This window comes from Picosynechococcus sp. PCC 7002, assembly GCF_963860125.1.
Taxonomy (GTDB): Bacteria; Cyanobacteriota; Cyanobacteriia; order Cyanobacteriales; family MRBY01; genus MRBY01.
The window spans coordinates 115,344-173,014 of sequence record NZ_CAWLFA010000007.1; the positions used below are offsets into that span (position 1 = coordinate 115,344).

Annotated in this window: 52 protein-coding genes and 3 tRNA genes (2 of these 55 cut by a window edge); 31 read left to right on the forward strand and 24 right to left on the reverse strand. The window is 48.1% G+C overall.

What is annotated here, in order from left to right; genetic code table 11:
- The 5 genes from AACQ84_RS16010 to AACQ84_RS16030 all read right to left on the reverse strand — a co-directional run.
- Nucleotides 1-374: the 5' portion of an ABC transporter substrate-binding protein gene (locus AACQ84_RS16010; protein ID WP_012305579.1), read on the reverse strand. Its footprint begins 652 nt before the window's first position; 374 of the gene's 1,026 nt are visible here — the first part of the coding sequence; the start codon lies at nt 372-374; its stop codon lies beyond the left edge, outside the window.
- Nucleotides 375-398: 24 nt separating this feature from the next.
- Nucleotides 399-2,876 (reverse strand): TonB-dependent siderophore receptor, encoded by a 2,478-nt coding sequence (locus tag AACQ84_RS16015; RefSeq protein WP_012305580.1) that lies wholly within the window; start codon nt 2,874-2,876, stop codon nt 399-401.
- A gap of 231 nt (nt 2,877-3,107) precedes the next feature.
- On the reverse strand, nt 3,108-4,061 hold the full coding sequence (locus tag AACQ84_RS16020) for a helix-turn-helix transcriptional regulator (RefSeq protein WP_012305581.1): 954 nt from the start codon (nt 4,059-4,061) through the stop codon (nt 3,108-3,110).
- Nucleotides 4,062-4,228: 167 nt separating this feature from the next.
- On the reverse strand, nt 4,229-4,414 hold the full coding sequence (locus AACQ84_RS16025) for a DUF433 domain-containing protein (RefSeq protein WP_315862091.1): 186 nt from the start codon (nt 4,412-4,414) through the stop codon (nt 4,229-4,231).
- Nucleotides 4,415-4,473: 59 nt separating this feature from the next.
- A complete protein-coding gene (locus tag AACQ84_RS16030; protein WP_012305582.1) occupies nt 4,474-5,826 on the reverse strand; it encodes a cytochrome P450 in 1,353 nt (450 codons plus the stop codon).
- 284 nt (nt 5,827-6,110) lie between these two features.
- Between AACQ84_RS16030 and AACQ84_RS16035 the strand changes: the two genes are divergently transcribed.
- Nucleotides 6,111-7,709, forward strand: a complete 1,599-nt coding sequence (locus AACQ84_RS16035; protein WP_012305583.1) for a hypothetical protein — start codon at nt 6,111-6,113, stop codon at nt 7,707-7,709.
- Between the two features lie 138 nt (nt 7,710-7,847).
- Here the strand turns inward: AACQ84_RS16035 and AACQ84_RS16040 are convergent, their stop codons facing one another.
- From AACQ84_RS16040 to AACQ84_RS16050, 3 genes are all read right to left on the reverse strand, one after another.
- A complete protein-coding gene (locus AACQ84_RS16040; protein WP_012305584.1) occupies nt 7,848-9,578 on the reverse strand; it encodes an ABC transporter ATP-binding protein in 1,731 nt (576 codons plus the stop codon).
- Nucleotides 9,579-9,723: 145 nt separating this feature from the next.
- Nucleotides 9,724-10,464 carry an SH3 domain-containing protein gene (locus AACQ84_RS16045; protein ID WP_012305585.1) on the reverse strand — a complete coding sequence of 247 codons (741 nt, stop codon included), beginning with the start codon at nt 10,462-10,464 and terminating at the stop codon, nt 9,724-9,726.
- Nucleotides 10,465-10,715: 251 nt separating this feature from the next.
- A complete protein-coding gene (locus AACQ84_RS16050) occupies nt 10,716-10,991 on the reverse strand; it encodes a hypothetical protein (RefSeq protein WP_012305586.1) in 276 nt (91 codons plus the stop codon).
- A 376-nt stretch (nt 10,992-11,367) separates the two neighbouring features.
- Here AACQ84_RS16050 and AACQ84_RS16055 point away from each other — a divergent pair, with 376 nt between their 5' ends.
- Nucleotides 11,368-12,129, forward strand: coding sequence for a hypothetical protein (locus AACQ84_RS16055; RefSeq protein WP_012305587.1), 762 nt, complete (start codon nt 11,368-11,370; stop codon nt 12,127-12,129).
- A gap of 3 nt (nt 12,130-12,132) precedes the next feature.
- On the opposite strand, the gene AACQ84_RS16060 is transcribed toward AACQ84_RS16055, so the two are convergent.
- Nucleotides 12,133-13,041 (reverse strand): zinc ribbon domain-containing protein, encoded by a 909-nt coding sequence (locus AACQ84_RS16060; protein WP_012305588.1) that lies wholly within the window; start codon nt 13,039-13,041, stop codon nt 12,133-12,135.
- A 545-nt stretch (nt 13,042-13,586) separates the two neighbouring features.
- Between AACQ84_RS16060 and AACQ84_RS16065 the strand changes: the two genes are divergently transcribed.
- From AACQ84_RS16065 to AACQ84_RS16110, 10 genes are all read left to right on the forward strand, one after another.
- Nucleotides 13,587-15,413 (forward strand): hypothetical protein, encoded by a 1,827-nt coding sequence (locus AACQ84_RS16065; RefSeq protein WP_012305589.1) that lies wholly within the window; start codon nt 13,587-13,589, stop codon nt 15,411-15,413.
- Between the two features lie 238 nt (nt 15,414-15,651).
- Nucleotides 15,652-16,656 (forward strand): extracellular solute-binding protein, encoded by a 1,005-nt coding sequence (locus tag AACQ84_RS16070; RefSeq protein WP_234991369.1) that lies wholly within the window; start codon nt 15,652-15,654, stop codon nt 16,654-16,656.
- Nucleotides 16,656-18,242 carry an ABC transporter permease gene (locus AACQ84_RS16075; RefSeq protein WP_012305591.1) on the forward strand — a complete coding sequence of 529 codons (1,587 nt, stop codon included), beginning with the start codon at nt 16,656-16,658 and terminating at the stop codon, nt 18,240-18,242. Before AACQ84_RS16070 ends, AACQ84_RS16075 begins: the two co-directional genes overlap by 1 nt.
- Before the next feature lie 3 nt (nt 18,243-18,245).
- Nucleotides 18,246-18,902, forward strand: a complete 657-nt coding sequence (locus AACQ84_RS16080; protein WP_012305592.1) for an ABC transporter ATP-binding protein — start codon at nt 18,246-18,248, stop codon at nt 18,900-18,902.
- The gene (locus AACQ84_RS16085; RefSeq protein WP_012305593.1) at nt 18,889-19,941 is read left to right on the forward strand and encodes a ligand-binding sensor domain-containing protein; all 1,053 of its coding nucleotides are present in this window, start codon (nt 18,889-18,891) and stop codon (nt 19,939-19,941) included. The genes AACQ84_RS16080 and AACQ84_RS16085 overlap by 14 nt, the downstream gene beginning before the upstream one ends.
- Before the next feature lie 2 nt (nt 19,942-19,943).
- Nucleotides 19,944-22,433: a hypothetical protein gene (locus AACQ84_RS16090; RefSeq protein ID WP_012305594.1), complete on the forward strand. Its 2,490-nt coding sequence runs from the start codon at nt 19,944-19,946 to the stop codon at nt 22,431-22,433.
- The gene (locus AACQ84_RS16095) at nt 22,427-23,215 is read left to right on the forward strand and encodes a zinc ribbon domain-containing protein (protein ID WP_012305595.1); all 789 of its coding nucleotides are present in this window, start codon (nt 22,427-22,429) and stop codon (nt 23,213-23,215) included. The genes AACQ84_RS16090 and AACQ84_RS16095 overlap by 7 nt, the downstream gene beginning before the upstream one ends.
- Nucleotides 23,216-23,380: 165 nt before the next feature.
- Nucleotides 23,381-23,830 (forward strand): GFA family protein, encoded by a 450-nt coding sequence (locus AACQ84_RS16100; RefSeq protein WP_012305596.1) that lies wholly within the window; start codon nt 23,381-23,383, stop codon nt 23,828-23,830.
- A gap of 266 nt (nt 23,831-24,096) precedes the next feature.
- Complete coding sequence (locus tag AACQ84_RS16105) at nt 24,097-24,828, forward strand: DUF4386 domain-containing protein (protein ID WP_012305597.1); 732 nt, start codon at nt 24,097-24,099, stop codon at nt 24,826-24,828.
- Between the two features lie 17 nt (nt 24,829-24,845).
- Nucleotides 24,846-25,160, forward strand: a complete 315-nt coding sequence (locus tag AACQ84_RS16110) for an AraC family transcriptional regulator ligand-binding domain-containing protein (RefSeq protein WP_012305599.1) — start codon at nt 24,846-24,848, stop codon at nt 25,158-25,160.
- Here the strand turns inward: AACQ84_RS16110 and AACQ84_RS16115 are convergent.
- Nucleotides 25,124-25,747: a hypothetical protein gene (locus AACQ84_RS16115; protein ID WP_012305598.1), complete on the reverse strand. Its 624-nt coding sequence runs from the start codon at nt 25,745-25,747 to the stop codon at nt 25,124-25,126. The genes AACQ84_RS16110 and AACQ84_RS16115 overlap by 37 nt on opposite strands.
- Nucleotides 25,748-26,161: 414 nt before the next feature.
- Here AACQ84_RS16115 and AACQ84_RS16120 point away from each other — a divergent pair, with 414 nt between their 5' ends.
- From AACQ84_RS16120 to AACQ84_RS16130, 3 genes are all read left to right on the forward strand, one after another.
- A complete protein-coding gene (locus AACQ84_RS16120; RefSeq protein WP_012305600.1) occupies nt 26,162-28,360 on the forward strand; it encodes an amino acid permease in 2,199 nt (732 codons plus the stop codon).
- Nucleotides 28,361-28,477: 117 nt separating this feature from the next.
- The gene (locus tag AACQ84_RS16125; RefSeq protein ID WP_012305601.1) at nt 28,478-29,053 is read left to right on the forward strand and encodes a DUF4126 domain-containing protein; all 576 of its coding nucleotides are present in this window, start codon (nt 28,478-28,480) and stop codon (nt 29,051-29,053) included.
- Nucleotides 29,054-29,472: 419 nt separating this feature from the next.
- Nucleotides 29,473-29,748 carry a hypothetical protein gene (locus AACQ84_RS16130; protein WP_012305602.1) on the forward strand — a complete coding sequence of 92 codons (276 nt, stop codon included), beginning with the start codon at nt 29,473-29,475 and terminating at the stop codon, nt 29,746-29,748.
- A 368-nt stretch (nt 29,749-30,116) separates the two neighbouring features.
- On the opposite strand, the gene AACQ84_RS16135 is transcribed toward AACQ84_RS16130, so the two are convergent.
- On the reverse strand, nt 30,117-30,743 hold the full coding sequence (locus tag AACQ84_RS16135; protein WP_012305603.1) for a DUF4360 domain-containing protein: 627 nt from the start codon (nt 30,741-30,743) through the stop codon (nt 30,117-30,119).
- Between the two features lie 688 nt (nt 30,744-31,431).
- Between AACQ84_RS16135 and hemB the strand changes: the two genes are divergently transcribed.
- Entirely contained in the window at nt 31,432-32,517 is a 1,086-nt protein-coding gene (hemB, locus tag AACQ84_RS16140; RefSeq protein WP_012305604.1) for a porphobilinogen synthase, read from the forward strand.
- Between the two features lie 121 nt (nt 32,518-32,638).
- Nucleotides 32,639-33,277 carry a GTP cyclohydrolase I FolE gene (folE, locus tag AACQ84_RS16145; RefSeq protein ID WP_012305605.1) on the forward strand — a complete coding sequence of 213 codons (639 nt, stop codon included), beginning with the start codon at nt 32,639-32,641 and terminating at the stop codon, nt 33,275-33,277.
- Nucleotides 33,278-33,372: 95 nt separating this feature from the next.
- Here folE and AACQ84_RS16150 read toward each other — a convergent pair whose 3' ends face one another.
- The 3 genes from AACQ84_RS16150 to AACQ84_RS16160 form a co-directional block, all read right to left on the reverse strand.
- Nucleotides 33,373-33,708: a hypothetical protein gene (locus tag AACQ84_RS16150; protein ID WP_049761816.1), complete on the reverse strand. Its 336-nt coding sequence runs from the start codon at nt 33,706-33,708 to the stop codon at nt 33,373-33,375.
- A gap of 120 nt (nt 33,709-33,828) precedes the next feature.
- Entirely contained in the window at nt 33,829-34,536 is a 708-nt protein-coding gene (locus tag AACQ84_RS16155; protein ID WP_012305607.1) for a hypothetical protein, read from the reverse strand.
- A 110-nt stretch (nt 34,537-34,646) separates the two neighbouring features.
- Nucleotides 34,647-35,144 carry a hypothetical protein gene (locus AACQ84_RS16160; protein ID WP_012305608.1) on the reverse strand — a complete coding sequence of 166 codons (498 nt, stop codon included), beginning with the start codon at nt 35,142-35,144 and terminating at the stop codon, nt 34,647-34,649.
- A gap of 101 nt (nt 35,145-35,245) precedes the next feature.
- Between AACQ84_RS16160 and AACQ84_RS16165 the strand changes: the two genes are divergently transcribed.
- From AACQ84_RS16165 to AACQ84_RS16175, 3 genes are all read left to right on the forward strand, one after another.
- A complete protein-coding gene (locus tag AACQ84_RS16165) occupies nt 35,246-36,511 on the forward strand; it encodes an FAD/NAD(P)-binding protein (protein ID WP_234991434.1) in 1,266 nt (421 codons plus the stop codon).
- Nucleotides 36,512-36,928: 417 nt separating this feature from the next.
- Nucleotides 36,929-38,179 carry a hypothetical protein gene (locus AACQ84_RS16170; protein WP_012305610.1) on the forward strand — a complete coding sequence of 417 codons (1,251 nt, stop codon included), beginning with the start codon at nt 36,929-36,931 and terminating at the stop codon, nt 38,177-38,179.
- A 126-nt stretch (nt 38,180-38,305) separates the two neighbouring features.
- Nucleotides 38,306-39,826, forward strand: coding sequence for a gamma-glutamyltransferase (locus AACQ84_RS16175; protein ID WP_012305611.1), 1,521 nt, complete (start codon nt 38,306-38,308; stop codon nt 39,824-39,826).
- 44 nt (nt 39,827-39,870) lie between these two features.
- On the opposite strand, the gene AACQ84_RS16180 is transcribed toward AACQ84_RS16175, so the two are convergent.
- The 3 genes from AACQ84_RS16180 to AACQ84_RS16190 form a co-directional block, all read right to left on the reverse strand.
- Nucleotides 39,871-40,839 carry a sucrase ferredoxin gene (locus AACQ84_RS16180; protein WP_012305612.1) on the reverse strand — a complete coding sequence of 323 codons (969 nt, stop codon included), beginning with the start codon at nt 40,837-40,839 and terminating at the stop codon, nt 39,871-39,873.
- A gap of 84 nt (nt 40,840-40,923) precedes the next feature.
- On the reverse strand, nt 40,924-41,346 hold the full coding sequence (locus AACQ84_RS16185; RefSeq protein WP_012305613.1) for an ExbD/TolR family protein: 423 nt from the start codon (nt 41,344-41,346) through the stop codon (nt 40,924-40,926).
- An 88-nt stretch (nt 41,347-41,434) separates the two neighbouring features.
- Nucleotides 41,435-42,082 (reverse strand): MotA/TolQ/ExbB proton channel family protein, encoded by a 648-nt coding sequence (locus AACQ84_RS16190; RefSeq protein ID WP_012305614.1) that lies wholly within the window; start codon nt 42,080-42,082, stop codon nt 41,435-41,437.
- Nucleotides 42,083-42,409: 327 nt separating this feature from the next.
- Between AACQ84_RS16190 and AACQ84_RS16195 the strand changes: the two genes are divergently transcribed.
- Nucleotides 42,410-44,830 (forward strand): TonB-dependent siderophore receptor, encoded by a 2,421-nt coding sequence (locus AACQ84_RS16195; RefSeq protein ID WP_012305615.1) that lies wholly within the window; start codon nt 42,410-42,412, stop codon nt 44,828-44,830.
- A gap of 186 nt (nt 44,831-45,016) precedes the next feature.
- On the forward strand, nt 45,017-45,949 hold the full coding sequence (locus tag AACQ84_RS16200; RefSeq protein WP_200807231.1) for an ABC transporter substrate-binding protein: 933 nt from the start codon (nt 45,017-45,019) through the stop codon (nt 45,947-45,949).
- Between the two features lie 71 nt (nt 45,950-46,020).
- Here the strand turns inward: AACQ84_RS16200 and AACQ84_RS16205 are convergent, their stop codons facing one another.
- From AACQ84_RS16205 to AACQ84_RS16235, 7 genes are all read right to left on the reverse strand, one after another.
- Nucleotides 46,021-47,622, reverse strand: a complete 1,602-nt coding sequence (locus tag AACQ84_RS16205) for a TROVE domain-containing protein (protein WP_012305617.1) — start codon at nt 47,620-47,622, stop codon at nt 46,021-46,023.
- 56 nt (nt 47,623-47,678) lie between these two features.
- Nucleotides 47,679-47,801 (reverse strand) — tRNA-OTHER (locus tag AACQ84_RS16210).
- Nucleotides 47,802-47,826: 25 nt separating this feature from the next.
- Nucleotides 47,827-47,933, reverse strand: a tRNA-OTHER gene (locus AACQ84_RS16215).
- 21 nt (nt 47,934-47,954) lie between these two features.
- Nucleotides 47,955-48,081 (reverse strand) — tRNA-OTHER (locus tag AACQ84_RS16220).
- 152 nt (nt 48,082-48,233) lie between these two features.
- The gene (gene phnC / locus AACQ84_RS16225; protein ID WP_012305618.1) at nt 48,234-48,965 is read right to left on the reverse strand and encodes a phosphonate ABC transporter ATP-binding protein; all 732 of its coding nucleotides are present in this window, start codon (nt 48,963-48,965) and stop codon (nt 48,234-48,236) included.
- Between the two features lie 258 nt (nt 48,966-49,223).
- The gene (gene phnE, locus AACQ84_RS16230; RefSeq protein ID WP_012305619.1) at nt 49,224-50,060 is read right to left on the reverse strand and encodes a phosphonate ABC transporter, permease protein PhnE; all 837 of its coding nucleotides are present in this window, start codon (nt 50,058-50,060) and stop codon (nt 49,224-49,226) included.
- A complete protein-coding gene (locus tag AACQ84_RS16235; RefSeq protein WP_012305620.1) occupies nt 50,060-50,977 on the reverse strand; it encodes a phosphate/phosphite/phosphonate ABC transporter substrate-binding protein in 918 nt (305 codons plus the stop codon). The genes phnE and AACQ84_RS16235 overlap by 1 nt, the downstream gene beginning before the upstream one ends.
- A gap of 255 nt (nt 50,978-51,232) precedes the next feature.
- Between AACQ84_RS16235 and atpD the strand changes: the two genes are divergently transcribed.
- From atpD to AACQ84_RS16280, 9 genes are all read left to right on the forward strand, one after another.
- A complete protein-coding gene (gene atpD / locus AACQ84_RS16240; RefSeq protein ID WP_012305621.1) occupies nt 51,233-52,630 on the forward strand; it encodes a F0F1 ATP synthase subunit beta in 1,398 nt (465 codons plus the stop codon).
- A 25-nt stretch (nt 52,631-52,655) separates the two neighbouring features.
- A complete protein-coding gene (locus AACQ84_RS16245; RefSeq protein ID WP_012305622.1) occupies nt 52,656-53,027 on the forward strand; it encodes a F0F1 ATP synthase subunit epsilon in 372 nt (123 codons plus the stop codon).
- Nucleotides 53,024-53,323 (forward strand): AtpZ/AtpI family protein, encoded by a 300-nt coding sequence (locus AACQ84_RS16250; RefSeq protein WP_012305623.1) that lies wholly within the window; start codon nt 53,024-53,026, stop codon nt 53,321-53,323. Before AACQ84_RS16245 ends, AACQ84_RS16250 begins: the two co-directional genes overlap by 4 nt.
- A 115-nt stretch (nt 53,324-53,438) precedes the next feature.
- Complete coding sequence (locus AACQ84_RS16255) at nt 53,439-53,750, forward strand: ATP synthase subunit I (RefSeq protein ID WP_012305624.1); 312 nt, start codon at nt 53,439-53,441, stop codon at nt 53,748-53,750.
- A 7-nt stretch (nt 53,751-53,757) separates the two neighbouring features.
- Nucleotides 53,758-54,459 (forward strand): F0F1 ATP synthase subunit A, encoded by a 702-nt coding sequence (locus AACQ84_RS16260; RefSeq protein ID WP_012305625.1) that lies wholly within the window; start codon nt 53,758-53,760, stop codon nt 54,457-54,459.
- On the forward strand, nt 54,456-54,731 hold the full coding sequence (locus tag AACQ84_RS16265; protein ID WP_012305626.1) for a F0F1 ATP synthase subunit C: 276 nt from the start codon (nt 54,456-54,458) through the stop codon (nt 54,729-54,731). Before AACQ84_RS16260 ends, AACQ84_RS16265 begins: the two co-directional genes overlap by 4 nt.
- Nucleotides 54,732-54,733: 2 nt before the next feature.
- Entirely contained in the window at nt 54,734-55,486 is a 753-nt protein-coding gene (locus tag AACQ84_RS16270; protein WP_012305627.1) for a F0F1 ATP synthase subunit B, read from the forward strand.
- A gap of 30 nt (nt 55,487-55,516) precedes the next feature.
- A complete protein-coding gene (locus AACQ84_RS16275) occupies nt 55,517-57,055 on the forward strand; it encodes an alternate F1F0 ATPase, F1 subunit alpha (protein WP_012305628.1) in 1,539 nt (512 codons plus the stop codon).
- A gap of 3 nt (nt 57,056-57,058) precedes the next feature.
- Nucleotides 57,059-57,671, forward strand: partial view of a F0F1 ATP synthase subunit gamma gene (locus tag AACQ84_RS16280; RefSeq protein WP_012305629.1) — the 5' portion only. It continues 311 nt past the right edge of the window; the window shows 613 of its 924 coding nt (coding positions 1-613); it begins with the start codon at nt 57,059-57,061; its stop codon lies off the right edge, out of view.

The following is a 57,671-nucleotide window of genomic DNA, read 5'->3' on the forward strand; positions in this document are numbered from 1 at the left end:
AAACCGACCAACAAATCTGGGTCAAGCTTGAGAATTTCCTCTAAACTCGGTTCGCCGCTTTGACCAATATTGGCCACGTCGGTTTGGAGGGCAGGCAACGCTGTCTGAAAATTGCTCAGGGTCGTGCCGACGGGTTGGAGATCGGCGGCGATCGCATATTCAAATGACACGGAATCTAACGTCACCAATCGCTCGAAAGTTTTGGGGATACAAGTTTCCCCCGCACTGTGGCTCACCGTCACACAGTCAGCAGTTACGTCCTGGGATGGGGGAGGCGAAGGTTGACAGGCCACCACCAGGCAAAGGCTTACCAGTCCAATCAGCCAGAGTTTTAGCCAACCTTGTATCCTACGCCCCAAGTACCATCCTTGCATGTCCCAAACCTCCTAATTGATGTTTTAAAAATCCACCGCGAATTTAGCCGTCACCGCAAAGGGCGCACCGGGAGTCGCAAATTGGAATTCATCGGCAGCGGTGAAGTATTCCGTGTCAAACAAATTTTCAAAGTTCAACTGAGCGCGCCAATTGTCCCGCCGGTAATAGATCGCGGCATCGGTGCGGAAATAACTGGGCAAGGTGAATTCATTGTCGATGTTGCCGGGGCGATCGCCGACGTAGAAAAAGCCCAGACCAAAGCCCAAACCCTCTAGGGCTCCCTGTTGGATATCGTAGGTCGTCCAGAGGCTAAACTGATTTTGGGGCACATTCGGTAGCTGGTTACCTTCAATGTCAGGGTTAATATCTTCTTTGCTGACAAAGGCATCTAGCAATGTGTAGGCCGCCGTCACATTCCAACCAGGGGTTAAGGCTCCATTGAGGTTAAACTCTAAACCGCGACTGGTTTGTTCCCCCGTCTGGAAGCCATTGAAAGCACCATCCCGGACAATGACATTCTGTTTGCGGATATCAAAGGCGGCGGCGGTAAAACTAAGGCGATCGCTTAAGTCTGCTTTAACCCCCACTTCCCATTGGCGGCCCCGTTCCGGCTCAAAATTCATTCCATCAGGATCACGGGAAGTGCCAAAGGTTGGTTCAAAGGATTTGCTGTAGGAAGCATATAGAGAAATAGGTTCGATGGGCTGGTACACCACACCCAAACGAGGGGATAGGGCCTCATCGCTTTGGAAAAATTCATTACGGGGGCCGCCCAGGTCTTGGGTTGACCGGAGCTGCTCCACAAAATCGTAGCGCAGACCCGCTAGGGCTTTAAATTGGGGCGAAAATTCGATTTGATCTTGGATGTAAACCCCCACCGTTTTGATGGTGTCATCCCGGAAAAATTCTGGGGCGATCGCATAGGGAACCCCCGTATATACCGGATCAAAAACATTAATCGGTGTGTAGTCATTACTAAACTGAAACTCCGGCTGTTCTAAAGTGTTGCGATATTCAACACCCCCTAAAACCTGGTGTTTGATGCCGCCCGTTTCAAACTTGGCGATCGCCTCGATATTCGTAAAAAAGCGTTGGTAAGATCCCCCCGCAAAATATTCCAGTCGATCAACATTGCCAGTTGTTTCATCAAAAAAGGTATAAAGGGGTGCATAACGGCGCGGTCGGTATTGCAAAAACTGGAGCTGATGTTTTAATGAGAAGTTCTCGTTGACCTCGTGGTTAAGGTCATAGCCGAGATTAAATCGTTTCTCAGAAAACTCCCCAAAATCTTCTCCCACAAAACGACTGCGGGGTACATCCACTGGCCCAGATGCCGTAAAAGGAATCCCTTCATCAATGGTTTCGCGGGTATAGGCATACTGACCATAGACATCCAGGGAAGTGGCTTCACTCAGATCAAAACTCAATCGAGGCGAGACCACCACCCGTTCCCCATCAACTAAATCCCGGAAACTGCCGAAATTGCTATAACTAAAATTCAAACGATACCGGGCTGCACCGTTCTCTGTGAGGGCATCGGACAGATCAAGATTGCCCCGATAATTCGCAAAGCTACCGATGGCTGCATCAATGCCAAAGAAAGGTTCTGCGAGGGGTTCTTTCGAAACGAGGTTGATTACCCCACCGGGATCTCCCTGGCCAAAGAGAACGGAGGCTGGCCCCTTAAGCACTTCTACCCGTTCAATATCATTCGTATCCAGGGCCGCCAGGGAAAAGGTTTCAATACCATCGAGGAAAACGGATTCTTCCGCCGCGAAACCACGAATCAAAAAACCAGGCCCAAAAACACTGGTTCCCCGGCCACCACTAGAAACAATACTCCCACTGGTTTCGAGGGCTTCGCCTAATTCGGTGACGTTACGATCCTGGAGCACCGCCTGGGGAATCACCTCGACGGATTGGGGAATATCCCGTAAGTCTGTTTCTAAACCGGTGGCGGTGGTGGCACTGCGGGGATTGTAAGGTTGTTCCGCATCGGTGACCACCAGTTCAAAGGCTTCAATGTTATCTTCGTCGGTGCTCACAAGAACGGGTTCAATATTTAGGGTCAAACCTGTAGCTGTAGTAATCAGTTGGGTTTGGATTTGGCGATCGCCATTGCGGATCAAAATTTGGACACTATTGTCAGCTTGATTGCGAATTTCAATCTGTTCCAAACCGGATTCCGGCGCAAATTCCTGGAGTACCTCTGCTTGGGTCACATTGGCATTGGGAATCGTGATTTCCGTTGTTGCCGCCCTTTGGATCACTGTGGCATTTTCTAGGGGAGCCGTTGCCGTGAACTGTAGCTCAACCTGGTCGCCTTCGGTGGCGATCGCCACATCTGTGATGATCGTCGTCGCCTGGGTCAGTGTCATGGGAGCAGAGACTGCCGTTGCGTCAGAGGGTTGAGGCGATGCCGCCACAGCGGACAATTCTTGGGCGGCCCAGAAAAGAGCGACACCGCCCGTAAAACCTAATAATCGATACCAATAGTGCATAAACTCACTCCCACAACACAAACACTTACTTCAAAAAGTTCTTAATAACGTACTGAATTATTCCGCCTTACACCGCCGAAAATGATCCAAAGCCGGAGTTTTTGCGATCGCCTGCGGGAGTTTTTTGGGATCACGGGCTGCAAATCCATGGGTTTTGTCTAGAATTTAAGGCTGACTACAACAAGAATTTGGCCGAAAAATTCCATCCAATACACCTTAATAAATTGATTACTATAGTTTTCTTTGGCGGGCATAAAGACTCGGATTTATGCCAAATTTACGCCGAAAAGCAGCGGCAAAATGACCCCGATTTGCAAACCCGACCGCCGATGCTGCTCCCGTCACCGTCATCTCACCAGATTCTAAAAGTTGTCGCGATCGCTCAATTCGTTGATCATGGAGATAGCCAAATACCGTCGTTTTAAAAACCTGCCGAAAACCCACCTTTAATTTGTGATCATTAATCCCAATTTCCCGCGCCAACTCCATCAGGGAAGGGGGATTTACCAACCGTTCCTGGAGAATTTTTCCGGCGTAGTGAATCCGCTCTAGATCATCTGCCTTTAACGAGTAGTCGGCAAAAGGAATCGCCGTTGCGGCCTGGGTGAGATCTTCCAAAATAAGGGCAGTCAACTCCCAAATCTTACTTTCTAAATACAATCGCTGGGTTAGACCTTCAAATGGACATTGGGTAATTTGTTGGATGACCATTTGCATCGCTGCGGTTTGTTTACGGGAAACTTCATAATATTTTTCTTCCGGCGATCGCAGTATTTTTTTTAGACAAGGACAATCCCCTTCTACATCCCCTGACCAAGCACGAAGTAACGGTGCTTCCATATGAATATTAATACTCGAAATAGTTGTATCCCGATGATGGGTATAGGTTTCTACGGGTGCTAAACCAGTGCCATATAAAGCATAGCGATGTTCAGTTTTACCAGAATGGTGAATTGTTTCAAAATTATATTCAATGGGATGGAATCGTTCGTTATGTTTTAAGGCAATTGTTTCGGTTAAAGCAACATTTTCAACTGCCAAATCTAATTCTTCTCGCAAATGATATTCTCGCAATAATCCTTGACCCCATAGGCTGGGAAATGCATAACTAGCTGTAGCTCCCTGGGAGTTTGGTATGCGCTGAAACAAATCCCAATATTCTGCTTGAGAAAGGGTAATGGTCATTAGGATGAAGAATAAACAAGTTAAACCGAGGCAGAATCAGTCTACCTCAATTACTAATTATTCTCAATTGTTTGTTTTTTTAGGGCTGCTCTAGGGTCTGGTTCAAGCTCAATAAACGAGCATAGTAGAAATCGGGATTGACGATGAGATCTTGGCGATCGCCCTAGTCAGATCTTGCAAAAGTAGCTCCGTACCACAATTGTCATCGTTCTTTGTTCCCGGTCAGCAGCAGGGCTAAGACAAGCAAGAATATTTTGTTCTGTTAGGTGGGGGAAATCGTGAAGGATTTCTTGTTGAGTCACGCCAGATGCCAAAGACAGTAATACCCATGCTCCGGACACGGGCTTTACCACTGTGTTTACCTAGCTCTAGGGGATGATGTCTTGGTCGTTCATTTCGATTGAGAATGGCACTATGCCGTTGTTGATGAAGATTCTTGCCGTCGATAAAAGCGTATCTGTAAACCATCTTTCGGCAATGGCGTCGGAATCACTTGCATCGATAGGTCTTGGTCAGGTAATAACTCCCAGTCATAATCACGGGCAAGCATAGATGCCAAAATTTTTGCTTCTAGACGGGCAAACTCTTTGCCAATACATTCCCGCATACCGCCGCCGAAGGGAATAAAGCCAAACTTTTTCTGTTTATCTGCCAGACGTTCCGGTGAAAAACGCTCCGGGTCAAATTTTTCGTGGTCAGGATATAAGGCTTCGTCCTTATGGGTTTGGGCAATTTGATACTGAACCGCCCAACCTTGAGGAATTTGGAAATTTTTGTACTCGAAGGTGTTGATTACTTCCCGGAAACCACCGCCCACTGGGGGGACAAGACGTAAAACCTCTTTGAAAACTTGATCCAGATACGTCATCTGTTGAAGCACTGCCATATCTAACCCATTGCCAATGTCCAAGGCGTCTTGTTCTGCACGGATTTTTTCAAAAACGTCGCGATGCTGTCCGACCAATAATCCAAAAGACACCAGAGACGAAGTAAGGGTTTCGTGACCAGCAAACAATAGCAGCAGAATTTGATCCTTCAGTTCATCGATGGAAAGGGAATTACCGTCTTCATCCTTCGCCCGAATCAGTAGGTCAAGGGCATCGGTGGGTTCTGCATTGGCATCGTAGGTTTTCAGGCGATCGCCAATGATCATTTCTAACTCACGCAGCAGTTTTCGCCGACACTTCATCGCCTTACCGAAGGCCGTCCAGGGAAGATTAATCGGTAGGGAAAATAATCCTTTAACCCATTCCTCAAATAGATTCGCTAAAGGCGTTTCCGCACCGCCATCTTTGCCAATAAATAAGGTGCTAGCGACATCAAACGTATACTTGCGGAGTTCGTCGTACCAAGCAAATTCCTGTTTTTGCTCCCATTGAGTGAGATAACGCTGGGTAATTTTTTCGATGGTGGGAATATAACTTTCTAGGGCGCGGGGCTGAAATGCTTGAAAGATAATGCGCCGCCGGGAACTATGAATACCGCCTTCCTGGGTAGCGAGGGAATCCGCACCGAGGAGAATCCGGGTACTTTTTGGCCAGGTTGCCTTGACGTATTTATTTTCGTTGCGGAATAAGACCTCATTGGCCTCTGCCCCAACCATTACTACCGTAGGCTTTGTGAAAATACTGGTTTTGAAAACATCGCCATACTTCTCCAATCGCTTTTTTTGAAAATTACGGTCTGTAAAAAATTCAATGGTTTCGCCAATGACAGGCAAACCGAATTTTCCGGGAGGTAAGGGCAGTTCACTGGGGGAAGTCATGGGCGATCGCCGAAGAGTCGTATATTTATCAAGCCACTAGGTAAGGTAACAAATTGCCCTGTAGTTGTAAATTTTCAGATCAAACAGCAGATCTTCCGTCTTCATCGGCCTTATTTGTTCTACGGGCCGCACCTACCAACACCTTCAAATCAGTTCATTGCCGTCTCCGAGATTTCCCCATGGGAGCACGCCTGAAAATTTGTTGCCATCAGCAATTTAACGCTGGAACTCACGATAGCCTATAACTAAGCATAACTGTCTAACTGTAATACAAGGTATTTGCCATGACGTTTCTGATTGGTCAACTAGATAATCTGGACTATGATGCAGCCGAATCTATCCTGGAAGACTACATCATTGAAGCAATTCAGAATTTTGTTAACTCTGAAACTGGGCAAGAGTACCTCGACAACCATCCCATAGGAGGCTTCTGGACGGGCACATTTATCGAGATGGCTTACATTTATGGCGGCTATACCCTCTCGAAAATGACCAAGGGTAACGCTCAGGAAGTAATGGAGTATATCTTGCCCCGTAAACTCACCCTGCTCGATCCTGGGGATACGGATGATGCCATTGACGAACTAATAGCATTTTGGACTTATCTCCACAAAGCATATAAGTTGCGCAGCGCTAATGCCATTATCAAATACCTGCACTCTATCAAAGACCAATTTCCCCGATGGATGTTTGATCCGGAGCGGGGCGGCATGGCCAAAAACTTCACGATACAGGGTATGGAAGCTGGCTATGACATGACTACCCAACAAGGTTTACAGGCATTTCAAGCAGAATACAACCAGAACCTGTCAAAACGACCTCCATCTACCCCAGCAGATATAAAGGCTGTCCTTGAGGAACTGGATCAGGCAATGTTGCTAGAGGGAGAACAGATCGATATGGAAGAACTGGTCACCCGGTTTTTGGGAGCCTTGACAGAATTAGAACCCGAGGCGATTGAGGACATAATATCCATGCTAGAAGCGGAAATTGGAGTAGAACCAATGTCCTCAGCATCCCCAAGTGAAGCCCTGGGTAATATGCGGCGCAGCTTGATACGAGAAAGCTTAGAAACTGAGTTTTCTCCCCTTTCGGCAGAAGAAAAGAATATTCTCCAGAACCAAGCCATTAGCGCAACGGAACCCGGCACGATTCTGAAGGACTTTCAGACCACACTAGATTTTATTAGCGAGGGAGTTCCTGTCAGCAGCAAACTCAAACAGCTATCGGCAAAATTTGTGATCGACTTGAATAGCCGTTTGAGCCATCCTATTGATTCGGATCTGAAGCGCCCCGTGCAGAAGTCTTATCCCAATATTCACGGGCTTTATCTGTTGCTGCGGGCTACCGGCATTGCCAAGATCGATGCTAGGGGCAAGAAGCTACAGACGGTTTTAAATCCTGATGTGTATGCTTCATGGCAAAAACTCAACGCCACAGAAAAATATTTCACCTTACTGGAAGCTTGGCTCGTCCGAAGTCATCCCAAAATGCTGGGAAATGAACGTTCAGGCCCCTTGACCATGGGCGATCGCCTGATCAGTAGCTGGTCAAAATTAGCTCAACAAGAATCGGTTACGTTTAAAGAGGCAAAAGACTATGACTTTCTCAGTTACTACTCAGGCTTCGAGAATATATTTCTGATGGAAATGTTTGGTCTGCTTAACCTCACCCTTAGCAAGCCAGCAAAAGGTCAAGGCTGGCAGATGAAAAAGTTGCAGCCCGACCCCTTAGGTTATGCCCTGGTGAAAGTGTTCTGTAGTGCTTGCATAAACGCGGATTTGCAATGGGACTCCCAGAATGACGCAACTCTGCCTTTTGGAGAACTACAACCCGCACTGCAGAGCTATTTCCCGGAATGGCAGCAAACTTTATCCTGGTAGCGATCGCCAAAATTCCCTAACAAAGCATCTTTCCTTAAGCAGAAATATCTGAGACCAGCATTTCTGCTTACATGACCCGTTTAATGCTGAGGCGTTTGACCACCTAAGTATTTAAAGCTCTGATGCTTTTTAGGGCCGCTATAGAGTCTGGTTCAAGCCCAATAGACGGGCATAGTGGGAATCGGGATTGGCGGCGAGATTTTGGCGATCGCCATATTCGAGACATTGACCCTGGTTCAGGATCAAAATTTTGTCCACTTGGGCCACGGTTTCGAGACGATGGGCAATGATAATGCCGGTACGACCTTTTAACAAACGTCGAATTGCCCGTTCCAAGAGCTTCTCCGTCATCGGATCAAGACGGGAGGAGACTTCATCTAAAATGACCAAGCGCGGATCCCGCAGAAATACCCTTGCCAAGGCCAAGAGTTGTGCCTCACCAGCAGAAAGGGTGCTGCTATCGGCCCCAAGTTCTGTGTCTAGACCCTGGGGTAACTTCGCGAACCAAGGGCCGAGGCCCAACTCCTCAAGGGTAGTAAAAATGTCTTGATCGTCGATGTGGGGATTAAAGAAGGTTAAATTTTGACGCACTGTTGCCTGAAAAAGCTGGACATCCTGGGTGACAAAACCGATCTGTTGGGTGAGCTGTTGGGCACAGAGGTGGTTAAGATCAACCCCACCGAGACAAATTTGGCCCCGTTCGATGGTGTGAAGCCGCAACAGCAGGCGCATTAGGGTACTTTTACCGCTCCCGGTGTGGCCCAAAAGACCGAGCACCTGGCCTGGGGGTAACTGAAACGATAAATCTCGCAGGGCATAATCCCCCGTGGAATAACGGAACCAAACCCCCTGGAATTCGACGCTAGGGGCCGCATTGGATAGGGCAATGATGGTGCTGGGTGGCTTGGGTTGGGGCTGTTGCAGTAGAGTTTGGATGCGCTGGAGACTGGCGATCGCCTGTTGAAATTGTTCTAATTCTTCCCGAATCCGCTCAATGGGTTCCTGGAGGAGCGACGCATAGTAATAAAGGAGATAAATGGTACCGATGGTGATCGCCTGCTGTGACCAAAGGTAAGTACCGATACCCAAAGCGAGAACATTGCCCCCCGTAAACAAACCCACTGTACCGCCCCAAAGGAGGGTACTTGTCCAGCGGGCGCGGTGATAGGTACGTCGCCACCGACGAATGAAACGATAAAAACGTTGGCGCACATAGTCCGTCGCCCCATTTGCTTGGAGGTCGGCTAATCCCCCTAAGTATTCTGCGACCATGCCATAAAATTCGGCGCTGGCTTGGCGATATTGACCCCAGGGGCCAATGGCCACCCGTTGCAGAAGACCTAAAATTCCTAATACCCCCAGGGAAAACAAACTCAGACTTATCCCAGCTAAAGCGTTTTCCCACCACACAACACTGAGAATTCCAACCACCAACAGACCATTGCCCAGCACTTGCAACACAAATTGCGAGAAAAAATGGGAGAGTTGTTCGACATCACCATCGACTTGTTCGACGAGGCTACCGGGGGAATAGCGACGGTGGAAATCAAGATCGAGCTTGAGGCAATGTTCCACCAAGTTCAGACGCAGACGATTTGTCACCTTCCAGGCAATGGTTTCACTGTAATAGGTAGAGGCGATCGCCAAAAGTTGTTGCACCACCGTAAAACCAATAAAAGTCAGGGCGGCCCCCAAAAGAAGTCGTTGGGAACCCCCATCCACTGCCGTATCAATGAAAAAGCGAATAATTTGTGGGTTCACAACCTGTAAACCAATGCTCCCCAATAGGGCGATCGCCAAGACGAACAGGGGCGTTTGCTGGGATTTGAGATAGGTTCTGAGAAATTGGTAACTGGTGGCGGTGTTCATTGTTTAAGTCGATCCAGGCAACGCAAATCGTTTCGAGTTCATCGCAGCATCATTCTGTGGCGATCGCCCCAAAGTGTAAATAGTTTCTCCAAAATTGTCCAATGGCAACACCCTCACAAGATACAGTGTTGAGAAAACTGTCCTTCTATCGGGTGCAATCAAGCAGTGAAGCATGAATATAACCTGCCTGGGGGCCACCGAGGGTAAAGGTAACAAAATACCAATCCGTTAAATTATTGACATTTTCACCCATCACCTTCTCCTCAACCCTTACCTTTGCATCTCGCGCGAGTTCTTGGACAATCATAGAATCGGTAGACGGTTCTACTCGAACGCGGCCTAGACCTCCATCTGCGGAAACATTAATTGCACACCAGGTTGGCAGATTAGCGGGTAAGAGAGATTGGATCGTTGACGGTACAACCGCGTCAGTGTCGATAAAGACGGAATAATCGACCAAAATAGGTAGACCCTGGCCATAGGCCAAATAGCCCTCTAGGCTTTTCGCTAAATCATAGAGACGTTGGTGTTCTGTCACGCGAACACAGCCATGGCCATTGGGATCAATGAAGCCGTTATGTTGCAGAGGGCCTTCTCCCCAGATAGGGGCATGGAGCGCAAAGCCACGATGGATCTGCATAAAGTTCTGGATTCCCAAGGATGTCCTTTTTTGTAGACCATGGATGTTAAAGTGAGCCCCCATCACATTACCAAATTGCTGTTTGGTTTGCCTTGCAAGCTGTACTGTTTCTGGTGCCCAGGAAATGAGTCCCAGTTCAAAAACCACCTCGCTGCCCCCATAATCTCTGGTCACTTTGCCATGCATTCGACCAGCGGCATCTTTATAAAATTTAATGTAGTAAATATCTTCTGCTTTTGCACCCATTTTTTGCAGACGGGTTTGCCAATCAGCTTGACCCCCTAATAATTTCCTTAGAAGACGTTTCGGTTGTTTCTGAGAGCTTTAAATTTGGGGACGCGTTTTCCTGGGGCAATCTATGATGACAACTCGCTAAAACGTATAGACAGCCGCATAGAAAAATCAATCTAGACAACCGATGGTTTGTGGCACTCATAACTCTATTTTAAATGCCATCTATGGGATCCAAAATATCGCTTTGGACTTCGGGATTCGCTTTAGGATAATTGTGTCGTTGAAATGACCCAGCCATAGGCAACAACGACAACTAGGAGCAATCCGTAAACGAGCTCTTTTTGATCACGAAACCACCCTTGCAGCATATTTTTGAAACTGCGTAGGCTGCGGCGTCGCTCATCGCCTAACTCTCGCATTAGTCTGGCTACTTCTGCATCAACTTCTTGTAGCGAAATTTCTCCCTGTCGATACCGTGCTTCCAGGGCATCTAGTTTGCGCCAGTATTCTTGGGTGGCATTGAGGAGGTTAGGAAACATGAGTACGTAAACCAGTAGCTATCAGTAAAGGCGATCGCCGTAAATATTGAGTCAGTTGCAATTCTCGTAGCGAGGATTGTGATTCTCGATTTTTATGGGGTATTGATATTTTCGCCTTGGCCATATTGTAACGCAATGTTAATTTTACTGCGTTAAGGCTTGACAATCTGGCAGACATACAAACTTTTTAAGCGTAGATAACATCGTTGCTCCATCCAACGATTGGATCCCTTAAACCCTTGAGCTTATCTACATTCTGTAGATTTCAGTAGAATAGAATTAGCATCAGGGGTTAAGTTACAGGCCAAAATACTCTATTCAAAAAAACTTTTGGTCTACAAAAATACAAAACTTCTTTGGGTTGATAGGCGGCCTAATGAAATCACAACCGATTCCCAATCCCCTCTACCCCGTAGTGGTCAGCGCTGGTGTTGTTTTGGCTGGGGCGATCGCCTTAATGTTTTTGCCCGCCCTGATTCAGCTTGATGGGATGGATGGGGGCTTTGCCATTACTTTCGGCGCTCTGTTTCTCGCCATCTCTGCTCTAGTCACGCTCTTGATATTTTGGCGCAATGCGGTGCTTCTGGATCGGGTAATTGCTGGGACAAATCTCCTGGCCCACTGGACCTACGAACCGCAAGAATGGGCCCAGTACCTCGATAGGGAACGTCAAGAACAAATTGACGAAAAATTGCCCTTAGTCTTCATCGTTGCGTGTTGGGCATTGCTTATCGGTGGCGGCTTTTGGCTGTTTGATCCGGAGGCAGGTTTTATTGTGTTTCTCGTCATGGTGGGGCTGATTATCTTGGTGAGTTTGCTGGCCTATGGTTTGCCTTGGTTGCGGTTTAAACGCGATCGCCATCGCCTGGGCGAGGTGTGGATCGCCAGTAGTGCCATTTATTTTCGCGGTAACTTTGTCCATTGGGGAGAGTTGGACTTGCAATTGGAACAGGTGAGCCTCCGTCCGGCGAGCGAAAACCAGGCCCCTTGTCTTTGTTTTGAACTGAGCTATCCTTCCCAGGCGGGGATGCAATATTACAACCTGCGGATTCCCATTCCCCGGCGTTATCGGGGTGCAGCCTACGATTTATTCGAACATTTTAGTCAAACTACGATTCAAGACTCTCCCCCAGGGTAAGCTTTAAGGCAACATTTCGAAGACCATCCCCGTTTGACGATCCACTTCGTACCAGCCATAAGTCGCAGTATGACTAGGTTCACCGGGATTATTAACGATTTCATAAACATGGACTAAATAATTGCTGGGCGTTTGTTCGACGACTTCGATGTGAGTGCTATTTTGGGGCGCAACGGTACGCACTAATTCTTGCCATTCGCTGACAGCCGCTAAATTCGCCACCTGTTCAATGGCGATCACCTCGGTAATTTCTGGGGTAGAAGGTGTGGCGATTGGGGCTGTGGTAGAGTTCCTGGAGCCAGGTTGTACCCGTTGGGCGACGGCCACCATTGGCTCGCTATTGGGAGGACTGACCGTGAAAGTAATGCGCTGTTTATCTTCGTTGAGTTCGGCATCCACGGGCGTCGGTACGTCTTCATAGACACTCCAGACATAACCCGATAATGTCCGACTGGTGAGATTAGAAAGTTCGAGGCGATCGCCTTCAATGTCCGCCACAATTTTGTCACCTTCTCGGTAAAGCACGAGGGTGTCTGTCTCTTCCCCTGGATCTCCTTCTGCCGGAATCCAAGCCCCCACAAAATCATCGAGGGTCACGGCCGCTTGGGTTGTGGGTGATGGCGGTGGATTTTCCCCAACGGGTTGGGTTTGGGGTGTACTGGCTTCGGGTTGCCCTAAAAATTTCAGTAACTGAGCCGGATCCTTCAGGAAGAAGATGCCTAGCCCGGTGATTACGACAATTCCTAAACCCAAAATCCAGTTCCCGTTTGACCGATTAGGTGGGAGTGCCTGGGGTCTTGGGGGAGGGGCCACTGGATAAGCTGGCGTTGTTGCACTGCCACACACCTCACAAAAGCGATCGCCTGGGTTGAGGGCAGCACCACATTGCATACAAAAATGGGGAGTAGTCATGGCAGTTAAACCAAACGCAGCAAAAAAAGCACAACTAACCTTAATTGATCAAAATTCCTGTAAGAGATGACATTCAGATAAATAGCCTGGGGTTGAGGGAAAAGAGTTTCTTTAGAAAGATTTTAGTTTTTCGATAGCTAACCGATCTAGCTTTGCTTTTAACAACAAAATAGTTTCTTTTCTTTAGGAAATCCCCTTCATCTATATTGTATCAAAAGGCTTTAAGAGACATGATTAAGCATTGATTTTTTTATTTAACGAACTCATTCTTTAGGCAATATAAAATTCAACTTTATTTAATAGTTCGCAACGCCAGATTAAATCACAAAATAATGTGAAGAGGATTCAATATTTAATTCATTTAGCAATTATTAATCCCTATAATTGATGTGGAGCCAGAAAAAATTTTAAGCGTTATCAATTGCTTAGGTACTGACTCAAATTTAGTTTGCTGGTTTTCTCGACGATAACTTCAGGTCTGCGCTACTGGACTTAGCTGTTTCCCTCACCCGCAGGGGAACTTTCTCGCGACGGAGGTCGGCTCCATGAAAAAGCAACATCGAGCGGCAGGTATTGGCTTGCAGTTATTAGCCGTTACCTGCCCAGTACTGTTTATCAATAATTTGGCGATCGCCCAAAGCTTGAGCGAATCCCCCCAGGATGTCCTCAATAACTATCTGCTGGAACGTCCCCCCTTAAGAACTATCCAGTTTCAAAATCTCCAGGATATCCAGGCCCGCCGCCACGAATTACAGTTCCAGGCCAGTGATGGGGTGACCCTTGATTTTTTACCTTATCTTCAATCCCCCGGTGCCCTGCCCCAATTGGCCAACATCATCAAAACCCAAGGCATTGACCCCAATCCCCAGCTCACCGTCGCCGCCTACGATTTTGCAGATCGGCTGATTATTTTGCAGCGGCTGGAATATCAAGGTAGTGCCCTTGCCTGTGACCAACGGGGCGAAGCATTAACCGACCTCGGCATTCTTTGTTTCAATCGCCAAACCAAACCCAGAACCCTACAGCAGCCTGCACCAACCCAGAACAACATCAGCACCAAAATTACGGAAATTAGAGGTAGGCTCAATCAACTGAACACTAGCCCCATTAACGGCTACACCCTCAGCCAACTGCGGGCTCTCCCAGACGACGAACTGCTGCAGGTGGCCCTCAACAATGGTCGGATTACCGAAGAAACCTATCTCATGGTGCCCAAGGTTCAATACAGAACCTTACTGGATGTACCCTTTGTTCAGCCCAATCCTGACTTTACACAACCGAACTTTAGCTTTCTCGAAACCAGCAATCTCTATCAACCGATTCCCCGAAGGTCGATCACCTTAAACCGGAATTTACCCTTGGAAATTCGTGACAATAATCAACGGCCGAATTTTTCCCTCGTCCGCCCCCAACTGGATTTATCGCAACTGGCCCGTGGCGATCGCCACACAGAAACCCATTACCTAGTGAATGGTTTTACCTGGGGCAGTGGGCGGGAATGGCGACACCGCATCGGCGACTGCATCGATTTATTCTTTGGTGATGTTTGTGTCTATGCAGAACCCTATGCCAGCCTTGGTTATGGCTTGGGTTTAAGGATTCCTCTCCAGTTGGATCTAACCGTTGACCGGACAATTCAGGTGGCGAATAATCAACTAACGGCTTTTTCCCCCACTGTTGATCTCACGCCCATCGATGGCAATGCCAACACCTACCAAGCAGCGGGTATCCCCAGTGATCAGATCTTTGGCGGACAGGAAATCGTTGCAGAAGTTCAAGGTACCGTCGGCGTTAGGTGTGACCTAGAAGTGTGGAGCTGTGGCAACAATAGAAAGCTAGGTATTGGAGTAGACCTAACGGACTATCTAAGTTCCGGTGGCAACATGACACCCCCTGCCCCAGGACAAAGTTTCTCCATCGGCGAAGTGTGGTCCCCTGATGTGACTGGAGGAACTTTAAACTACGGCATCGTCGGCGCGACTTTCCACCTTGGTTCTCAGCTGAATATGGTTGGTCAAGATCTGGAGATGTTGGCCCAGTTTCCGCCCGTGGTTGGCCCCAACAATGGCACCCACACCGTTGAACAGTTTCCGGCAACCTATCAACCCCTCGTTTTTAACAACAATTCTTTTTTCAGGATTTATGAACCGACCTACCAAGCCAATTGGAATATCATCCCCGGCATGAAGGTCAAAGCCTGGTTAGGGGTAGACATTGGCGTGGCCTATCTAGGGGCAAAAACAGACCGGACTTGGTGGTTTGAAGATCTCAGTATCGAATCCCCCAATTTTACTTTTACGACCCATGCGGGCACAACAACAGGCTACAACATTCAAGTGGATCACGATAATTTAAACATCACTGCCTTCTAGTTTCAAAAAATTAAAAATAATTTCTGTCCAGGATTCTCTGTTGGTTGTAAAGCAGTTGTACCTGGACAGATTACCTCTGCTTTAAAGGCATTGAGTATTTCTAAGGGTTGGGGTTGAGATTTGTTGCTAAGTTAATTTGTCAAATTGGACATGGTGCTAGCCTAAAAATATTAAAAAGACTTTCATTTTTGGTGGTGTTAATGAAGTGTTGATATCCATTAAAAAGTATTGCAAAATATTGGTTTTTTCTGCATTTTTTGCTGGAGCAATTATTGCTTGTCAACCCGAAAATCAGCAGCAAAAAGTTGTCGTTTATGTCTCTGTTGATCGCACCTATGCAGAACCAATTTTAACGGAATTTACAGCGGCAACGGGCATTGATGTGTTGCCAGTCTATGACGTGGAGGCGACAAAAACCACGGGTTTAACCCAGCGTCTCTTGCGGGAAAAAGAGCGACCCCAGGCGGATGTGTTTTGGAGTGGAGAATTCGCCCAAATCTTACTGTTGCAAGGAGAGGGAGTTTTAGCACCCTATGAATCGCCAGTCGCTGCGAAGCTACCACCCCAGTACCGAGATCCCGAAGGTTATTGGACGGGAATGGGCGGACGGGCAAGGGTATTGCTGATTAATACGGATCGTTTAGCAATTGATGAAGCGCCCCAGTCTTTAACCGATCTCACCAGCGATCAATGGCCTGGGTCAGAAATGGCGATCGCCTATCCTTTTTTCGGCACCACAGCGACCCATGCAGCAGCCCTCTATGCAGTTTGGGGGCCAGAGCCAGCCCGGGCGTTTTTTACTGATCTCCAACGTAAAAATGTCCAGGTCGTTGATGGAAATTCGGTGGTGCGGGATCTGGTGGTCGATGGTCAGGTGAGCATTGGCCTGACGGATACCGATGATGCCTGTAGCGCCGTGGAAAAGGGGGCACCGGTGGCCCTGGTGTTTCCGGATCAGGGGCCTGGGGAAATGGGGACGTTTGTCTTGACGGGAACAGTGGCTGTAATTGCGGATGGGCCGAATCCTGACCAGGGGCAAGCACTGGTGGATTTTCTCGTCAGTCCAGAAACGGAACAACGGTTGATGGCCGTGGGGGGTAGCCAATTGCCTTTATATCCTGGGGCGGCGGTGTCCGGTTGTCTGGCAGGACAGAGTATCCAAGGAATGACGGTGGGTTTAGATGCCATTTATGGGCAGTTAGAACCGTCAAAGCAAGACCTGAGTGAAATTTTTATTCGCTAATGAAAGGCGATCGCCACAGATTAAATCCATGGACAACCCTGGGGTTGGGGGGGTTTCTGGTGGTGGTCTTTGGGCCACTATTGAGCTTGATGGCCAGTGTGATCGTTGAACTAAGCCAAGGGAATGGGGCCTGGTTATCTCTACTGGTGCCGACGGGGCGACGCTGGCAACTGTTAGGAAATAGTCTGCAATTGGCGATCGCCGTAGGGACGGTGAGCACGGTATTGGGGGGTCTGATTGCCTGTTACCTGTGGCAGACAGCCTGGGCTTGGCGGTGGCGGTGGGGGTTGTTGCCGCTCCTATTTGTGCCGAGCTATATCCATTCCTTCGGGTGGTCAGCGTTGGGTCTGGGGTTGAATGGGGGTTTACGCAGCCTTGGTTTTGGGACAATCCCCCTCCAGGGATGGTGGAGTTGCGGTTGGGTGGAAGTGATGGCGTTTTTGCCCTTGGCGGTGGGTTTGGGCTGGTTGGGTTTGGCGGCGGTGGGTCGGGAAGCAATTGAGGCGGCGCGGCTCCTGGTGCCGGATCTACAGGTGTTGGGACAAATTATTTTGCCCCTGGCGTTACCGAGTTTTGTGGCCAGTTTTGGCTTGATTTTTCTGTTGAGCCTAATGGACTATAGCCTTCCTTCGTTGTTTGGCATTGGCACCTATGCCCTGGAAATTTTCGCGGAATACAGCACCAGCAATGAACCAGCCCGGGCGTTTCTGTTGGCGGTGCCCCTCTTGGCGATCGCCTGGGGGGTGATTTTGATCTTGCAACTGCCCCTCCAGCAAACGATGCAACTCTCACCCCAGGAAAATCTCTGGGAAATTCCCCCCCGTTGGCCTTGGTGGTTCGTCTGGCTCCAGCACCTGGCCCTTGGTCTTTTTACCTTGCAAATTTTGGTGCCCTTCGTTAATTTGCTGGTCATGGCGGCCCAGGAATCCCAGTGGTTTCCCCCGATCCAAGCTACTGCCAGAGAAATAACTTTTACCCTTGGCCTGGGTTTGACAGTGGCGATCGCCGCTTTACCCCTAGCCTTGGCGATCGCCCAGCTTCTCAACCGTGATGACCGTTGGGGGAGAGTGACTTGGGGGCTAGTCATTTGGGCCTTGGCTTTACCCGCCCCCCTAGTGGGGATTGGCCTGATTGATCTGTGGAATCGCCCGCTTCCCCTGGAAATTTACGGCACACCATTGATGCCATTTTTAGCCCACCTCGCTCGCTTTACCCCCTTCGCCAGTTTGGTGCTCCTAGCGCAATTACAGCAATTGAACCAACCCCTCTGGGAGGCGACCCGCTTGGAAGTTGGCCCCCGGTGGCGGATTTGGCTCTGGTTGCGTTTACCACTGCTCCTACCGGGGTTGTTGGCGGCGGCGGGTCTGGTCTTTGCCCTCAGTGTCGGTGAATTGGGCGCGACTTTGATCGTGATTCCCCCTGGATATTCCACCCTCACCCTCCGGATTTATAACTACTTGCATTACGGAGCGGCGGCATCGGTGGCGGTGTTATGTCTGGTGTTGGTGGCGATCGCCTTTGGGGTTGGTGGACTGATGGCTTGGGGGTTAAGGGGGTTGGGGCACCATTTACCGAGGGGGAGATAGACCATGATCCAAGTCGAAAATCTTAGTAAAACCTATCAGACAGCTAAAATTCTGGATAATTTAGCTCTGACAGTGGAACCAGGGCAAACCGTGGCGATTTTAGGGCCATCCGGGAGTGGCAAAACCACCCTGTTACGCCTAATTGCTGGCCTTGAACAACCCGATGGCGGTACCATTTCCCTCGCCGGTCAGGTGGTCAGTTCTTCAACGCAAATCCTCGCCCCCCACCTACGCCACATTGGGTTTGTCTTTCAAACGCCGATTCTCTGGCCCCACATGACCATCTCCCAAAATATTGCCTTTGGTCTGGGCCACCTCACAGCCCCGGTGAAAAAACAACGCATCCAACAACTCCTCGAACGGTTGGCGATCGCCTCCTTAGCCCACCGCTATCCCTACCAACTTTCCGGGGGGGAAGCGAAACGGGCTTCCTTGGCAAGGGTTTTAGCGCCCCATCCCCCCTATGTCCTTTTCGATGAACCCCTGACGAACCTGGATCTCGCCCTTAAACAGACTCTGCTCCATTACATCCGCGAATATCTCGATCTCACTGCCGCCTGTGCCCTTTATGTCACCCATGACCCGACCGAAGCCCAATATCTCAGCGAGAAAATTTTCTGGCTAAAGGGAGGAAAGCTGCAATCCGATGAAATACCCTGAACCATACAGCTTAAAACTCTGGAAATACCTGCTTTTTGGCGCAATTGTCAGCACCTTGGGCCTATTTATCTGGGAACTTTTGTCTCTCTTTCAAAGCTGGCAGGGACAACCCAAACAACCAGGCTGGGAAATTATTCGTCCTCCCCAGGAAGTTTCTGCCCTCGTCATCCAAGGTGATCATCTCTGGGCCGGGGGTCAGGCAGGGGTCTTTCAAATTGCTTTACAACCTCCCCATACCGTTGAACCCCTCCAATGCGATCGCCCGTTGCAATTCGTCCGTGCCCTAGCAATCGATCCCGACGGTGTGCTCTGGATTGGCCATGGCAACGGTTTAAATTATGTCGATGCCCAAGGGTGCCACCCCTATCAATCCGATAAGCCGTTTTTTCAAGGTCAAATTAATGCCCTCTATGTGGATCGGGCGGGTCAACTTTGGATCGGCACCTGGGAGGGAGCAGCGGTCAAGGAAAACAAGGATTGGCACTTTTTAACCCCGGCGGATGGACTACCGGATCGGATGGTAAATGTCATTCATCAAGATGCCGAGGGGGGAATGTGGTTTGGCTCGGCGGTGGCTCCTAAAGGCGGGTTAAGCCACTGTATTAAGAAATCCTGCCAACTTTTTTCGACGGCCAATGGGCTGGCCCATAATAACATTACAAGCCTATTTAGCGATGATACAGGGCATCTCTGGGTGGGCATGGGTCTTTTTGATCGTGGTGGCCTCGCTCGCCTGGAACGACGCACGACTGGTTGGGCGATCGCCCAAATTTTCACCAAAGCAGATGGCCTTGCTGGAGAAAAAGTCCGCTCCATCTACCAAGATCAAACCGGGGTGCTGTGGTTTGGCTCTGAATATAACGGTTTAGCTCGCTTAGATTCCCAGGGACGATGGCTCATTCTCACGGAAGCCGATGGTCTGGCGGATCAGGAGGTAAAGGCAATGGTACAGGATCGATTTGGTAATCTCTGGCTCGGTACCCGTAACGGCATTACGCGACTCGATGCCCAATATTTACGCAATTTAGGGGAGCAATAACCATGGCTGCTTCTTCTAATGGGCAAAGCCAACAGGCACCGAAAACCCTGGTGCAATTGCTGGGCTGGCTTTTAAAAGCTTTTCTGCAAGCATTACCTCGCCAAATCGTGGTTGGGGTTATCGTCGGTGGTGTGATGTGGCTGGTGCATACTTTCCTATTGGTTGGTGTGAACGAAGGGTTTAATCCGACCACAAATCCTTGGCTCGGTTCCGTCTTGGTGATCTCGGATCAGCTTGTACCCGGCACATTATTTTGGCTATTTAGTGGCATTTTGGTGGGTCACCTATTTCGAGGCACCCTGGGTAACTATCTCAAGGGGATCGGTCAACTGCCGCAAATCTGCGTGGATGTTGGCCAACAAGCTAGTCAATTTCAAAGTCCTTTCCCCTGGGTGGGTCTGGCGGTGGCGATCGCCTTTAGTACCTTCTTGGGCAATCTGCTGGTGAGCATCCAAATTGCTCTGTTTGCCCTGGCCGCCGTTTGTGAACCCCAACATCTCCTGCGCCTTGCGGCTCAGTTGGGTTGGCAAGATGCCCATCGTCTATTTCGCCATCAATCTCCCCCAGCTTTGTCCCAGGTCACGTTACAAACCCTCCTAGCTGGCCTCATGGTGGGTTATCTCATTGCGGCCATTTGCTTCTGGTTTTTTGGTGGCATTCCCCAATTACTTTTCCTCGGGGCGATCGCCATTGCTCTTGTTCTCATTTTTAGAAACAACCAACCGCCATCGACCCAAACTTTAATACTGCTATCGCTCAGTTTGGTAGGGTTTTACGTCGCCCATGGTATTCCTGTTCTCGCCGATGACTGTGGTTGGCAAGAAGCAGGTGGTAGCCTAGATCGCTGGTTAGCCAGTGGCCCCTGCGTTATCACAACAGCGACCCTTGGTTTTCCTGCTGCGGGCGGTTTCTGGACAGGCTGGATTTTAGGTAATTTACCTTCAATTCCCACAGTTATCTATGGCACTGGCACGCCGGATGATCCTTTTCGCGACTATCCTGATGCCAACAATCCCCCCTGGAAGCAAGGTATCTACGGTACGGGTACAAAAGAAGATCCTTTCCGCGATTATCCTGATGTAAACAATCCACCGCAAACCCCAGGTATCTACGGCAGTGGAACACCAGATGATCCCTATCGTGATTATCCTGATGCCAACAATCCCCCCTGGAAACAAGGTATCTACGGCACTGGTACAAAAGAAGATCCTTTCCGGGACTATCCTGATGTGAACAATCCACCGCAAACCCCAGGTATTTACGGCAGTGGAACACCGGATGACCCCTATCGAGATTACCCCGATGCCAATAATCCCCCCTGGAAACAAGGCATCTACGGCACGGGCACGAGAGAAGATCCTTTCCGGGACTATCCCGACGCGAAGAATCCACCGTGGCAACAAAACATTACTGGAAGCGGCACGAGAAATGATCCCGTTCGCAATGTGAACATCCCACCTGGACAGAATTTTCCAGCTTCACCGGGCCAAGGGCCAGGCGTACCGAAGCAACCTGGGATGCCAAATGCACCTTTTTATAATCCTAATAGTTGGGTTCCTGTCGATCCACGGGTAAATCAATGGATTGGGTCGCGGGAAGTGTATCGCAATAATTGGGATGTAACACCCGATGGAAAATTTGTCACCCTCAAAGATAATCCGCTATTTGTCATTCCAATTTCTCAAATTACGGGAGATTCTGGGGATGATTGGGCGACGATTTTTAGTACCCCAGTTCCAAGCACAGATCATGATCAATATGTTGAAGGTATTGTTGATACGGCTTTGATCATTGATAGTCTTGAGGCGTTAACGGGTGATTCTGAGATCCGCCCATTGACAAGATCGGGCTGGAACCAGCTTTCTGATGCGGATAAACAGCAAACCCTACAATACATTGCGAATTTATGTGGCCATAAATTGGGAGTAGGGCCGGTACAGGTCGATTTCGGTTCTGGCCTAAAGGATGCTAATGGCAATATGGTTCATGCCCACTTCGATCCAAATACAGGGCGAGTTGTGTTTAACACTGACTCATACATGTATAAAAATCCTCAACAGGCGATCGCCACCATTGGCCATGAGGTGAAGCACGCTCAACAATGGGATCCGAATAACCCCATGGAAAACCCCACGGCCCGCCACGCCGCGACGACGAATGCCCAAAAATATACAGGCTCAGACACCGATCCAGTGATTTATGCGGGTCAATATAACGAAAATGATGCTGAATCCTTTGGTAACCGTTTGGGCAATGCCCTGAGTAAAGAAGCCTACAAGAAAGAGTTAGCCAGCATTAAAGATGTCTGGGATCAACTGAAGGGGGGCGCAGAACAGGCACCAAAAAATCAACCACCAAAATCCTGGGTACGGGAGAAAACGCTCATGGATTTTGTCAGTAAGGCAAATCCCCAGCAACGGCAGCAAATTTATAACCTTGTTAAATCCGGTGCTTTAAAAGTTAAAGATGATTGGGGGCAAGAGGTATGGTAACGCCACAAGAACATCCGTTATTACCCTTAGCAACGGCGATCGCCAATTTAGGCTATCAACCAACGTCGTTACTCTGGAATGCAACCCAACGCATGGCTCAGGTACCGGGTTTAGCCCAGGATCTCTTGGCCTATGTAAAAGCAGGTTCACCGCCTCCAGATTTTTCCCAGCAACAACCCGCTAGCTTATTTAAGCCTTTACCAGGCGGCTATAGTGTTGCAACCCTAATTCGGGATTATCAGTTTCAGGCCATTGGTGCTTTTTTGATCGCTGTAGAACTCAGTCTGCGGCCCGACCAAGGGAAAGCTTTGTTAAATTATTTTCTTCACCGGGGTTATTGGCGTACAAATACCGATGGTTCAAGGGATCTGATCTTTCCCCCGCTCACAGAACAACTGCCCCAATGTCCCCAATGCCGTAGCCGCTGGTTTGAAGATCTGCCCCGATGCCCAAGCTGTGGCCTTGTGCGTCGTCATGTCACCGTTGAGGATGGCCCCTTACCCTTGGAGGAATTGGCGACAATGACGCAAACTCAATCTGTTGATCAAAAAGTTCCAGCGGCGATCGCCCCTAACCATCCCGTTTCCCCGACGAGCGTAAATCGACGCTGTGCCCAATGTCATCATCCTTTATCCCAAAACAGTCATTTTTGTCCCCATTGTGGTGCCGTTGTTGCGGTGGCTGCTGCACCTATTGAGCATCCTTCAGCTTGTCCGAAATGTGGCCATCTAGCCCGCCCTGGTGCAAAATTCTGTAGTCATTGCGGTCTGAATTTAAACTAACTCTCGTCTCTACACATCCCTAGGACTCATCTCCTAACGATAGAGGGTGAAAATCCTCTCATCTATCATTCATTATTACTTCTTAAGTACTGTCGTATTGTTAAAGATGGAGTCTCTATTTTTTTAGACGACTCTTAAGTAAAGAAAATCTGGAGAAAAATTATTGTGGATACCGCAGTTCGTAAGGTGAAAGGTCAATGCCGTTGTGGACAGGTGAAATTTGAGGTCACGTCAGAACCATTGATTACAATGGCTTGTCATTGTGTGGGGTGTCAGAAAATAACTGCAAGTGCGTTTAGCCTGAGTGCATTATTTCCGAGCGCTACCTTTTCAGTCACCTCTGGTGTACCTGTTATTGGTGGAATGCATGGGAACACGCGTCATTATTTTTGCGGATATTGCATGAGTTGGCTATTTACACGGCCTGAAGGTTTGGATGATTTTGTCAATGTCCGCTCCACGATGCTAGATCACCCTCAAAACTACAAGCCATTTATGGAAACCTATACGGATGAGAAGCTAGAGTGGGCTACGACAGGTGCAAAGCGTAGTTTTAAAAAACTCCCACTTCCAGAGGAATACCCAGCGTTAATCCAGGAATACGTCAACAAATAGCAGCGGCTACAAAATTGAGGAATGTACAGTGCAACACATAAATCCCACCATACTTAATCGATATTCAAAGTGTCAGACGTATTAGATACAAAAATCTCTGAGAAGATAGCGAGGAAGTGATTTACCGATGCGGCGATCGCCATGTTGCATCACGAAAGTCTGCGGTAATATCCTGATAAGCCTGGTTTGTTGTGTGGCAGGTGCGGCGTACCCCCTAGTTCAACCATAAAAACCAAAAAGTAAAGCCCACGGAGAGGAAATATGTCATGGCAGACCAAACATTTAAGACGTCGCCACAAATCTACGCGCGGGCAGTAGGGGTGTTGTATCTGATCATCATCGTTCTCGGACTTTTTAGCGAAATATTTGTGCGATCGCCACTTATTGCTCCAGGAGATGCAGCGACGACTGCCAGCAACATTATGGCAGCAGAGGCGCTTTTCCGGGTTGGATTTCTAGCCGACTCAATTATGTGCCTGAGTGATGTGGCCGTGGCTGTATTACTGTTTGTACTTCTGCGGCCAATTAATAAAATACTTGCTCTGATTGCCCTATGTTTCCGAGTGACCCAGACAGCAGTAATTGCCCTTAGTCTCCTCAACTATTACGCAGCCATACTTCTTTTGAAAGGTTCAAATTATACTGCGGCATTCGATGTTGCTCAACTCAACTCACTTTCATCGCTATTTCTTGATCTGCACAGCTATGGGTATGATCTCGGCCTGATTCTGTTTGGGGTTCATTGTCTCGTTCTCGGTTACTTAATTGCCAAGTCGCTATATATGCCCAGGGTGCTTGGATACTTAGTCATGGCTGCGGGCATCACTTATCTGATTGGGAGTTATACACGGTTTTTGTTTCCGGACTTTGTCGAAGCTATCGCGCCAATTTATCTGGTGACGATTATTTCAGAACTCTCCCTATGTCTGTGGTTGCTGATTAAGGGAGTGAATCCAGAACAGTGGCAAGAAAAGGCAGAAAGTGTTGGTTTGCTATAAAAAAATATATTTTTTGAATGGGACAGATTACTTCATTGTTCGTTAAAAAAGTTGTCGGAGTCGTTGAAGATGCCCTCGACAAAGATGACCTCTTGAAATCGCTCGGTATTGATCCAGATAGCGCCGCTGATCCCTCCCAGATGGTTTCTGATACGGATTATTATTCCTTTCTAGAAAAGATTGCCATAGCCGAAAATAATGGTACAACTTTGCCACTGCGAGCGGGGGCGGCAATGCGTTGTGATGATTATGGTGCTTTTGGCCTGGCCTGGAAGTCAGCTACACATCTGGATTGTTATTCATATTTTTGTGCGTTCTGTTTAAACCGATAAAACTGGTCGGCCGCTAACCCTAGGGAATACATCATCAGGCTGTTGCTCGAAACCCCGACCACTGTACCCACCAGGGGAATCATTTCGAAAAAACTTAGGCCTGTTTTGAGACCATTGCCGCCGAGGGACAAGCCAAAAATTGCCAGAATTTCTGCCCGCCGACGGGGATCCTGGAGATTCAGCCCATGGAGGCCAGAAATTTGATAAACCATCTCCGCCTGGAGTTTTGTCATACTTGCCAACTCCCAGCCGAATAATGCCAGGGCCAAAGGGGGCAAAAGATTGGCCACAAACCCTAATTTGGCAGCTTCTAGACTTTTTGCTTGGATAACTCGCTGGGTTAGTTGGGTTGGATTTTCGTTGGGATAAGCCTGTTTTAACCGCTGAATCTCAGCCTGAGCCATTGCCACATCCACATCTCCGACAATTGCTGCTAGCCAACCAAAGCCAAAGATTTTCTGAATTGTTTTAAAGATAGGATTGTTGGCGATCGCCACCAGATTTTGCCCTGTATTAGCAGTGAAAGTTTCAATGAAATCGTGGAGATCTTTTTGGCGGGCTTTGGAATCGAAGGGATTAGTCGGCATAAACTCCCAAATAACTTACAGGCTAATAGTCGTTCCTTTACCGTAACAAGTTGCTCCCCAATCAACCTCTGTAAAGAGAAGCAGTTTGATGCTAATCACCCAGCATAGAGTGCTAGAAAAAATTGTCTGGAGGTCGTGAAAGAGCTTTGATGGGGCTAGGAGCAAGCTTGACGTAGGCCAGTCTTCAAGCCATGGTGGGGAAAATAGTTATTGTTCACAGTATCCTTTAGGATATGGGTAGCTTCCCTAAAATGTTTTCTCCTGTTTTTGCTGAACTTTCCATGTAGAAAGCTTTTTAGGGCTTGTGTTTGTCAAGCGGCTTAAGTTGACAATGCTGTTTAGCCTCATCCATATTTTGGATTGCTGAAGGTCAGTATATTTTTACCAGTAACAACACTCATCAACTTTTTTAAAATGCCTTTAAAAACTAGCTCTACCGCTGTTACGACGCCAGCAGACAAAGCAGGGCTAGGTATGTTCGGTGGGGTCTTTACCCCTTCGCTGCTGACTATTTTGGGGGTGATTATGTACCTCCGCTTTGGTTGGGTGGTTGGCAATGTCGGCCTTTTTGGTACATGGCTGATTGTCACGATGGCTGTGAGCATTACCTTTCTGACAACGTTATCAATTTGTGCGATCGCCACTGATCGGGTCGTGCGAACTGGTGGCGCTTATTTTATGATTAGCCGCTCCCTAGGCATCGAGACCGGAGGAGCCGTAGGGATTCCCCTCTACTTTGCCCAGGCGCTGTCAGTTGCACTTTATACCATTGGATTTGCCGAAAGCGTTGTCAATGCCTTTGGCCGCTTCAACCAGACTTACATTGCCCTAATTGTCACCATTCTTGTGGCAGTATTAGCAATTACCTCAGCCGAAATTGCCATCAAAGCCCAGTACTTCATCATGGCGATCATCGCCTTATCGCTTGTTTCCCTAGCTTTCGGTTCACCACTGGAAGCAACTCAGCTAGAACCCTGGGGTACGGATAGTGGCGAATCTTTCTGGACAGTTTTTGCCGTCTTTTTCCCAGCCGTGACCGGAATTATGGCCGGGGTTAATATGTCCGGCGATCTCAAAGAACCGACAAAGGCAATTCCTACAGGTACATTGGCAGCCGTCGGCGTTGGTTATTTGATCTATATGGCTCTGCCTTTTTTTCTTGCCACCCGAGCCGATGCCAGTACGTTAGTTGAAAATCCCCTAATTATGCAGCAGATCGCCTTTTGGGGGCCATCAATTCTGTTAGGCATTTGGGGAGCGACATTATCGAGTGCTATCGGTAGCATTTTAGGTGCCCCCCGGATTTTGCAAGCCTTGGCAAGGGACCGCGTCTTACCGCGATGGCTAAGCTTCCTAGGCAAAGGCAGTGGTCCTAATAACGAACCACGCATCGGCACGGCGATCACCTTAGGGATCGTCACAGTAGCAGTCATGGTGGGTGATTTAAACTTAATCGCACCAGTGCTGAGTATGTTTTTTCTCACAACCTACCTAGTACTCAACATTGCCGCTGGCGTTGAAGGATTTCTTGATAGTCCCTCTTTTCGCCCTTTATTTGCAGTGCATTGGTCTTTCTCACTGCTTGGGGCTCTTGGATGTTTAGCAGTTATGTTTTTAATTAATCCAGTGGCGACCATCGTTGCTGGATTAATTGTTGCGATGATCTTTCTGTGGATTCAGCGGCGGGAATTAAAGAGTACTTGGGGAGATGCTCGTCGCGGTATTTGGATGATGCTGTTGAGAACAAGCTTATTTCAACTGGGTCATCACCCCGATCCGAGAACATGGCGGCCCCATATGTTAGTCCTTTCCGGTGCACCAACGCGGCGTTGGGGATTAATCGAATTAGCAGATGGGTTAAATCGCAATCGGGGCCTGTTTACCATTGCAAGTATTTTGCCGATGGATTCTCGCAGTATCCGTCAGCAGCAGCAAATGGAAAAGAGCATTAATGATTATCTGCAAGAGCGAAATATACAGGCATTGGTCAGGGTCTTGACCGCCCAAGATCCATTTGTGGGCGTGGAGCGGCTTGTTGAAATTTATGGCCTTGGCCCCATCGTGCCTGATACAGTCCTCCTTGGTAATAATGAAACCCCCGAAAATCGCAGTAGCTATTGTCAGCTTATCCATGCACTGCATCGCGCTGAGCGTAATGTGATTATCTATCGAGAGAAATCTCAGCCCGAAAGTAAGCAGCATCATCAAATTGATGTTTGGTGGGGAGGTTTGCACGCGAATGGTGCACTCATGATGATCTTGGCAGAGCTACTGCGGGACAGTATGGAATGGCGTAGCGCTCAAATTTATTTGAAGCTAGTGGTGCCGGATCAATCAGCCGCAGCAACTGCCAAACAAAATATTAATGTCCTGGTGCAAACGCTTCGCATTGATGCAGAGATTTGTATCTTGGTGGCAGAAGGTCGATCATTTGATGAGATTTTGTCTGAGTCTTCGCGTAATGCAGATCAAGTCATCCTCGGTATCGCAGAACCGAACGAGAATTTTTATGATTACTATGCCTCCATTGAAGAGAGAATCCATGATCTACCATCTACAATGTTGGTTCTTGCTGCACCAAGCTTCGCCTTTGCTGAAGTCCTAAAGAAGTAGTACTTATTTTTTTCGATCCAACTTCAAATCCTGCTGTATCAAAAAATCTGCACTTCATGACTCTGTAATGGGCATTAGGTCGTTCACAATAAGGGTGTTCCGCAGCTCTCGCTACCCATGGATATTATTTTAGCTCTTTGTATTGGCGTTACTCTCAGTGCTGCTGCTGGCTTTCGTATTTTCATTCCCCCGCTAATACTCAGTGGGATGGCGATCTTCGGCGATCTATCCCTCGGTGAAGATTTTGTCTGGTTGGGAACTTACCCAGCCTTTTTTGCTTTTGGAATAGCGACGATCGTTGAAATACTTGCTTACTACATTCCTGTTGTTGACAATTTATTAGATGGGATTGAGATTCCTTTGGCGATCGCTGTTGGTACTCTTTTAACTTCTGCCAGCCTGGGGCAGCTAACTGAACTGGAACCGTTACTCCAATGGACTTTAGCAATTCTTGCAGGTGGAAGTACTGCCGGTACCATTGAAACTTTTACGGCGGTAACGCGAGGCGCTTCAACTACGGCTACTGGCGGCATTGCTAATCCAGTGGTGTCAACGGTCGAGGCTCTTAGTGCCGGAGTTTTATCTTTACTGGCACTATTTGTGCCGTTCCTGGCAATAGCGATTGTTGTTGGGGTTCTGGGAGTTGCGCTACAGCGACTATTTCGTGTTTTTGTTCGAAAATCTAGATCTTAGTGATCTCAGAGCAATTGATTATGAGATTGCTGAGGAAAACAATCTTGCAATTTTTGACCAGACAATGTTTCTGATAATGTGCCCAAGCTGTTAAATGACCTGACTGCCATTGGTCATCAAGGCCCAGTCTTTGAAAAGGTTGCAGTGAATCCTTACGGAGCCTGTTTTGGCAGGAGCAACTATTTATTGTAGGTTTGGCGGTCTCTTCATGTTTTTTTTATTTATACTTGCGAAATTTGTATACTTGCCAGATTGTCAAGTCATAGCGCAAGAAAATTAACATTGCGTTACGATGCAATCAAGATGATAGCCTCAGTGCCCCATAAAAAATCGAGGATGACAATCTTCGCCGCGAAGACTAAAACTTACTCAATATTCACGGCGATCGCCTTTACTGATAGCTACTGGTTTACGTACTCATGTTTCCTAACCTCCTCAATGCCACCCAAGAATACTGGCGCAAGCTAGACGACCTGGAAGCAAGGTATCAACAGGGTGAAATTTCATTACAAGAAGTTAATGCAGAGGTGACCAGACTAATACGAGAATTAGGAAATGAGCGACGCCGCAGCCTACGTAGTTTTAAAAATATGCTGCAGGGGTGGTTTAGTCAGCAAAAGGAATTCGTTTACGGGTTAATCCTGTTGGCAGTTGTAACCTATGGTTGGGTCATTTCAACGACACAGTTCTCTTAGCTCGACTTTATCCATTGAAGGAAGTGAGGAAACGGTAGCAAAATCAGAGTAGAAGATTCGCAGAGGTTCTGAGGCAATGCTACCGGGGGCGAGGGAGCCAAATTCTGGTTATCAGTGCTCAATGAAATCTACCATCGCGGGGTAGAGAACATTTGGGTAGTACTAAAGGGGTAATGATGAATTTTAGTGATGGATAAAATTCCACAGCAGTTCAATGTGATTAAATACACACCTGGAGAAAACTAAGTGGCTATGTCCACATTTTTGATGGTGTATTGAGATAGACCGCAACAAACCCATCATTACCTTTTAGGTTTCACCTAATTGCGTAAGCAAAAAGCACTAGCACAACAAAAGCCAGATGTTACTTAAGAACAAGGAATAAAGCCAAACTCAATACGGTAAATGACATCCTCTAAAGTCACATCCACCGTATCAATACCCATAGAAGTAACTTCATCACCGGAACGGGGTCCCCAAGCGCTAATGTTAGTGTTAATGCCAAAGTTTGTTGTAACCGGTCGAGTGCAAGCATTGACCGCTGAAAGGGCAATATCGACATTACGTTCAAAATCGCTTTGAAAGCCTGGGCCAAAGTTGCTACGGTCAACCCACCCGCCACTTGCACCGAAACTCGCAAAAGTATTCAGCGTACTACGTGCCCCCGATACATTAGGAATATTGGCATAACCTAAATAGCGGAGATTCACCGGTTGTACTGTGTAACCGCTAGGAACATCAAGCTTCATACGAATGTTGCAAGAAGCCCGTTTAAATTCCCGTCGGGCCGCTTCGGTATACATTTCACTAAAAATAATTGAAACCGAATTCCCATTCACAATCCCAAAAGCACTGCCAGGAGGACAGCCACTACCATTTACAATGACTGGTACACGTTTAAAGGCAAACCCTTCTTCTGCCTTGACGGCTTGAACATTCGCAGTGACTATACCCGAAGCAGCCAATAGACCTAAAAAAGCGTGTTCTAACTTCATTTCAATTACCTCATTAATGATGCAGTTTCCAATTCGTTTTTCTAGATTTAAAGTTCTAGATTTCAAGAAAGTCAAAAGTTCGCCAAAAGATTTGACGCAGCTATTTATTAACTGGTGATGGTGTATTAATGCTTTCTTTTTTGAAGAGGTATTGCAGATTGTGTTAGGGTATTTGACTAGATTGGTTATCAATTGTTTCCAATTTTTAGATTTATTTTACGGGAACAAAATTCAAGATTTTTAGTCGATCCAGACGCTGTTTTCAGAATCGTTCAAAATTAATATTTTTTTGCATCTAAATTCCAACTAGGTACCTCTCTTTTTTTCAGAGATATTAATAAGCCAATTAAGAATCTCCTGATACCTGAGTTTTAATTAATTGGCCAATATTTCAGCAAGCTCTAGGAATAGCACTAATTTGGAAGGAATATATCCATTGAATCTGAGAGGATACCTAAACAGCATCAAATACTATTGAGTCACTACCCTAAATCTCTTCATGTGGGGGACGAGACTGCATTGACTTAGCATTTAGGAGATTTTCCTAGCCTGGGGGAGCAAGGGGGGCTTTGCCAGCATTATTCCAAACCAACCCTAAGAAGAGTGAATAACTCTCCACAAAATAAGTCGACATCCAAACGCTTGAACCGTAGTGTAGAATATTCGAGAATGATTATCATTTTTTATTATGTCGATACCCCCACCTCGCCCAGAGTCTCCTTTAGCCACTGTTGTAAATATTTCTACTAAAGCCACAACCCCTGCTAAAACCACTGATGCTACGACTCCTGCTGAAGTAGCAATATATCGGCCCCGGCGACTACGACGGACTACTGCTTTACGCCGCATGGTGCGTGAAACGGCTTTGACGGTGAATGATTTTATTTATCCTCTATTTGTCATGGAGGGTGAAGGACAAAAAGCGGAAATCCCTTCGATGCCTGGCTGTTTTCGTTATTCTTTGGATTTGCTATTAGCTGAAGTGGCGACAGCTTATGACCTCAGCATTGGGGCGATCGCCCTTTTTCCGTTGATTCCTGATTACCAAAAAGACAATATAGGTACCGAAAGCCATAATCCTGCCGGGTTGATTCCTCGAACTGTACGGGCGATTAAAGAAGCTCTGCCCGACATGGTTGTAATCACAGATATCGCCCTCGATCCCTATAGCAGCGAGGGCCATGACGGCATTGTCCAAGATGGAGAAATTCTCAATGATGAGACAGTTGCTGTCCTGGTCAAACAAGCCCTCATGCACGCAGAGGCAGGGGCTGATTTTGTGGCACCATCGGACATGATGGATGGTCGCGTGGGTGCAATTCGCCGCGCCCTCGATGCAGCGGGCTGGATTAATGTGGGGATTCTTGCCTATTCCGCTAAATATGCATCTGCTTACTATGGGCCATTTCGAGATGCCTTGGATTCGGCCCCTAAGTTTGGTGACAAAAAAACCTACCAAATGGACCCGGCCAATGGTCAAGAGGCCCTCAAAGAAGTGGAATTAGACATTCTCGAAGGGGCTGACATCGTGATGGTTAAACCGGCCTTAGCCTATCTGGATATTATCTATCGCATCAAACAACGGACAAATTTACCCGTCGCCGCCTACAACGTCAGTGGGGAATATGCCATGGTCAAAGCAGCGGCCAAACGGGGTTGGTTAGATGAACAAACAGTCGTGCTAGAAACCTTGACCAGCATGAAACGGGCAGGGGCTGACTTGATTTTGACCTATTTCGCTAAGGAAGCGGCTATAGCTTTACAGCAAATGTAATTCGCTGATCTTCCCTACATCTAAAACCAGTCAGTCATCCTTCGGCGCGTTGCCGCATAAAACTTGCAGGGCGATCGCCCTCCGACAACCAACAAACCACTAATTGATAAAACTTGATCCCATGGACTTACCCATTTCTTTGACCGATATTCGCCAACAAACCATTAATACTGAAATCAAACCACCAGTTTCAGAAGCCGAAATGCAGGCAGCCGTGCGCACTTTATTACTCGGCTTAGGCGAAGATCCAGATCGTGAAGGATTACGCGATACGCCGAAACGATTGGTTAAAGCCCTTAAATTTTTGACATCTGGCTACCATCAATCCCTCGATGAACTCCTGAACGGGGCTGTGTTCCATGAAAATACCAATGAAATGGTCTTAGTGCGAGATATTGATCTATTTAGTTCTTGCGAACACCATATTCTGCCGATTTTAGGCCGCGCCCATGTGGCCTACATTCCAAATGGTAAGGTGATCGGCCTCTCTAAAATTGCCCGTATTTGTGAAATGTACGCCCGGCGTTTACAAGTACAAGAACGCTTAACCCAACAAATTGCCGATGCCCTCCATGGATTATTACAACCCCAGGGAGTCGCTGTTGTGGTTGAGGCAACCCACATGTGCATGGTGATGCGTGGGGTCGAGAAACCAGGCTCTTGGACAGTAACCAGTTCAATGCAGGGCATATTTGCCGACAATGACGCCACTCGCCAAGAATTCATGGAGTTAATTCGCCATCGTCCTTCGTTCCACTAGAAAATATTGATTCCCCTGGAAATCTAAAAAAATCCCCCTAAATTACCTTTTTTTGGTGGTTTAGGGGGAAATTCTGCTTTTTTTGGACGAAAAAATCAACCAAATCCCACGGTGCCATAGCGCACTGTCCGAAAGGTCACTTGGTCTGTATTGGGATTGTAGAGGGTGTAGGTGGCTTGCTTGGGGACTCGGTCCACACTGCCAACACCAACAATCAAACGGGCGGCAGTACCAACAGAGTCGCCAATAGTATAGTTCTGACTGACCGCAGTCTGGTCAAGGGTAGTGACTGTAGCCGCCAATTTTCCGGTGCTCACCTGATATTGGAAGGTTTGGCCCGATCGACCGCAAAAAAGGCGATTACTCCCCGTGCGGGACAGACGATCTAGTAAAACCAAAGGAGAAATGTCTGGTGTGAGGGCTTCAAACACCGTCAGGCTACTGCCATGAAGCAAAAGACAGTCTAATTCTGCAAATAAGAGTTTTAAGAAAATAGCTCAAGCTATTATGAACTTGAGCTATTTTTGTCTATTTTGAGATTCAATCTATTACTAGAAATCATCATCAGAGTCATCATGGTTATCGAATTCTCCAGACATCTGTCTTAACATAAGAATGACTGGTCCTGGCAATTCAAGCGAAGCAATTAATGAAATAAGAACGTGGTCAGGAACATCTTCCTGTTGATAAGCTTGCAGTTCTGATTCAGTCAGCAAGCCTGACTGTAATATTTTGTTCAGGTTTTCTTTGTAATTAATGATTTGTCTGAAAATATATTGTTTTCGTTCTGGGCTGAGGTTAACTTCATACTGATATGTGGCAACAAATTCGTTCCCAGTCAAGCTGTCAATCATCGCCATCGCCTTAGCCAAGCTGCTTCTTAAAGCTTGTAGTTCATTCTTGTGAACAATAACTTCATCTTTGCTGGAACTAGGCTGCCCTAAAGCAATTCGTTTTAAATCGTCTTCGCTATACTTTTCTGAAACAACATGAAGCAATGGTAAAGACTCTAGCAGCTTAAGACTATTAGCGGAGGCAGTGTGTCTACCAAATAAAGTAAGACGATTGATTGTCGATAGATTTAGCAGGTTTTCTCCGTACCCAAGGCTTTCTAATTCATCATTGACAATCTTTACAAATTCAGCTTGACCAATCTTTTTCCCTAGGCGCAACGAGACTTCTTGAATGATGTTCTCTACAGTGTTACGGATTCTATAGATTTGATTTTGGTCTGGAAATAGTTTGCGTCCAATGTACATTAGGGTATGTTGAAAAAGTTTAATTACATTGTAGCTACAAACTGTGTTAATTAACCATTAACATAAAAATTCAATTTGCAGTATTCAATGAGCACTAGAACTAATTAGTGCTAGTGCTCGACTTTTATATCATTAACCATCTGGCCACTCCATCGACCTCTCGGAGAGGGCGATCGCCACACCTGAATTTCATTCGTCGGCAGCGGTAGGGGTACTTCAATCAATTGATCGGCCCAATCATGCCAAGGGGAACTGGCGATCTGCTCGGAGACAAAGGCCAATCGCTGACAGGGAAAACCAGCCTCTTCCAATGCTTTTAGCAATTCTTCCCCAGACGCCAGGGCCACATAAAAACCAAGCTCTAAGATGGCGATCGCCCCCTGTTCTACGGCGCGGATCAGTTCAATTTCCTGGCCTTCTTCTAAAAACTGCCAATGGGGAAACTCAAGGGCGAGACAATGGCGATCGATGGCACAGTCCACCGTCCGCGGTGCGAAATAGGTAACAGGCACCGTTTTCCCCTGGAATTGCTGCCGGAGCCACTGGGTTTTTCCGGAGCCCGCCAGACCGGCGATCGCCACGATAGCTGTTTTTGTCCAATCGATCATTATGTTTTCTTCCTGCTAGCGGACAAGCCAGCGCTTGGTTCAGTGATTTGTTATTATCGATATTTTGATAATAATTATCATTTTTATTTAAAGTCGTGAAAATGTCTATCCCCCCAAGAATTTCCGTCAAGGCGATGCAGCAGTGTGACATTGCAATTATTGGCGCAGGCGTCCAGGCCCTGACCTTGGTGCTTCATCTTTTAAAAAAACGTCCCCAGTGGCGTAAGCGGATTGTTGTTTTTGATCCCCATGGTTGTTGGTTGGCCCGCTGGTCTCACCAGTTTGCGGCCCAGGAGATTCCCCATTTGCGATCGCCGGCGGTACATCATCCCCACCCAGATCCCTTTGCCCTGCGTAGATTTGCTGAGGGACGCCCCAATGAACTTTTTCCGCCCTATGATTTACCCAGCACCCAACTTTTTGAAGATTTTTGCCGAGAGGCGATCGCCGAATTTCAGTTAGAGCAACGACTAATTGCCGCAGCGGTTACAGAGTTAATCCCTCCCCAGAGAGGTCAACGCAAATTTTGTTTAACCCTACATAATGGCCAACAGTGGCAAGCGAAGCGGGTCGTTCTAGCGACGAACCAAACCCAACGACAGCTACCAGATTGGCTGGAACAGATCGAAGCTAGCTATCCATCTGATCGTCTTTGCCACAGTGATCGCGTTGATTTACGGAAGTTACATCTTCAGGGTGAAAAAATTGTCATTGTTGGTGGTGGTCTCTCCACAGGCCATCTCGCATTGGGGGCGATCGCCCGCCAAGCCCAGGTTACGATCGTTGCCCGTCGCCCTTTCCAAGAGAAACTTTTTGATGCCGATGCAGGTTGGTTAGGGCCGAAATATCTCAAGGGATTTGCCGCTGAAACCGATTGGCAAAAACGCCACCAAATGATTCTGAAAGCCCGTAATGGCGGTTCCCTCACGCCAGCGGTGATGACCCAGCTCCGCCGCGCCGAACGCCAGGACAAAGTTACCCTCAAGCCCAATTGCCAAATCCAAGCCGCCCATTGGCAAGGGAATCACTGGCAGTTGCACTGTGACAATGGGGAAATTCTCCAGGGCGATCGCCTCTGGTTGGCGACGGGGAGTCGCTTTGATGTCACCGCCGAACCCCTACTCACTAGAGTGATGGAGCGTTATCCCCAGCCGATTGTGAACGGTCTCCCTATTTTGGATGAATATTTACGCTGGCAAGGCTGTGATCTGTTCCTCATGGGAGGATTAGCCGCCCTGCAACTTGGCCCCACCGCCCGAAATATCTTCGGGGCGCGTCTGGCTTGCGATCGCCTTGTCCCTGCCCTAACCAAATCAAGTCTGCAACGCATTTACCAAGCGAATACCTGCTCTGGAGTTAGCGCCTAGCAATGTAGGTGTGAATGAATAGTTTTTGGGAGTTTGCTCTAAGTTTAGAGACATAAAAGGCGATCGCAGTGGGATCATTGCTTCAGAAGCACAAGTTATCCACCTAACCTGCCGGGAGTTTTGTGTACTTTTATTACATTATTGCTGATCTACGACTTTGGCTAAATACTTCCGGGATACTTTGCTTTTCATTGTGCTAGCCCATCAACATTAAGCTGACCTATGCTGATCTTGGGCAAGCGCCTTTTTCTTTCCCTGAGAAGATCCTGTAGAATTAGAGAAATTTAAAAAAGATGAGGGTCAGCGGAATTCTGCTTCCACCGACCCATCGAAAAACTTTTGACCGGGTTATTCGATGGGTATATCTTAGCAGCTTTTTTGCTGATTCTCCAACACCCCCATCTGGAGAATAAAAAAATGACCGCCTTTGCCATGATTACCGCCGATAGTGACTACCTCCTCAACCAAGTCAGTCGCTGCGCCGCCACCCTCTACAACTGGCTTCTACGCAAACGTCCCGCCGGTACAACCTTTGAAGTAGACCTCGATACTTTCCGCCACTGGACTGGCAAATTCCGCAAGAAACCCTACTGTTCTAAGTGGATCCGTCAGGCCGTGACCGAACTCGCAGACATTGGTCTCGTCGATATTCAGCGCCAGTACAACAGCAAAATCTACAAACTCGCCGCTTATCGTCCCGGGAATAAAACTTCCCAGTTTGGGAATAAAACTTCCCAGTTTGGGAATAAAACTTCCCAGTTTGGGAATAAAACTTCCCAAAAACGCGCCTCAAACCCTGATGCTGCCGTACCTTCTTATATAGATACTAAAGATTCAACAGATCAGGCTTGTTCTGCTGTTCAATTAAAATTTTCTTTTTTGGATTCTCAGGCTACTGATGTACTGGAACAGAAAACTCAGTTTAGCCAAGGGAAAAATGTTAAAAACTATGAAGTTGGAAATGCAGTAACTGGTGAAACTCACAAGTTAGACCAAAGGCAAAAAAAGCCGCCGGGCCAAAGTGTAAAATCAACAAGAAATATTGATGGGGATGATGGTGGGCTGATATCTGGGGAACAAGTAGTGAATCCACAGGAAGTTGCTGAAACCATGACTGGGGACAAGACTGGGGCTGTTGGGTTTGCTAGGGAATTGAGGCAAAAAGAGAAAGAGAAAGATAAGCGAACTCCAGTTCAGGAAGCTAAGGATGGCGCAACCGAGACTATTGAGGAAAAGCAATCGCAGACGGAAGAAGCGGATAAAGCGGATGTGGTGGTGAATGCCCAAGCTAAGGCTCATTTGGAACGGCTTGATGATCTAGGGATTGTGTTGAATCCTTCTCTGGTGCGGTTAGTGAAGACGACGGCGGCAGAAATCATTGAAGGGGCGATCGCCGCCTATCAGCGGTATCGGCGTGACCACTATGTGAAAAATCCAGCGGGCTTTTTTGTTTATGCAGTCAAGAATGCAGTGGCAAATAATCACACAAGTGAAAGGGCGAATTTCTTCTACTGGTTTGAGGCGATGAAGAAGTTGGGGCGTTTGGGCTACTACGAAGAGGTGGATGGGGATTATCTGGTGCGGGATGGTATTCATCTGGTGTCCTGGCAGGTGCTAGTGGACCGGGGCTGGACTTGTGAATATTTGCAGAAACGACTGCAGCGCTAAAGGCTCTAACATCAAGTGATTTGGCTTCTTAACCTACCTTGAAGACAGATCTCGATTTTCAGTTGAAAATCGAGCTATGGAAAAAATCACAATGCATTCTCGATCAAAAACAATTAATCAAAAACGATGACCAAAGTCGCGATCGCCGCCGATTCTAAACTTGCCGCCAATATCGGCGCAGAGATTATCGCCCAGGGAGGTAACGCCATCGATGCCGCCCTCGCCGCCACATTAACTTCCATGTGTTGCGAACTGGGGGTCATGGCACCGGGCGGCAGTGGTTTCATCACGATTTGGCCCCAGGATCGAGAACCCGTTGTCATTGATGCCTATGCAGCGATGCCTGGTAAAGATTTCCCTGGCGATCGCCCCTACCCAGAGTTACAAAAGACCTTGCTGAACTATGGTGGTGGCATTTATACCGGAATTGGTTATGGTGCGGTGGCAGTGCCAGGGATGTTCGCCGGGATCGCCAAAGCCTCAGCAGAATACGGCCAATTGTCTTGGGCAGAATTAATCAAGCCCGTGGCCAAAGTGGTAGAGCAAGGCAGTCCCCTGTCCCGTGTTTCAGGAATGTATTTAGAACAGGCCCATGCAGCGATTTTTGGGTGGCATCCCGAAAGTTATCAGCTTGTTCATCCAAACGGCAAAGATTATCTCAAGGCTGGTGAGATCGTCCGCTTACCGGGCCTCGCCAAAACCTTACAGCTGATAGCCGATGAAGGCCCTGACTGTTTGTATCAAGGCACTTTAGCCCAGGAATTAGTCGCTGCAATGGAGCGATCGCACGGTGCCATTACCCAAGCTGACTTAGCAAGCTACGAAGCGATTATCAGAGAACCAATTCGGCTGAGCTACGGTGACTGGGAAATTGTCACCAACCCGGCCCCCGCAGTGGGTGGTGCTTGTTTAGCCGCTTTACTCCTCCTCCAGCAAACCCGTCAAAGTCTCGACCATAAAACCATTGCTGCGATCCAAGAGGCCGTCCTTAACTATCGTTTTGAACATCTCAATGTTGACCAAGATCGATGGCAAGCAGTCACGGATCTGCTACATTTTGCCCGGACAAATCAGCTCGATCATTACCGCAGTTCACCTTCTACGATCCACGTGTCCACGGTCGATGATCAAGGTTGTGCCTGTTCGCTGACGGCATCGGCGGGTTATGGTTCTGGGGCGGTAATTCCCGGTCGTAATTTTTGGTTAAATAATTCCCTGGGTGAGTTGGAGCTGCATCGAGAGCAGAGTGAACCCATTGCGCCAGGCACGAGATTGATTTCAAATATGGCCCCCACCATTGCGCGTCACCGGAATGGATCTGTACTGTCGATTGGTTCCCCTGGTGCCTCGCGGATTACCACGGCGATCGCCCAGTCACTGACCAACTTTATAGTGCATGGCGATTCTCTCAGTGAGGCCATCCGACGACCGCGCCTCCATGTGGAAGCATTTGACGACCAATTGATGCTTGCCTACGAAGAAGATTTAAGGGCTGAGAATTTATTGAATCTGTCGATGCCACTCCGGGAGTTTCCGCCGCTATCAATGTATTTTGGTGGCGTACAGGCCGCATTGTGGTCTAAAGAAGCGCAGCAATTGCAGGCGATCGCCGATCCCCGACGGGAGGGCAGTGTCGCTTTTGCCTAAAATCCAAAATCTTAGGTGTGGTTACTGGAAAAGGCTACTTTTCTCTAATGAGAGGAGGTTTGGGATAAATTTTGCAGCTTAAATTGGGGATATCTTTCGGCTGTTGGCACCTTGCAACCACCCCGGAGGTGGATGTTTTGTGTTGGGTCTTCGACAATCTCTGCGGTATAAATTATTTGGCGATCGCCTTCTTGTTGAGCCGTGATCTGACACCGAAAAAACGTCTCGTCTTTATTCGCGTCTAATATTTGAAAATCAACCCCGTAGTCTAACCATTGCCAACCATGACGGTACCATAATCCTCGCTCTAAGATTTGTACCGGCGCAGGTAAAACGCCCCAGCCTCGATAAACTTTTTTGAGAAAATCTAAATCGCCTTGACGGGTCAGTAAAGATTGCAAGGAAGCCTCATCTAGCCTGCCATAATAACGTCCTCCAGGAAACTCGATGGCCGTGGGCGCAAAGCGATGTCCACCGAAATGAGTTGCTTGCCAAATGCGCACTCGATCTTCAAGGTTTAATTCTTGAACCAATCGTACTGCTTGCCGATAAAAGGGCTTGCCATATTTTCCACAACACTTGTCATAAGTGCCGTGGGTACAAACAAGAATATCTCGTTGTTGTTGGCTTGAATCTGTTGTAGCAAAAAAACTATCTGAATCAGTGAAACAAGTTTCTAGGATTGGAATAACTTCTGCTAACTTCGAAATTGTAAATTCTTGGCGTTTGTAACCTCGAATAAATCCTTGCTCTTGTTTTAATAAAATAGCTCGACTTCGATCTTTTGACGACGATTCACCCCAAATAAATATGGGCCGGATTTGGATTTTTCTCGGTGTCAAAAAAGTTTGGTAAAACTTTAGGAGCGGTATAAATTGGGGATCACTCTCTAAAATGTTTTCGCGCCAAGGCTGGGCATATTCTAACAAAAGATAATAGGTTGTATTGACACCCCAGCCGATAGGATCTTCTCCTAGTTTGCGGGATGACTCGGCACAAAAAAATGAATTCATATCTCGATTAGTTAATCCCCCAAAAATCCTGTAAGGCTTTGAGATGTAGGAGCGAAGCCTTGCAGCTGTAAATCATACTTCGTATTAATTAGTGCTAGTGGATGTTGTTTCTTTTTGGGCGGCGATCGCCAATCTTGCTCCTTCAATTTGCCGCAGTTCATCCATTACTTCAATCACTGATCCATGGCTAACTGCTTCATCGGCATTGATAATCACCAAGGTTTCTGGGTTCTCAACCATTAGATTTCGGACACCAGCTTGGAGTGTAGCGATTTCAACGGGTGCTTCGTTGAGAAAAATATCTCCCGCCGCATCTACGGTCACCGTAATTTCAGTGCTCGGTTGCTGTTGTGCTGTATTTGCCCCAGGTAGATTAACCGGTAGGCCCTCAGATTTCGTCAAATAGAGGGTCGAAATAATAAAATAGGCCAAAATTGAAAAGATAATATCAATCATCGGCACAATATTAATGCCTGCGGATTTTTGTTCTTCCTGGGGAATACGCATAGTGGTGAATTTTTAAAATAAAAGAATTAAGCTTAAATGGATGGCTTATACATAAAAAAATAGCTGCGCATCGTTTGATTAGCAGGCATTAGCGGTTCATAATTGCTTCTTCACTCTTTTCATAGAAGCGGCGATATAGTAATTCTAACTGGCCACCATACTCTTGGATAAATGCTAAGTTACGTTGATATAACCCATTAAAGAGATTGGCAAAGAGCAGGGTGAAGATTGCCACAACCAGACCCATCACAGTCGAAACCAATGCTTCACTAATTCCACCAGTCACCCCAGCGGCATTGGTATTACCCACATCACCAATGTTGAGCGCCGAAAAGGATTGCATCAAACCGAGGATCGTTCCCAACAATCCCAGTAGGGGCGCAACAGCAATAATTGTGTCAAACACAGTATTAAACCGTTTTAGGGTCGGGATTTCGGCTTGGGTTGCACTTTCGAGGGCGAGACGAAACTCTTCACTGTTGGGATTTTCTAAATCAAGGGCTTCTAAAAAAATCCGGGCAATGGGTAGATCCGCGTTACGCTTCAAAAATTTCATCGCATTGAACGGATCTTGCCGATATAGACCGAGGGCGTCCCGGACAACTTGACGCTGCCGACGATTAATCCGCCACCAAAAAACGGCTCGCTCAATAATGCAGGCTACACCGGCCAAAGAGAAGAGGAACAAGGGATAAGCAACGATGCCACCGGCGGCAAAGAAATTTGTGATGTTCATAGTGCTATGGGTTGAAATATGCGAGGGCGTTTAAGAAGCATTATCTGGCACTGCTGCCCAAATGACTAGAGCCTAACTCAAACTATTTTCAATAAATTTATCCTTGTATATCAGAAGACTTAGCAAAAACAAAGCCTTTAATCTGAAATGGTAATTCCTGAAAATACTTTTAGTTCTTAGTTTCAGTGGCTTTTAGCCGATAAATGTGGCTCTGCAGAAATTTCAAATAAAATAGATTCTCGATAAAGAACTTGACATTGATTGAGATAATCTCTTAATCTTCCTGATCTAACGCAAGTCTTTAGCAATAAGTGTGAGGAGAGTTTCTTGAAAGAGTTGACCTATAGTCTTGGTATCGCCAGTGGGATGCTGGTCGCCCTGGCTCCGGCGGTAGTGGCCCAAACAGTAATTAGTAATATTCGGATTAACCCGACCTCCTTGGGTGTAGAAGTTTTTCTGGAAAGTGATCAGGCGATCGCCCCTGAAGTAAATCAACGGCTGGAGGGCGATCGTCTCATCCTCGAAGTCGAAAATGCCCAGTTAACAGATGGTGCAATTTTGCCTGATTTTGCGCCCCAAGCTGGTCTAGAGGCCATTGAAATTACGCAAATATCTGAAAATACCGTTGAAATTATTCTTGTGGGTGAAACAGCAGCGCCCTTTGTTGATGTACTGTCTCAACCCTCTGGTTTGCTTGTACAGGTAACACCGGATGATTTTGTTGATAATTTGGAATTAATCGTTACGGCAACTCGGACGGAAGCAGAGGAAGCGGCGGTACCCCGGTCTGTGACAGTGATTTCCCAGGCAGAAATTGCCCGTCAAGCGGATCTCAACCGCGATCTTTCGAGTATTTTGGCGAAGCTGGTGCCTGGTCTCTCACCTTCGACAGAAACCACCAGTATTTTTGGGCAAAGCCTCCGGGGTCGTAATATTTCGGTCTTGGTTGATGGGATACCCCAGAGCACAAACCGTAATGCCCAAAGGGATTTGCGCACCATTGATCCGGGCGTGATTGAGCGGATTGAAATTGTCCGTGGCCCCAGCGCGATCTATGGAGATGGTGCCACTGGTGGGATCATCAATATCATCACTAAGCAGGGAGCCGCCACAGGCGCAGAATCCCGCAGCACTATCGGCTTTGAATTTTCCACGACCAATCCAGAAGACAGTTTTGGTTACTCTCTCCAGCATTCTGTGTCTGGTACAGAGGACAAGTTTGACTATGTCGCGGATTTTGCGATTTCCAAGACAGGTGGTTTCTTTGATGCCGATGGCGATCGCATTCCGCCCGATCCGTTGGGTCAAGGGGGTTTAGCTGACCTCAGAAGCATCAATTTATTTGGAAAATTGGGCTACAACATCGACGAAAACCAACGGCTCCAATTCAGCTTTAATTACTTCTCTGATGACCAAGATTCTGACTTTGCCCTCAATCCATTTCCTAGTGGCGATAAGGCAGAAGCCAGACCTGGCCTTGTCTTGCCTGATCAACCCGGCACCGAAAATACATTGGTTAGTTTGGCCTACAGCAATGATGATCTCTTTGGCAGTCAGTTAAACAGTCAGCTTTACTATCGAGATTACTCCACCCGTTTCTATCCTTTCGATGATGATTTTGGCACCTTCGGCGGTAAGCTCTATCAATCAGAAGTAGAGTCGGAGAAAATTGGCGCTCGGGTAGACCTTAATACGCCCCTCGCAGCTGGTGATCGCCTCAGTTTACTTTGGGGTGTGGACTATTTTTACGAAGAATCTGCCCAACCTGCTGATCTCTTTGATGAACCTACCTTTGAAGCGAGTAATGGCCTAGTTTTTGAGCGAATTGGCACAGAGTTTCTTTCACCTCCTACAGAACAGAAAAACCTTGGCTTGTTTGCCCAGTTAAATTGGAATGTGACCGACCAATTGGTTCTTAATGGTGGGATTCGCCAAGAATTCATTGATGTCAGTGTGGATGATTTCACCACCCTAGCGGGCAATGATGTCACAGGGGGCGAACTGAACTACGATGCGACCCTCTTTAATGTGGGCGCTGTGTATGCTCTCAATGACAATGTAAATATTTTTGGGAACTTTGCCCAAGGCTTTTCCATTGCGGATGTGGCCCGTTCCCTACGGACTTCTCCAGATGGTAGTAGTGTAGAAAATCTACGGCCTGAAGCCCAACGGGTTGATAACTATGAGTTAGGGATTCGCGGCAACTGGGGTAATGTGCAAGCTTCCATTGCTGGCTTTTATAGCTACTCAGATCTTGGTACTACCTTTGATAGTGCGTTTACGACGATTCGTGATCCCCAGCGCATCTACGGTGTTGAGGCCGATCTACGTACTCAACTCAGTGAACAACTCGCCCTAGGGGGAACCTTTACTTACACCGATGGCGAGCGGGATGCCAATAACGATGGCGATTTTGAAAGTGGCTTACCTAGTTTCCAAATTCCCCCTGTTAAACTAACCGGTTTTGTGGAATATGAACCCATTGAAGGCTGGGAAAATCGTCTGCAATTATTGTATTCAGCGGGCCGTGATCCCAAGGGTGATGGCTTTGGTTTAGGGGAAGTAGAAAGTTACTTAACTGCTGATTTTATCAGTAGCTATGACACTGGTGCTGGCAAGATTCAGCTCGGCGTTGAAAATCTTTTTAATGCTGAATATTTTCCCGTCATTGCCCAGGTTTATGGGGGCAGAAATCAATTTGCTGGCAGAGGTCGCACCATCAGTTTAAGCTACAGTTTAGATTGGTAAAATCCAGGGCGATCGCCTGCGTATTTCAGAAGTTGATTACGTCTTAATTTGGGATGGAGAGGAGGATTTTATTTTGCCTTTTCATCCTATTTTTTTAGAATTAAAAAACCTTTAAACTTTATGCAATATCAAAAAAATAAACCTACAATTCGACCCCAAATCCTCAGCTTAATCTGCCTAGCAAGTATGAGTTTAAGCGGTTGTTTTGCTACGACCCAAAATCCATCTCCCACAACGACCCCAGAGCCTGTTTCCCAAGTTTCTGACGAAGCAACCCGCACCATTGAACACGCCATGGGAACGACAGAAATTAGCGGCACTCCCCAACGAATCGTCGTGCTCACCAACGAAGGCACAGATATGTTAGTTGCCCTAGGGGTAACACCCGTCGGTGCCGTCAAGTCCTGGCAAGGAGAGCCTTATTACGAGTATCTCAGCGCTGAATTAGAAGATGTACCCGTGATTGGTGATGAATTTCAGCCAAATTTAGAAAATATTGTCGCTTTAAAGCCAGATTTGATTATCGGCTCTAAAGTCCGGCAGGAGCAACTCTATGGCAAATTGCAGGCGATCGCCCCGACCGTTTTTTCCGAAACCTTGGGTGCCACCTGGAAAGATAATTTTAAACTCTACGCCAAAGCCCTCAACCGGGAAACCGAAGCCCAAACTTTACTTGAGCAATGGGATCAGCGGGTCGCCAACCTCAAAGAACAATTAGGTGATCAGCCGCCAACTGTTTCCCTCGTTCGGTTTATGCCAGGGACAGCGCGGATTTATTATGAACAATCCTTTCCGGGGCAAATTGTCGCTGAAGTGGGCTTACGACGGCCTGAAGTACAACAAAAAAATGACTTTGCCGCCGAGATAGGCCTAGAAAGTATCCAGGATCTCGAAGCCGACCATCTGTTTTATTTCACATTTAATGAGACCGAAAACCGAGGTGAAGATACCCAAAATCAATGGCAAGATCATCCCCTTTGGCGAAATCTCGCTGTGGTTGAAAACGGTAATGTTTACCAAGTTAATGATGGGGAATGGACAAGTTCTAGTGGTATTTTAGCGGCTAATCAAGTTCTTAATGATCTCGCGAAACACATTTTAGATGAAACACAAAATTAGTAATTATTTGAAGTGTAGCAACTAAAAAAAGAGAGTATTTTTCAATACTCCCTGAAAAAAGAAATAATTTGCTATGCCAAATCATCCTGGGCAATCATTTGGATCAAGCGTGGCATCGTCGGATCAAACCCTCCTAAATCCCATGACAAAGGATCTTTTGGATCAACTAAACTCAATTTGTAGGGGGCCAGGGTCACATAAATGGCCTTGACGTTGGGGTTTACTTTGCGGCGATATTCCGCCAGTTTTTGGCAGGGTTGCGTGCCCGCCCAGGATTCGCAATCTGTCCAGAAGCAAATTACATCGGCATGAAAGCGATGTTTTAGCGCCCATTTGTAGACAGAGGAAGCATCGGTGCCGCCGAAATTTTGATCACTCGTTTTTTGTAAGGCCGTGCGGAAACTATCGCTGGCGGTAATGCCTAGATCTTTAAACGCGGTAGAAAAGCCACGAATGGCATAATTTTTCTCGGCTTTTGCGGTGACCAGGGCCATGGTTGCGGCAATTTCGGCACAGGTTAAATGGACAGAACCCACAGAGTAATAGGACATCGACCCCGACACATCCACCGCATGGAGAAACGTTTTCCCGGTGGCAGGCACCGTTTCAAAGGACATCTCCAGGGCTTTTTCGAGGACGTCGATAATGCGGGGTACAGGTTCCCAGGTTTTTTGGCTGCGCCCCAATCGACCCCCAGATTGATAGGTTTTTAGGGCTTTGAGGATGTCAATGGGATGGATGCGACCTTTGCGCAAGCGTTGTTTATCGTTTAAAACCATCGCCACGTGCTTGAGGTTTTTCTGGCGGTTGACCCGCAATACCCCAATTTCGGTTAGGGAACCCAGGTTCCGTAACAGGGCACCAATGGGCATCTCTAGCATCAACAGTTTCCAGGTCTGCTCATCCATTTGACCAATGGGGGCGACCATTTCGTGGGTAAGGTGGCCTTGGGCGATCGCCTTTTTCGTTTGATCGGGGTTGCGCTTTAGCCATTCGTACCACCAAATTTGTTCAAGGGCAGTTGCAGGGGGCTGTTTCGGTAACTGCTCCCAACCGTTAATGACCCAGTTATACAAGGTTTGATGCTCGACACTTGGGGGTTTAACGTGGAATAAACGCAACGCATCCCGGTGGCTAAACCCGTACCGTTGTTGATACTTCAGCAGTTGGTAGGCCAAGGCTTGCACATCGTCCTGACTGAGCCAACCTTTACCACACTCACGCACCACTTTTCCGAACCCGCGCAGGGCCTTGGTATAGCTTAACCATTCATAGAAATGGCTCCCGGTGCGCACCACCTGGGGAAAGATTTTCATAAATGCCTGTTTCGCTGCTGGGGTTTCCCCCATGGATAACAGCGTTAATGCATATAAAGGGGCGCTATTGTTGAGCGATCGCCCGTCACTGGTATAGACAATTTCCTGGGCGACCCGGGCTGGATCCGCCACCACGCACTGCTGCACAACCTGGGTAAACTCACCCGTCAACTCGTGCTTATCGGCATAAAAAGTATTTTGGGCGGTACCAATTAATAAACAGCGCCGTAACATGACCCAAATCCCCGGATCGAAGTGATAACCACCGGCTCGCCCCTGCACCATTTCTGTCGCTCGACCCGGAATTAGCTGCGATTGGGGCGTTTGGCCACGGGCTGTAAAAAATTGATATGACATGACAACTCCGTCCCTCGCGGGATAACAACTTTAGATCAAAACCCCATGCGGGGAAGGGAGACGAGCCGGAATCGAACCCGCATCTCGGCGGACAAAAGGGAGATTCGTCCATAGCGATAACCTTTAGTCCTGCGGCCCCTAAGGGCAAATATTGCGCTCTACCATTGAGCTACCGTCTCCAGGTTTGCCATTTTTCTAAATGGGTGGACAGGGAAAGACTTGAACTTTCGACCCGATAATCTTGATGCAGCGACCCGTTGGGGTAAAAAAAGTGCAGCAAGAATCTGCTCTACCAACTGAGCTACCTGCCCAAGTTATTTAGGAAAAGATCGTGGCGAACGGAGGAGGAATCGAACCTCCATCTCCCGCTTAACAGGCGATAACCCTAAATTCAGCGACCCTTACGGATAAATAAATGAATCAGGGAAGATTGGTGTTTTGCCATTAAACTATCCGTTCATTGCGTTGCTTTTAATGTATGGGCTACTGCTCCCCCGATTCCAATGGGAGTTAAATCACCTGAAATGGTTACGATATCGGGCTTTGGGATTAGGGGGGCTGATAAAAGTTATGGTCTTCCCCCAACTTTCTAAAAATAGAGCATCAAAGATTTATTGATAGATAGCATTGGCGATGTCGTCGTTAAAGGCCGTGGTGGGCACATCCAAAATAATCTGACCTGCACGCATCCCTAAAATGCGATCGCCGTAGCGTTTGGCGAGATGAACCTGATGGAGGCTACAAATCACAGTGAGGCGTTTTTCGTCACAGAGGGAGCGCAGCAGTTGTAGCACCAATGCCGCAGTTTCTGGATCAAGGCTCGCAATGGGTTCGTCAGCCAGGAGCAGTTGGGCTTTTTGGGTCAGGGCGCGGGCGATCGCCACCCGTTGTTTTTGTCCCCCAGATAGTTGGTCAGCCCGTTGAAAAGCAACATCGAGGAGCTGTACTCGTTCTAGGGCGGCTAAAGCTTCACAGAGCATCGCTTCAGGAAAGCGCCCCAGTAAACATCGCCAGAGAGGTAATTCTGGTAACCGTCCGCCCAGGCAATTTTCGAGGGCCGTGCGGCGTCGCACCAAGTTAAATTGTTGGGCAATCATCGCCATTTTTTGCCTGGCTTGGCGTAACTGTCGGGGTGATGCGGTGGTTAGATCGAGACCTTGAAAATAAACTTGGCCAGCATCAAGGGACACCAACTGGGGCAAGCAGCGCAGCAGGCTTGTTTTGCCCGCACCACTGGAGCCAAGGAGAACAGTAAAGCTATGGGGCTCGATGGTAAAGCTAATGTCCTGGAGGCTGAATTGACCGTGGGAATAGGCTTTTGTGAGTTGGTGAACCTGCAGCATAGAATTTTTTTGAAAATGAATTTTTTAACCCAACGTTAGTTGTGAGGTAAATGTAAAAGTGAATTTTTCAGTGCGGCGATCGCCCTTGATCTGCACCATCGGACGGAGTAATGAGGGCGAAATTTTGTTCATGGCTATTGATATTCGAAAAAAAACAGCGAAAATACCTCAAATAAAATGATAAAACGGAAAAAATTAGTGAATTGAGAGTAATTACATCAAATTAAGCGAAAATCTTTCTTTGTAAGGCCATAAAGACTACTGTAAGCGACGGCGTAAATAGGCACTCAAGGCATCAATTAAACTCACCATAATCAAAATCAAGATCAAAATTGTGGCCAAGCGGGGAAAGTCGAGTAGCTTCAGGCTAACCAGCAATTCGTAGCCAATGCCGCCGGCCCCGACAATGCCGAGGATTACGGAGGAACGCACGTTAAACTCCCAGAGGTAGAGACTAATGCCTACCAAACCCGGTAATGCTTCGGGAAATACCGCAAAGGCAAAGGTGCGCAGGCGATCGCTCCCGGTGACTTCAATAGCTTCGATGGGTTCAGGGGGAATTGATTCGAGCACTTCACCGTAGAGTTTGGCCATGGAACCTGCCGTGTGACAGGCGACCCCCAACACCCCAGCAAAGGGGCCAAGGCCGACAATTGACACAAAAAAGAGAGCAAAGATCGCGGTATCAATGCCCCGCAGTAAATTTAAAAAACTCCGTAAACCCGTGGCTAACCAGCGATTTGGGGTTGTATTGCGGGCCACGCACAGGGCGAGGGGTAAGGCCACCAGCATCGCCGCCCCTGTGCCGACAATGGCGATCGCCAACGTTTCCCAGATCGCCACCAGAAAATTGGGCAACTCCGAAAAATCCGGCGGAAATAATTGCTGCAGCCACTGCCCCACCGTTGGTAAGCGCTGCCAAAACTGTTGGGGATCAATCTCGGCGGTGCGCACGGCCATGACCAGGATCGCTACTCCCAGGACTCCCCAAAAACCAGACCTGAGTAATCGCCACAAACTATATCGGCGGCGTCGTTCCTGTCGGAGGATTTGGGCAAAATCGCTTGCTTTGGCGGGTTGCTGCAAGAGGGTCACTACTCCAATACCTCTAGGGCAAGACCTGCTGCTTCGATGGGCTGATAATTGCTGCCATCGGAAGCGACAAAACCGGTGTAGTTCTCTGGTAAAAGGGCAGTGGCCTCGGCGGGAGTGAGATTAACTAATTTTTGTTGGAGTTGTTTTTTGTAGGCTTCTGGAAAATTGCCCCGCACCACAATGGGATCGTTGGGTAAAGGTTCAGACTGCCAAATGATTTTAATTTCGTCAGCCTGAATGCGTCCTTCAGCAATCATCACATCGAGATTACGGTTGTAATCGGAAGCAATGTCGATCTGGCCCGTGCTCACACCAATCACCTGGGCGGCATGGCTCGCTCCTTCGCTATAGTCAAAAATAACTTCTGGGTCGATGTTGCGTCGTTTAAATTCTGCCTGGGGAATCAACCAACCGGATGTGGAACCGACATCGGCCAAGCTAAGTTTCAGTTTTTCGCCCTGCTGACTGAGGGCGATCGCCTCTTCGAGGGTGTCAAAGGGGGCATCGGCGCGGGCAATCAAAACGCTGTAGTAAACCGGTTCGTCCTGGTATTTTACGGTGGCGATCGCCTCTAGGGAAGGATCATTATGGTGCGCCAAAACGTAACCCCAAGGCCCCAACCAAGCCACATCTAAGGTGCCAGAACGTAACGCTTCAGAAATGCCAATCCAATCTTCGGTAACGGTGACATCTCCGGGGAGATCCAGTTCAGCGGCGAGGGCATCAAAGAAAGGCTCGAATTGTTGGCGGTTCTCGTTGGGCGTTGGGAAATAGGGGCCAACACCAAAGGAAATGCTATCGAGGGTCGTTGTACTTTCTGGCCCAGGATCAGACTGGTTATTGGCCGAGGCACAGCCCACTAACAGGACACCCACAGTCCCGATCAAGATATTTTTCCACTTTCTGATCCGTTGCATTTGCCTGATTATGCTTCCATCAAAATTTGATCAACAAAGCCTAAACCTTGATTTAGACCCAGCTACGTTCAGCATAGCGAAAATGATTTGAGAAAAATGAAAAATACCTTAAAAATTTGTTGATTTCCCTGATTTATGACGTTCTGAAGCATGATCTGATGTTTGCAATTCTCCACATTTGTGGCGGCCCTAGGGATCTTCGCTAGAGTGATAAAAAGCCTCCCAAAAGGCGATCGCTTTAATTTATCGCTCCCCATGCCATCGACCCACCAGCCGCCAACAACCACAAACATTGGGAAAGTGGTTTCCGTGCGCGGCAGTGTCGTTGATGTGTGTTTTCCCCAACGGCTACCCAGCTATCTCCATCAACTCAATGCCGGAGAAAAAGGTCAAATCATTATCGAAGTCGTCGCCCACCTAAACGCCACCCTTGTCCGGGGCATTGCCCTGACCCCCACCTCCGGCCTCGCCCGGGGAGCCACCGTGACGGATACCGGCCATCCCCTCAAAATGCCCGTGGGCCGCGCCTTACTCGGACGTATGTTTAATGTCTTTGGTGAGGCGATCGATCAAGGCAAACCCCTAACTGCAGTTAAGCATCGCTCAATTCACCAAGCCGCTATTCCCCTCGTCCAACAATCAACCCAAGCAGAAATCCTGGAAACAGGGATCAAAGTAATTGATGTCCTCGCCCCCATCGAACGGGGTGGAAAAGCAGGCCTCTTCGGGGGGGCAGGGGTCGGCAAAACGGTCTTAATTACCGAGATGATCCACAACATGGTCAGTCAGCACCAGGGGATTAGTCTATTTTGCGGTATCGGTGAACGGAACCGAGAAGCTGAGGAACTCTATCGGGAAATGCAGGCGACGGGGGTACTAGACCAGACGGTGTTACTGTTTGGTCAGATGAATGAACCACCGGGAGCCAGGTTTCGGGTAGGCCATGCTGCCTTGACTATCGCCGAATATTTCCGGGATGAAGCCCGCCAGGATGTGTTGCTCTTGATTGACAATATTTTCCGCTTTATTCAAGCTGGCCAGGAGGTTTCGGGTCTAATGGGAGAGCTGCCCTCGCGGGTGGGCTACCAACCTACTTTAGCGACGGAATTAGCCGCCCTCGAAGAACGGATTACCAGCACAAAAAATGGGGCGATCACCTCGGTGCAGGCGGTGTATGTGCCCGCTGATGATTTTACCGATCCGGCTGCCGTACATACCTTTGGCCATTTATCGGCATCCATTGTGTTATCGCGCAAGCGGGCCAGTGAGGGGTTTTATCCAGCCGTCGATCCCCTGCGTTCGAGTTCCAAAATGTTGATGCCCGCGATCGCCGGTCGGCGTCACTACGAAATTGCCCTGGCGGTGCGTCAGACCCTCGCCACCTACGAAGAACTTAAGGACATGATTGCGATGTTGGGGATGGCGGAACTCGCAGCGGGCGATCGCGCCATTGTGTACCGCGCCCGTCGGTTAGAGCGATTTCTCACCCAGCCTTTTTTCTCAACGGAACAGTTCACTAACAAAGCAGGACGAGTGGTTAGTTTAGAGGCGGCTTTAACGGGCTGTGAGCGGATTTTAAACGATGAATTTGCTGATGTGCCCGAAAGTGCTCTTTATATGATCGGTGCCATTGGGGAGGTGCAGCGGCCATGATTGCCCGGATGGATCTCAAAGTACTGTGTTTGACGGATTTGCTGGTGGATCAGCCAGTACAAAAATCACGGCAGAAGGTGATGGGGGTGGATTTTGTTTGCTGCCGAACCATGTAGATTATGTGGCGGTCTTGCCAGCGGGACTCTTAATCTTTGAGACCAGCACGGGAGAAGAACATTGTCTGGCCATTGATGAAGGCATTTTAGTGAAACAGGCAGCTGCTGTTTGGATGTCGGTGCGCAATGCGGTGCGAGGGGATAATCTCGATGATTTACAGCAAGCAGTGCAAGCGCAATTTACCCAGTTAGATGAACAAGAAGAACGGGCACGGAGCATGTTGGCGCGCCTAGAAAGTAGCATTGTGCGGGACTTTATCGATTTGGGAGGTGCTTTATGACCACACCAGAAGGCGATCGCCACCGGGAAGATTTTGAACGGCAGATCCAGCAAAAATCCCAACAAAAACTCCAGGCCAAACGGGAAGGCGATCGCAGTTTGTGGCTAGGATTTGGGGTTTTTGGGATGGTGGGTTGGTCGGTGATGGGGCCGACCCTACTGGGGATCTTTCTGGGGATTTGGCTAGACCGCCGCTTTCCGAGTCCCTATTCCTGGACGTTAACGGGCCTATTTCTGGGGATTATTCTCGGCTGCTGGAATGCTTGGTTATGGATTCAACGGGAGCAAAATCGATGAAGTTTAATTATTTAACTGTTCATGCAAAAGATAAAAAATAAAAGGCGATCGCCTAATCCAATCGCTAATCTAAACCCGATTAAAAAACGAATTTAAAAACTCAATTAAAATCACAATGAATTTATTTTTAGAAAAAGTAACACCTAATTTATTTGTTTTTCCCCTCGGCTTTGGGTTGGGATTATTTTACTTCACGGCACTGTGGTTTACCGTTAAACAATTAACTCGTTCTCAACATCCAGTATTACTAATAATTACCAGCGGTGTGGTGCGCTTAATCCTTGCTATGACAGCCTTATATTTTATGATTGGTGGCCATTGGGAACGAGTACTAATTGCTCTCGCGGGTTTTTTGTTAGCACGAACGATTTTAATCAATCGTTGGCGGCCACAAACTTCATTATCGGAACTGTTGCTGGAGGAATAAATGTAGGATGCAAATTACACCGGATAACATCATTTTCTATCAATATCAGTTTGTGGTAATTAATGCCACTTTAGTTTACACATGGCTCACCATGGCCCTATTAGTAATAGGAGCAGCTTGGGTAACGAAAAAATTAGTGGTGCGTCCCAAACTACCCCCTTGGCAAAATTTTTTAGAAATAGTTGTTGATGGCATTTATCAACACATTGCAGAAGTCACCCAACAGGAACCGGAACCCTATCTTGCTTTTGTGGGTACTTTATTTTTATTCATTTTAACGGCTAACTTATTAACTGTAGTTCCCGGTTATCAAGCTCCCACTGGCTCCCTTTCAACCACCACTGCTTTGGCGATCGCCGTATTTATTGCGGTGCCGATCTACGGAATCCGTCAGCGGGGAATTTTAGGGTATCTCAAAAGTTATCTCCAGCCGACGCCGATTATGTTGCCCTTTCAAATCATTGGTGAATTTTCCCGAACTTTAGCCCTGGCCGTGCGTCTTTTTGGCAATATTATGAGTGGAAACCTTTTGGCGGCAATTTTATTAGCCCTTGTCCCGTTATTTGTACCTGTGGCGATGAATTTATTGGGACTTGTATTTGGGGTCATTCAAGCCTATGTGTTTGCGATTTTAGCCTTGGTTTACATTGCTTCTGCCGCGACGGTGCAGGAGAAAAAACAAAGTATTTCGATGGAGGAAAATTCATGAGTGATCTCGCATTAATCGGCTCGGTGGCGATGGTGACCGCTGGTATTACCATTGCCATTGGTTCCATTGGCCCGGCCCTAGGGGAAGGCATGGCCGTAGCCAGGGCTTTGGGGGCGATCGCCCAACAACCTGACAAGGCCAATATGATTACCCGCACTCTATTTGTGGGCCTCGCGATGGTGGAATCAACGGCGATTTATTGCTTGGTGGTGTCGATGATTTTGCTGTTTGTCAATCCATTCTGGAACTATTTTCTCAACCAGGGGGGTTAACGGTGTTAATTGACTGGTTTACGGTGTTTGCCCAAATCCTCAACTTTGTCATTTTGCTGGGGTTGTTGCGCTGGTTTTTGTACAAGCCCATTTTGCAGGTGATGGCCAAGCGTCAGGCCCAACTCGCCGAACAATGGCAAACGGCCACGGATCTCCAAGCCCAGGCCCACCAAGCCCTAGAACAATATCATCAAGAACAACAGTCACTCCAAGCGCAACGGGCTTCATTTTTGGCGGCAGCGCGGGCAGCAGCAGATGAGGAGCGACAACGGCAATTACTAACCCTGCGTGAGGATATCCAAGCGCAACGGGAAGCTTGGGAAGCGGATCTGCACCAGGAACAGAGGGCTTTTTTCCATACGCTCCGGCAACAGGTCAGCCAACAGGTGGTGGCGATCGCCCGGCAAGCCCTCCGGGATTTGGCGAATGCCACTCTCGAACAACAGGTGGTGGCGCGTTTTTGTGAACAACTGCAACACCTTTCTCCGGCCCAACGGCAACAGATCAATCATTTAGAAACCCCACCAGAAGCTGTCTTTATCCGGACAGCGTTCCCCCTGGATGTGACCCACCAAGCGCAAATCAAACAAAGTCTTGCTACTACTTTAGAGCTTGACGGAACGCCTATTCATTTTGTCACGGTGCCGGAGTTGGGCTGTGGCATTGAACTGAAACTGGCTGGCCAAGAAATCGTTTGGGGTCTTGATCCCTATCTCGATCAACTCGAACAAACCCTGGCGATCGCCACTCGTTAATACCCTGAATTTTTTGACCCACTGCTCACCATGGAACCCCTGGCCCAATCTCTCCAAGGCACTTACACAGAAGCCTTACAGCAAATTCAGCAAACCCTGGCAACCTTTCCGGCCCAACTGACATTCCGGGAAACGGGGGTTGTGGAATCTGTCCGGCCCGGCATCGCCAGAGTGAAGGGGTTGCCCAACGTCCAAGCCGATGAATTGGTTTATTTTTCGCGCTCCAGTGCTGGGGGTGAACCGCTGCTGGGGATTGCCTTTAACCTCGATCCCGATGAAGTGGGCGTAATTTTGCTAGGAGATAGCCACGCCCTCCAGGCAGGGGATGAGGTCTATCGCACCGAAAGGGTGATGGATGTGCCCGTGGGAGAAGTGCTGCTGGGGCGGGTGTTAACCGTGCTGGGGCAACCTTTGGATGGTCGAGGTGCCCTCAAAGCGGTGGAATGGAAACCCGTCGAACGGGAGGCCGCCGCAATTTTGGACCGCGCCCCGGTAACGGTGCCTTTGCAGACAGGGCTGAAAGTGGTAGATGCCCTGATTCCCATTGGTCGGGGACAGCGGGAACTGATCATTGGCGATCGCCAGACAGGAAAAACCACCATCGCCATCGATACGATCCTCAACCAAAAAGACCAGGATGTGATTTGTCTCTACTGTGCCATCGGTCAACGGTCAGCGGCGATCGCCAAGGTGATTGCGACCCTCCGGGAACAGGGGGCCATGGATTACACCATCGTGATTGTGGCGGCGGGCCAGGATCCCCTCGGACTGCAATACATTACCCCCTATGGCGCGACGACGATGGCGGAATATTTTATGGAACAGGGGCGCGATGTGCTGATCGTTTATGATGACTTGACCCACCACGCCCGCACCTACCGTGAACTCTCCCTTTTGTTGCGACGACCACCGGGGCGCGAGGCCTATCCTGGGGACATTTTTTACCTCCATTCGCGGCTTTTGGAACGGGCAACCCATCTGGCAGAAGCTTTGGGGGGCGGCTCCCTGACTGCTTTGCCGATTATCGAAACCCAAGCCCAAAATCTTTCGGCCTATATCCCCACCAATTTAATTTCCATTACCGATGGCCAAATTTATCTCTCACCAGAGCTATTTCAAAAGAGTATTTTCCCAGCGGTGGATGTGGGTAAATCCGTGTCCCGGGTTGGTGGGAAAACCCAACTGGCCGCCTACCAAGCTGTTTCTGGGGCGCTGCGCCTCGCCTATGCCCAATTCCAAGAGGTCGAAGTATTTGCCCGGTTTGGGACGCAACTGGATGAACAAACCAAACAAACTCTCCAACGGGGGAAACGCATCCGGGAGGTGCTCAAACAAAACCAAAGTCAACTCCTGACGGCGGCAGCCCAAATTGCCATTTTGATCGCCGTCACCCAAGGTTTATTAGACCACGTGGCCCTAGAAGAAATCTCAACGGTAGAACAAAAATTAGCCCAGGCGATCGCCCAAGAATTACCCGACCTTGTGGAACGCATTCAATATTCCCATCCCCTCACCGAGGCCGATCAAACCCTCCTTTTGGAAACCCTCCAAGCCGCCATCAAAACCTAAGCAATGCACACCCTCGAATCCCTGCGCAACACCATCAACAGTATCGAAGATCTCCGGGCCGTTGTCCGCACCATGAAAGCCTTGGCCATGGTTAGCATTCGGCAATATGAACAGGCCCGCACGGCTCTCCAAGATTACAACCACAGCCTCGACCTAGGTTTTCAAGCCCTGCTCCAGCATCGGCGTTTTGCAGAAACCGATCTTGATCAGCCGTTGCCCTTGGTTAGCAATGCCCAACAGGGAAAAGTGGGGTTGATTTTGTTTGGCTCTAACCATGGTCTGTGTGGTCAATTTAACGAACAGCTTGCCACCTATGCTCTGCAAGCTTGCCAACAACGGCATCTGACAACTGCTGATTATGCTTTGGCTACCGTCGGCGATCGCCTTTTGCCCTATTTACAGTCTTTAAATCACCCCCACCACACAACCTTCCGACTGCCCAATTCCCTCGCAGGAACGCCCCGCTTGATCCAAAACCTCCTCGCCTTGATTGATCAATGGTATTTCGAGGCCGAAACATCACCCGTTCGCCAGATTCTCTTGATCTATCATCAATCCCAATCCAAGACCCTTTACCAGCCCGTCACCCGACAACTATTACCCCTAGACCGTCAAT

Coding starts and splice junctions, on each gene's coding strand:
- AACQ84_RS16015 (WP_012305580.1), bottom strand. CDS start 2,876: ATGCACTATTGGTATCGATTATTAGGTTTTACGGGCGGTGTCGCTCTT.
- AACQ84_RS16020 (WP_012305581.1), bottom strand. CDS start 4,061: ATGACCATTACCCTTTCTCAAGCAGAATATTGGGATTTGTTTCAGCGC.
- AACQ84_RS16030 (WP_012305582.1), bottom strand. CDS start 5,826: ATGACTTCCCCCAGTGAACTGCCCTTACCTCCCGGAAAATTCGGTTTG.
- AACQ84_RS16035 (WP_012305583.1), top strand. CDS start 6,111: ATGACGTTTCTGATTGGTCAACTAGATAATCTGGACTATGATGCAGCC.
- AACQ84_RS16040 (WP_012305584.1), bottom strand. CDS start 9,578: ATGAACACCGCCACCAGTTACCAATTTCTCAGAACCTATCTCAAATCC.
- AACQ84_RS16045 (WP_012305585.1), bottom strand. CDS start 10,464: ATGGGTGCAAAAGCAGAAGATATTTACTACATTAAATTTTATAAAGAT.
- AACQ84_RS16050 (WP_012305586.1), bottom strand. CDS start 10,991: ATGTTTCCTAACCTCCTCAATGCCACCCAAGAATACTGGCGCAAACTA.
- AACQ84_RS16055 (WP_012305587.1), top strand. CDS start 11,368: ATGAAATCACAACCGATTCCCAATCCCCTCTACCCCGTAGTGGTCAGC.
- AACQ84_RS16060 (WP_012305588.1), bottom strand. CDS start 13,041: ATGACTACTCCCCATTTTTGTATGCAATGTGGTGCTGCCCTCAACCCA.
- AACQ84_RS16065 (WP_012305589.1), top strand. CDS start 13,587: ATGAAAAAGCAACATCGAGCGGCAGGTATTGGCTTGCAGTTATTAGCC.
- AACQ84_RS16075 (WP_012305591.1), top strand. CDS start 16,656: ATGAAAGGCGATCGCCACAGATTAAATCCATGGACAACCCTGGGGTTG.
- AACQ84_RS16080 (WP_012305592.1), top strand. CDS start 18,246: ATGATCCAAGTCGAAAATCTTAGTAAAACCTATCAGACAGCTAAAATT.
- AACQ84_RS16085 (WP_012305593.1), top strand. CDS start 18,889: ATGAAATACCCTGAACCATACAGCTTAAAACTCTGGAAATACCTGCTT.
- AACQ84_RS16090 (WP_012305594.1), top strand. CDS start 19,944: ATGGCTGCTTCTTCTAATGGGCAAAGCCAACAGGCACCGAAAACCCTG.
- AACQ84_RS16095 (WP_012305595.1), top strand. CDS start 22,427: ATGGTAACGCCACAAGAACATCCGTTATTACCCTTAGCAACGGCGATC.
- AACQ84_RS16105 (WP_012305597.1), top strand. CDS start 24,097: ATGGCAGACCAAACATTTAAGACGTCGCCACAAATCTACGCGCGGGCA.
- AACQ84_RS16110 (WP_012305599.1), top strand. CDS start 24,846: ATGGGACAGATTACTTCATTGTTCGTTAAAAAAGTTGTCGGAGTCGTT.
- AACQ84_RS16115 (WP_012305598.1), bottom strand. CDS start 25,747: ATGCCGACTAATCCCTTCGATTCCAAAGCCCGCCAAAAAGATCTCCAC.
- AACQ84_RS16120 (WP_012305600.1), top strand. CDS start 26,162: ATGCCTTTAAAAACTAGCTCTACCGCTGTTACGACGCCAGCAGACAAA.
- AACQ84_RS16125 (WP_012305601.1), top strand. CDS start 28,478: ATGGATATTATTTTAGCTCTTTGTATTGGCGTTACTCTCAGTGCTGCT.
- AACQ84_RS16130 (WP_012305602.1), top strand. CDS start 29,473: ATGTTTCCTAACCTCCTCAATGCCACCCAAGAATACTGGCGCAAGCTA.
- AACQ84_RS16135 (WP_012305603.1), bottom strand. CDS start 30,743: ATGAAGTTAGAACACGCTTTTTTAGGTCTATTGGCTGCTTCGGGTATA.
- hemB (WP_012305604.1), top strand. CDS start 31,432: ATGTCGATACCCCCACCTCGCCCAGAGTCTCCTTTAGCCACTGTTGTA.
- folE (WP_012305605.1), top strand. CDS start 32,639: ATGGACTTACCCATTTCTTTGACCGATATTCGCCAACAAACCATTAAT.
- AACQ84_RS16155 (WP_012305607.1), bottom strand. CDS start 34,536: ATGTACATTGGACGCAAACTATTTCCAGACCAAAATCAAATCTATAGA.
- AACQ84_RS16160 (WP_012305608.1), bottom strand. CDS start 35,144: ATGATCGATTGGACAAAAACAGCTATCGTGGCGATCGCCGGTCTGGCG.
- AACQ84_RS16165 (WP_234991434.1), top strand. CDS start 35,246: ATGTCTATCCCCCCAAGAATTTCCGTCAAGGCGATGCAGCAGTGTGAC.
- AACQ84_RS16170 (WP_012305610.1), top strand. CDS start 36,929: ATGACCGCCTTTGCCATGATTACCGCCGATAGTGACTACCTCCTCAAC.
- AACQ84_RS16175 (WP_012305611.1), top strand. CDS start 38,306: ATGACCAAAGTCGCGATCGCCGCCGATTCTAAACTTGCCGCCAATATC.
- AACQ84_RS16180 (WP_012305612.1), bottom strand. CDS start 40,839: ATGAATTCATTTTTTTGTGCCGAGTCATCCCGCAAACTAGGAGAAGAT.
- AACQ84_RS16185 (WP_012305613.1), bottom strand. CDS start 41,346: ATGCGTATTCCCCAGGAAGAACAAAAATCCGCAGGCATTAATATTGTG.
- AACQ84_RS16190 (WP_012305614.1), bottom strand. CDS start 42,082: ATGAACATCACAAATTTCTTTGCCGCCGGTGGCATCGTTGCTTATCCC.
- AACQ84_RS16200 (WP_200807231.1), top strand. CDS start 45,017: ATGAGTTTAAGCGGTTGTTTTGCTACGACCCAAAATCCATCTCCCACA.
- AACQ84_RS16205 (WP_012305617.1), bottom strand. CDS start 47,622: ATGTCATATCAATTTTTTACAGCCCGTGGCCAAACGCCCCAATCGCAG.
- phnC (WP_012305618.1), bottom strand. CDS start 48,965: ATGCTGCAGGTTCACCAACTCACAAAAGCCTATTCCCACGGTCAATTC.
- AACQ84_RS16235 (WP_012305620.1), bottom strand. CDS start 50,977: ATGCAACGGATCAGAAAGTGGAAAAATATCTTGATCGGGACTGTGGGT.
- atpD (WP_012305621.1), top strand. CDS start 51,233: ATGCCATCGACCCACCAGCCGCCAACAACCACAAACATTGGGAAAGTG.
- AACQ84_RS16250 (WP_012305623.1), top strand. CDS start 53,024: ATGACCACACCAGAAGGCGATCGCCACCGGGAAGATTTTGAACGGCAG.
- AACQ84_RS16255 (WP_012305624.1), top strand. CDS start 53,439: ATGAATTTATTTTTAGAAAAAGTAACACCTAATTTATTTGTTTTTCCC.
- AACQ84_RS16260 (WP_012305625.1), top strand. CDS start 53,758: ATGCAAATTACACCGGATAACATCATTTTCTATCAATATCAGTTTGTG.
- AACQ84_RS16265 (WP_012305626.1), top strand. CDS start 54,456: ATGAGTGATCTCGCATTAATCGGCTCGGTGGCGATGGTGACCGCTGGT.
- AACQ84_RS16275 (WP_012305628.1), top strand. CDS start 55,517: ATGGAACCCCTGGCCCAATCTCTCCAAGGCACTTACACAGAAGCCTTA.